The organism is Streptomyces sp. NPDC006739, assembly GCF_042869815.1.
Taxonomy (GTDB): domain Bacteria; phylum Actinomycetota; class Actinomycetes; order Streptomycetales; family Streptomycetaceae; genus Streptomyces.
In genome coordinates, this window is sequence record NZ_JBIAGM010000010.1 from 1 (window position 1) to 57671 (window position 57671).

Genomic DNA, 57671 nt, shown 5'->3' on the forward strand with positions numbered 1-57671 from the left:
CCGGCGCGGGCTCGCGTGGGGGCGACTGGAGCGGTCGGCCATGCCGCTCTCGCCGAACTGACGGTAGCGGTCGGCCCACCGCTGGGCCGTGGTCGGCGAGACCTGGAAGCGTTCGGCGGCACGGCGCAGGGTCCAGCCGCCGTCGACGACACAGCGGGCCAGACGCAGCCGTCCGGTCTCGGTCAGGGGTGCATTACGGTGGGGCACGAGGGCCTTTCTGTTGGTGTAGACGTCGCAATCCACACCGAACCGGAAGGCCCTCACCTGTTCAAGATCCCTCAGCCGAGACCTGGCTCACCTGTCCACAACCTCCCCGGACAGAACATCTAGCGTTTGGGTGTTTGGGCAGGTCAGAGGAATGATGGCCCCGATCGGGTCAGCAGCGGGCGCGGGAGCGTCCCAACTTGCTGACCTGACGGCTGCCATGACGGGGGACCTGGACACAGGTGCCCTGGCTCCCGCTCGGGAGGTTCGCTGCGTGACTCGACAACTCGTCCGCGGCATGAGGCACTGAGCGAGTGGGCTGCGTTCGGGACCGAAGCGGCGCGCCTTATGGATGCCGATTGCCCCCTCTGGCCGCTACCGCGACCTCGCCCGCCCCGGTGTCCTTCGCGTCCACTGCGCCGGCGCCATGGGCTTCGGCTTCGGCACCGTCGCTATTTCCGACACCGAGACCGAAGCCGCACCGCCCAGGGCGCCGGTTTGCCGCGTCACATGGGGGCTGCACGCATAGGCCATGATGCGCTCAGCGCCCACTGAGTGAGATGTCCGAGGGATTGACGGGCGGCGCCCGACCCCTACGTACGGCAGGGCGCCCCGTATCCGCCATGCCGCCGCCTCCCAGCAGCAATACTGGATGCATGGACACGACGATCACCGCCTCCCGCGCCGAGGTGCTGCGGCACCGCTACCGCAGCCGACTGCCCGAGCGCTTGCAGCAGCTGGCCGGCCCCGTCGAGGGCAACGTGGACCTGCCGCTCCACATCGTCTGGTCCGGGCGGACGAGCTACAGCCTGGACCGCCCGAAGTCCCGCATGACGCTCTACCGGACCGTCCTCGCCGAAGGACTGGGTGAGGACCTGGTGGCCCTCCTGCACCACCGGCTGCTCACTGAGCAGTGGCCCGTGCTGCGGCGCTTGATCAGTCCCTACATCCGCGAGGTCTGGGAGGACGCCTTCCCCGAGCTGCTCCGCACCGCTCCGGCCGACACGACCGCCGCGTGAAGCTCACTCCGCTCCACGAGCGTCTCCTCGCCGACATCCTCGACCTCGGCTCCCCCTACCCTCTGGTCCTCACCGGCGGATACGCCGTGCAGGCTCACGGCCTGGTCGAACGCTTCAGCCGTGACCTAGACGTCGCCACCGAGAACCCCGCTCCGATGCAGGAGATCGTCGCCTCACTCACAGCAGGCCTCAGCGCGCGCGGTTGGCGGACCACGCACGTCCAGACCGATCCGCTCAGCGGCCGGTTCCTCGTCACCGATCCGGACACCGGCGAGGAGTGCGAGGTCGACGTCCTCAAGGAGGCGTTCTGGGCTCCGCCTGCCCAGACCCCCTACGGCCCCGTTCTTCCCTCGATGACGTGATTGGCACAAAGGTCCGTGCCCTCGCCGACCGCGGCACCGTCCGCGACCTCATCGACGTCCAGGCTGCCTCCCGCCACCGCTCCACCGCCGACCTCGAATCCCTGGGCCGCCGTCGCGCCCACGACGAGTTCAGCCTCGAAGACCTCCGGGACCGGCTCATCGGTGCGGACTGGTACGAGGATGAGGACTACACGGCGTACGGGCTCACCTCCCGGCAGATCGAAGAACTCAAGGCGTGGGCGCTGGAGTGGGTGGAGGATCTGGGTGCGCGGATTGATGACGAGAACGCCTGAGAGGCGGTCACGCGTCCATCCCCTCTACGCCGTTGCAACGAGAGGATGCGGTGCAGCCAGCAGGTTCCAACCCGGAGCCGTCCACGGTGGTGGCTGCCCTGCACGGCGGATGTGCAGGTAGGCCGAGCGATACCCCGCGGTGAACTCACGGCGAAACCGGGCTTCGGTAACGCCGGTCTGTGCCGAAGGCGGCGATCAGCCGGAAGCTCGGGCTGCACCAGGCCACGGTCCGCAAACTGGTCAACGCCCGTTCCGCCGACGATGTCGTGATCACCGTACAGACCCGCTCCCGGGCAGCGAGTCGTCCTGTGACCCGCGTGAACCTGATGTCGCGTCAGGTAAGTCAGCATCTGGTCAGTAACAGTCCCCGACCATCCTCAAGGGCGCGCCGAACAGGCACCTCATCGGTGGCCTCACAACAACCTGGTTGGCGCTGGAAGTACAGGCATGGAGCCTGCTTGCAGAGTGAAGCGATGTTCCTCACAATCATCGACTTCGACGCGTGCCCGTGTACAGTGAAGACCGCCTTTGACCTGCACAAAGCAGGCAGGGAGCCGTCTTCCAGGAGTCCAACGTGCTGCGTACTCTGTTCAAGTCCAAGATCTAGCGTTTGGGCGTTTCCGCAGGTCAGAGCCCTGATCGCTGCCTCCGGGTCAGCAAAAGGTCAGCATCGGGCCGGAAGGTGTCCGGCTTGCTGACCTGCTCCCTCGGCAGGGGCTTGCTGCGCCGCCCGGCGCCTTGCTCGGAAGGCTTGATTCGTGGCTCGACAGCTCGCCCGTGGGATGGGGTCCTTCTTCAAGGAGTGCGGTTGTTCCAGGCCGACCCGTTGCCCGCACCCGTACACGATTCGGTTCCGGGACGCTCTCGGCAAGCAGCGTGAAGAGGCCGGCTACGACACGCAGGACGACGCGATCGAGCGCCTTACGCAGATCTACGCGGAGAAAAAGAAGACGGCGCCGTCCGTTGCCGAGGCTCGCCGGGAACTCGGTCAGCAGACGGTCGCGAAATACGCGAAGCAGTGGCGGCCGCGGCAGCGGAGGATGACGGAGTACTCCACGGGCTGGCACATCGACAGCTCCATCAACGTGCACATCATCCCCCGTCTCGGATCGAGAAGGCTGAACTCGGTCACGCCGATCGTGGTCGAGCGCTTCTTGGACGAGTTGGAGACCGACGGGGTGGGCCGCGGAAACCAGGTGAACATCTTCCGCGTCCTCAAGGCCATCCTGCGGGACGCTTATGGCAAGGGAGCCATGGCGGATGACCCTGTAAAGGGCGTTCAGGAACCGGAGTACGTCCGCCAGAAGGTGGTCATCCCGCCCCTCGACTACGTGAAAACGGCGCTGACCGTCGCGGATCACATCCTTGCGCTCGAGATCGTCATGATGGTGGGCTGCGGCTTGCGAAACGGGGAAGCCCGGGCGGTGAACATCAACAATGTCGTGGCGGACGACGTCTATCGAGTGCACGAGCAGATCCACTCCAACACGCACAAGCCGGCGAAGCTCAAACACCGCAAGGCGGGGGAGTTCCGGGAGGTTCCCCTTCCGCGCTCGGTGCGGGAAGCGATGGAGCGGTTTGAGGAGAAGCACGGCACAACGAAGGATGGCTATCTCCTGCGCGGCCCGAGCGGCTACTACACGGAACCGATGGAACGCCGCCGTGTGCAGAAGCTCTTCAAGGTCCTCCCCGCGGAGGACGGTGTCGGCATGTATGGCTTCCGGCACTACTTCGCCTCGAACGCGCTCGGGAACGGAATACCGATCACCGACGTGGCGGAATGGATGGGGCACAAGTCCATTGAGGAGACGTATCGGACCTACCGGCACCTGATGCCTGGGAGCATCGCGAAGGCGGCTCGCATTTTGGATGCAGGCTTGTGGGAAGCGGCTTGATTCGGTGCTGAGATCAGCAGGTTCTTCGTCTGCTGGTGGTGCAGGCGCCAAGCGTCGCTGAGCTGTGTAAAACGTGTCCACGTGTGGTTCGTTGGAGCCGCCGGCCCGGGAATGGTCCGGATCTTGCCCTCGGCGAGACGAGCCTGGTCATTTGTCGACGCCGCACCCCTCGGCTCGTGGACTACTCCAAGCGGATGTGTTGGCCCGCCCCGTCTACGGCCCGGTGGGCATGTGCGGGCTGCGGAGCACGGGCAGGGTGATCTCGCTGGGGCGGAATGGCGGGCCCCAGAAGCCGTGAGGCGGCTGGTGTAGAGGAGGGTGTGGGGGCTGCGGTGGCTGAGGCCGGCGAGGGCGGGCTGGTCGATGCGGACCAGGTGGTGGAAGGGCCACATCTGGCCGCCGTGGGTCTGACCGGAGAGTTGGAGGTCGATGCCGGCGGCTACCGCCCGGTCCACGAACTTGGGCTGGTGTGCCACGAGCAGGACAGGCAGGTCGGGGTCGGCGCCGTTCAAGGCTCCGGCGAGGTGGGCGCGGTGGCCGGCGAGGCCGGAGGACTCGGCGGTGACGTCGTCCACGCCGGCGACCACGAGGGTGTCGCCTCCGCGCTCGACCAGCAGATGGCGGTTGCGCAGCGGCTCCCAGCCCAACTCGTCCACCAGATCGACTCAGCCCTGTGCCTCGGCTGTAGTACTCGTGGTTGCCGGTGACGTTTACACGAGCCCGGGTCGCGCGCACGGTACGAGCGGGGCGGCCTGCGCGCGGCGACGTGCGGCCGTGCCGTCCGCGATGTCGCCAGTGTGGCAGACCAGGTCGGCTTCCAGAGCGTTCACGGTCTCGCATACCCGTGCCGACCAGCGGGCTCGGTCGAGTAGGCCGTAGTAGGTGTCGGTGATGAGGACGACGCAGGGGCCGTCCAGCGCGAGTGCTTTGCCTGCAACCGTCCCGAGGGCGCTTCTGCGCGGAGGGTGAGGCCACTCTACCGAACTGACGTGACACCACATGCCCAGCGGACGCCGCGACGATCCTGTTCTGCCTGTGCTGCGCCGAGGCATTCCGGGCCACGGCCCGTTCGAGGGATAGACGCACCTTCCCGGTTCAGAGCGGTGGCTGGGCCGAACAGCCGCGCGGGCAGGAAGTGACTCGTCCCGCCTCACCGCAGGTGCCGCAGGCGGGACAGACGGACTGGCCGGTGCGCTCTGCAGACCAGCACGGAACCGCCAGGAGAACCCCACCGGCACGGCGATCGAGGTCGGGTTCGGGAGCACCGGTAGCGGCAAGGCCGTCCGGATTGAGCAACGGGAAGGTGTCGCCACAGGCCAGGCAGCGACGGAGCTCCCACCTGGTACGGCACGAGGTGCAGGACGCTGCGAACAGGCCGTCCTCACGGGGCTCGAAGACCGTCTGGCGCTGAGGTCCGGTCTTGGCGCACACCGGGCACACTTCGAGCAGTTCGGTCTTGGCGGCCGCCTCTTCCAACGCCGCACACAGGACACGCAATCCCCGGGTCTCGTGCTCGGTTGCCCGGCCACTGCCGTGCCGCCTGAGGGTCTGTTTCAGTCGAGCGGGGAGACGCTCCAACTCGGTCTGGCTCGGGGCGCGTACGACCGCGACACCGTCGGGCCGGGGTTCGAGCCAGCCGCAGCCCGCCAGAGCGGAGCGATTGCCTGCGGGCACGGGCACGGTGTGGGGGTAGTCGCGCGCGTCGGCACCCAGTGTCGCCCATTGGACGGCCCGCAGCAGGCGGCTGACGCTGAAAATGTCCAGAGGGGACAGAGGAGCGACGTCGACATGCCGCTCGGGCGCGTCGCCGTCGCGGCGACCGATCCGATAGGAGGCCCGGACGACGTCAGGCTCAGCGTCCTGCCGTGCTTGAAGCAGCCCTGGATAGACGATCAGGTCGTTGTCGCACACGGCGCTCGGCCGGTCACGGCGGGACTCCGTGATCGCCGCAGCGACCGAGGAGGCGTCGGGAGCCGTGCACAGGTCGGTCGCGATCGGTACGACGCGGAGCACCTGCCGCGTGCGCCAGTGAAGGACGAAGTCGCCCGTCCGGGACCAGGTGACCGTCAGCAGTTCGCCTCGCATGCGGAAACGGGTGGAGCAGCCGGGGGAAGGGACCGGCTGGCCGGCTTCCGGGACGGCCTGGAGCAGCTTGCAGGCGAGCAGCAGAAGGAGGCCGGTGAAACGCTCGAAGGCGCCGAGGACCTCCTGTCGCCGACGGGTCGTTTCGGCTTCTCCGAGACGCGGGGTCTCGATCGCGGTACAGGCTTGCCAGAGCAGAGCCACCCTGCGGTAGTGCGGATCACTGCTCAGCAGGTTCGTCGGATGCAGTTCGCGCGGCGGTGCGGAGCGGTGGTCGACCGCGCGTGCCAGCGGCGAGCCCAGCATCAACTCCACCGTCATGAGGGAGGATTCCAGTGCCCGTCGGCGTACCTCCGCGGCTGCCTGATGTCGACCGGATTCCTCGATGTTCCTGAACAGTTTGGCTAGGTCTCGTCGGGCCCGCCAAGAAGTTTCCTGCGAGGGCATGAGCAGGCCGTGCACATCGTCCACCATCCTGCTCAGGTCCCTGAGCTTGGCGATGCGCTTCTGCAGATGCGACCGCATCACGTTGAGGACGGCGATCGCGACCCGGTTCTCGTAGATGTCGGCGTTTTCCTCACTGCGCCGGGCCAGCAGACGGCTGGGCCGGACACCGGCGAGCGTATGCGAGGCCCAGTCCTCGGGGTGGGCGGCCAGACGTGCCGTCGCGCCTGCGGCGATCGAGCGCACCTGGGACGTCGGCAGGACTTCCTCCACCGTACGCAGGCGCGTGTACGGGCGGTGGCATACCGTGCGCAGCGCACCGGACTCCCGCTCGAAGACGTCCTCCACCGTCAAGGCTTCCGTCTCATCGGTGACGTCGAGGATGATCGGCGGCATGGCCAGCCAGTCGTCGAGCGTAGCGGCCTCCTCGGCGAGACGGGCAGACACCGCAAGGAGATGGCGGACGAGGAGAGAGCCGAGTTCCGGCTCGGCCGCTTCCCGGCTCATCGCCGACCGCGCGAGCGGATTTCGTCGTCCAGCAGTCGTTGTGTTGCCGTCGGCTCGTGAGCGCTGTCGAAGTGTGTCAGGCTTTCGACAAGGTCGGTCCGCAGTGTGTCGAGGGTGTCAGCATGGATGTCGTATCGCCCCCGGACGGAGCGCAGGATGCGTGTGGCCAGCAGGTGGTCCAGCGCTTCCCCCGGGCTGCCTCCGGCGGCGACCACGACTGGTGTGAACTCCTTGATCTGTAGCTCGAGCCGGTTGCCCCAGCCGATGCGCAGCTCATCCGCGAAGCGCCTGCGCCAGAGGGTGTCGAGAAAATCGATGATGCCGTCGGCCTGTGTGCCGTAGGTGGCCTGCGCCTCGCCGAAAGCCTGGCTGATACGTCCGAGTCCGAGGGGCTGCGCCGGTGCGCACGGCGTCACCGGCAGCTCCGGGTGCTGCCAGGGCAGTTCCAGGACGAAGGCCCGGTCGTAGGTCTTGTCGGCGAAGCCGACGGTCGTTTCGTCATGGTTGGCCGTCCCGATGAACCAGACGTTTTCCGGAATGGCGAGGTGCGTTCCGTCGATGATCAGGTCGGCGGGGTTTCCGACCGGTGCTGTGGTCAGCGTCAGTCTGGGTCGGTCCTTGATGGCGAGGGCCGACAGCACTCCGCTGAAGTACTGTTCGGGATGGGAGAGGTTCATCTCGTCCAGGACGATGAAGAAGGGCCGGTCCTTGAAGGCGGGGCACTGAGCGCGGTACAGGGCTTTGGTGAACTCCGATTCATAGAAGACCCGGTCGAAGCTGTTGTAGTAACCCATGAGGTCCTGCGGATCGCGCCAGCCGGCCTGGACGGGAACCACGGCGACACTGGTGTCACTGCCGAAGGCGCCGGCCAGCGCCCGGGCCAGGCCGGTCTTGCCGATGCCGCTGATGCCCTGGAACAGATGGAGACGGCTCATCGCCATGCCCGCCAGAACTAGGCGCAGGTCCGACAGGCGATAGGAAAGGCCGGCCTTCTGCCGGATGACCGCCTGCATCTGGCGCACCAGATCGGGCATGCCCGGCATGGGCGCATCGGAAGGCAGGGGTGTGCCGAACTCCCGGTCCATGCGTGCGCAGGCCGGGAACACGTGACCGTCCTTGCCGGCCTGGGCTGTGGCGTTGAGTTTGGCTGCTTCCTCGTTGAGGAGCTGTTGCAGTTGGCCGTTGGCGGCACTCAACCAGTTGTTGATCTCCAGGTAGTTCTGGCGCTCGTTGACCGCGATACGGTCACGTTGCAGAGCGGACTCCAGTTCTCCGCGCTCCCGCACCAGTTCCTCGTTGTCGGCGATGAGTTGCGTGACTTGCTGCCGCAGTTGCTCGAGCATGCGCGCGTCCGCCCGTGGCGCCGTGGCGCTCTCCTCCAGCAGGCGGGCGTTCTCGGCGCGGAGTTCGGTAAGGCGCTCGACGACCTGCTCCAAGGTCATGCCGCCCAGGGACGCCAGAGCGCTTTCGTACTCGTTGAGCCGAGCGCCCAGGCGCTCGTTGCCCTCGGCCAGGGCAGCCGCCTTCTGCCGGTACTCCTCCAGTTGCTGGACCAGCTGGCCGGTGCGGCTCGTCAGCTCGCCCTCGAACCGTTCCGCCCGGCTGGCCTGCTGTTCCTTGAGCGCGGCTTTGAGGTGGACGATGTCCTCGCGTTCGTCCTCCAGCCGGATCTGCGCGGAACGCAGGTCCCTCTCGCGCTGGGTCAGTTCGCTTTCCCTCTGGTCCAGGACCGTCTGCGCCTCGGCCAGGCGACTCTGCTCCTCGGTCCACCTCGCATGCCGGGCCCGGCGTTCGCTGTCGAGGGCGTCCACGGCCGTCTGCCGCTGCTCCGCCAGCCAGCTCTCCAGCTCACGGCCGGCTGCCAGACGACGTTCGGCGAATTGCGCTTCCGCCGATCGCTCACGGTCGGAAAGATCACGCTCCCTGCGGTCGAGGAGCTCCGTGCGCGTGGCCAGGGCGGCGCGTTCGTCCTGCACCGAAGCCGCGTCCTCTGCCTGGCGGGCAGCCGCGGCAGCGAGCTCCTCCCGCTCTGCCTGAAGCCGCTCTGCCTGTACCGTTAGGGCGTTCGCCGCGTCTTCCTGGCGCTTGGCGAGAGCGCGGTAGAGCTGCCACGCGTGTTCCAGGCCGGAGTGCGTGTCGACGGTCTTGTCACCCGCCGCCAGGACCACCTGCGCCTCGCTCGCCACCTGCTGTATTTCCGTCAGCAGCGCGACGGTTTCGTTGCTCCCCGAAGTGGTGCTGGGCGCCACAGGAGCTGGCTGACGCACACGGGTGGTCTCGCTGCGCTGGGAAGCGGCAGCCTGCTGGCCCGGCCACACCACTCCCTTACCTTTCTGACGCGATCGCGTCTGCCTCTTCCCCATGGCGTCAGTTCACCTTCTCGCTGTCCGTGGATCGGCCACCACTCAGACCGAGCAAGTGGCGGGCTGCTTCGTACGCGAGGGTCCGGATGTGCTCAAGCTCGTCCGGGGCCGGGGCACCGGTCGGTCCGTGGGTCGCGTTGTTGCGCAGTATTCGTGACCGGTCGAGATCCTCTAGGAGTGTGGGGCGTCGCCGGATGAACGTGACGAACGGATGTTGCGGATTCTCTCCGGCCGCCCAGACCGCCTTGATGATGTCTCCGGCCAGCCCGCTGGCCGGTGCTTTGCAGTATCTGCGCATCTCCGGCGGCACAGAGGCGGCGCCCAGGCGCTGGGCGGTCAGGACGAATGCGCGCTCCCGTACCCCTGGCTCCCTGGAGGGCGGCAGCCGGGCGGGGAAGCGGTCGTTGAGCCCGGGAAGTATGCACTCGAAGACACGGATCGCATTGCGTGCGGCGTTCTCGCGTTCCCGCGCACTGTCCTTGAGAAGCGCCAACTCGATGTCTGCGAGGTGAGCCAGCACCTCAGGGTGGTCCCGGATCTCCTCGCCGAGCATGCGTACGACGTCGGCGCGGGCCTCCTCGGCGAGCTCCTGGTCGACCCTGCGCGCGGTGGCAGTCCGGTCGCGGCGGCTCCCGCCGAGCAAACCGTCGATCAGCCGGCCCAAAGGCTCGTCGCTTTCGGCACGGGCCATTAGGAGATCCGCCACGTAGCGCCCGTCACCCACCGCGAACGGATCCTCGACGGTCCACATACGCCCGGACCCGTCGTCGTCCTCAACGACGTAACACACCACGTAGGCGGCGATCGCCGTGCCATGGAAGCCGATCCGCCGAGCCGCCACCACGCCGTCGGGCGTACCGCGGGAACCACCACGAAGCCCACGAGCAGCCAGGTCGTGGCTTTTGCAGGCTTCCAGCACATCTCGCTCCGACGGGCGCAACGAGGAACCGCCGGCCCGAAGCGTCAGCGCGCCAACCTCTCTGGAGGCACCGGCGGTGCCGAACTGAATGGTGACCCAGCGGCCGCGATGCTCCCGCACATCGGCTCGTACCGGATCGGCGACCAAAATACGAGGCAGCAGCACCCCGGTGGCCGGATCCTGGAACATCCGGACGAGCTGGGGATCCGTCTCCGCCACCTCTCCCTCGGCCACGGTACGCCGCCCCGCCTCGGTCAGCTTCAGCCCGGGTTCCATCAGCCGCCCCTCCACAAGCCGGGCGATCACCGTGCGGCACAGGGCGGTGTCCAGGCCGATGAGCCGGGACAGGTCGCCAACGTCTCGCACTCCGGCGGCGCACAAACGCAGCACCACGGTCTGGAAGACGTCCAGTGTGCGGGAGTAGCCGGTCGGCGCCGTCACCTGGTGAACCCACACGGGCAGCAGAACGGGCCGATACCGCTTCCGGGGCGGAAAGGCCAGCTGGAAGACGGGCGTCTCACGGTCGAACGACACGGCCGTCCGCCCCCTTCCGACACAGCTCCAGGAACGCGGCCAGGGGCGCGATCACCTGGGGACTGCCAGGCCCGAACATGTCGTCGTCACCCACGACGGCGAGCAGCCGCTGCTGACGGCTCATCGCCACGCACAGTCGGTTGGCGACGGTGAGGTGTCCGTAGGCGCGCTTGACATCGGTTCGCGCGGCCGGTGCGCAGCTGCGCACGGTGGACAGATAGGTGACGGAGAATTCCATGCCCTGGAAGGCGTCTACGGTGCCGACTCGTAACCGGTCGAGCGGTGCGCCGTCCTCGTCACGGCACAGCCGGGGCACGGGGCGCCATCCGCCCGCATCGGTGAACTCGGCGAGCCCGGCCTTCTTCAGTTCCTTCCACACCTCGGTGACCTGCGCGGCGTAGAACGAGATGACGCCGAACGTCATGTTCGGATGCCGCTCGATCAGCGCGGCGATCTCCGCCGCGATGACAGCGGCTTCAGCGTGCCGCGTGCGGCTCGTTCCCCGTTGCGTTTCGCCGCCCGCGGACAGGGGCACGGGAAGCCACACCGCGGGGACCTCACCGTAGCGGTCGATTCCGTGGGTGAAGTCGGGCGCTTCGCGGCCGTTGCGCAGTTTCCCCTGGTAGAAGTTGTCGCTGACGAAGCTGCCGAGCACCGGGTGCATGCGGAACTGGGTGTCGAGACGGACGAACCGGCGATGTCCGTCGGACGAACCGTGCTCCCACTGCCGTGCCAATCGCTGGAAGAGGCTTTCCTGTAGCCGGTCGCGGACGTCCTCGCCGAGCGAGCCCAGCTCGCGCTCCACGTCGGGTTCCAGCATGTGGGGGAGCTGGGCGTGATCGCCGACCAGCACGATCCGACGGCGGGCCTGAGCGAGGGGGATGAGGAGATCCAGCGGGTTGGCCCGGGCAGCCTCGTCGACGACGACCGACTCGAAGCCCCCGTCTTGACGGCCGAGATCGACCATGGCTTTGGATACGGCCTGTTGGCAGGTCGAGGCCAGTGAGACGGTGTAGGCGCGGAGGGCGTCGTCGACGCCTTCCGGATCGCTGCGCAGGTCGTCCCGGTAATCGAGCAGTGCCGCGGCTATGGCGTCGGGTGACCGGGTCACCGCTTCCGCGAGTTGTGCTGCGAACCGGTCGAGGAGGTCGGCGATCGCGGGATTGGCCACGGTGACTTCTGGCAGCCGAACGCGCGCGGTGAGACGGTCGAGCAGGGTGTCGCGCAACGTGGCGAGAGAGCCAAGGAGTTCACGCTCTGGTGAAGCGGTTCTGGCCGCTGTACGCAGCGACTCCTGGTAGGAGATGCCGTCGAAGAGCGGAGAGTCGGTGAGGTCGAGCCGTGTCAGCAGTGCTCGAGCCGTGCGGGGCCCGTCGTCCTCGAACCCGGTCACCGTGCAGCGCAGCGACCGGATGTAGGGGAGGAGGTCCGAGCGCAGGTCGGGGTCGGCCGTGGCGGCGGCCCGAGTGCGATTCCTCTCGGCTCCGTCTCTGAGGCTGCGGAGCTCGCCGACCAGTGAGGGGTCGGATATGTCTCCGAGCTGGGTGAGTACTTGGTCGAGGAATTGGGGCAGGAACTCGGGCGGTACGGGTGCCGCCCTGTAGGTGGCGGCCAGTTCGGCGGCTGCTCGCCGAGCAGCGAGATGCTCTCCCACCGGGCGCTCACGTAGCCGCAGGTCGGCGGCGCGGGCAGCGTCGATGCGCCAGGTGTCCAGCGCGACCTTGCTGCCCCGGCCGCGGGAGTCCACCTTGAGCGGCGGCAGCCCGAAGACCCAGCCTCGCGTGACCAGATGGTCCACCGCCGCGTGCTGGAAACTCGTCAACAGGGTGCTGCCGGCCACCTCTCCGCCCTGGGCGAGATCACCCAGTTGATTGACCAGAGCGGCGATCACCTGCGTTTTGCCCGTGCCAGGCGGTCCTTGGATGATCGCGACATCGGGGGTGTTGAGCGCGGTGAGCACCGCCTCCCGCTGGGCCGGCGTCGGGCCGTGGGGAGCGAAGCAGCTGAGCGCGGAAGGAGAGATCTTCGTGATCCGGCGTCGTGCTGGCTGAGGCCAGGAACCCCCCTCCAGCAGCGTCGGTAGCGCGGGAATGTGTGCCCCGTCGGTGCGCAGCTTCTGCATGGCTTGCTCGCGCCGGTCGAGACGGCGCTGATCGCCGCGGTGTGCCAGGTAGAGCCAGCCTTGGGGCGGCGGGTCCTTCTGGTCGTTGAGGGTCGCGGCGAGTCTCAGGGTCTCGGTGACGCTGTCATACCCGAGCGGTTCGCCGATCCAGGCACGTACCTTCTGCGCCCGGGAAGCGACCAGCCACTCCCGGTCGGTCATCGCGGAGTCTGTCACGGAGGCCGGAACGTCTGTTGCTGCCTCGATCTCTACGCGTTCGGCAGCTGTCGTGTTCTCCAGGGCCGCTCGCGTCCGCGGCAGTGCCCGGTCGAGGTCCACCGTGAACACGCAGCGGCCATCGGACTCGACCTTGACCTTGGTGTAGCGGATGATCCCGAAATCGCGAATCCGGCCTCTGATGTGGCGGGCCTCCAGCTCTTGGTACCTGTCCCACATGGCCAGGTAACCGTTCTGGTTGGCCACCAGGTCGAGGCCCCGCTGTATTCTCTCCCGGTCTCGCTGTCTGGCGGTCATGTCGCGGAAGTCGATCGACCCGACGGCCAGTGCCTTCTGGCCGGCGCCGCGCTGATCGTGGACCGAGCTGAGCAGGCGCACAATGCGGTAGCCGGCGCTGTTTTTCTCGACGTCGGCCATGAGCCCTGGTCCGTGCACCCGGAAGCCGACCGCAAAGCCACCAGCTGGTCCGGCTGAGACCACCATGCGCCTGGCGTCGGCCGGCGCCCCGGGGCGGGGTTCCAGGAAGAGCTCTCGCCTCATGAACTCCATGACGGCCCCGACGTTGGCGGTGTCCGCGCGGTCCGCGTACTTGGTGGCGTCCTCCACGACGGCGTCGTCGACGTCGAGCAGCAGGCCGGTGCTGAGCGGCACAGCGAGTCCTACGGCGGGGGCATAGATGTGCACGCGCAAGGTGAAGGGTTCGCCAGCCGGCGACGCGGGCGGATGCGGACTACCGGTGCGGCGCCGGGGCGGTGCGGCGGGCGCAGGCGGCTTCGGCCGCGCCGGATGCGCAGTGACCGTCACACAACTGCTACCGGCTGCCTCGACTTCGTCGAGCCTCCGTTCGTCCTCGGGACTCGCCGGCTTGACCCCGAACGTGGCGAAGTCAGTGACCAGGTCGAGTTGGCCTGTGGGGCGACGGTAGAGGCGGACCTCGCTGCCATCGGGAATGATCCGGTCGACGAACTCCTGCGGCACTCGGCGCCAGAGGAAGGACACGAAGACCGGCTCTCCCGGCATACGGGCGGGCATGACCGGCCCCCTGGGGCGAACGCTCACCTGCTCGCCTCCACAGCCATCAGACGTACCCAGCGGTGGATCGCACCCTGTCTCCCGAAGTGAATCGTCCAGCCACGGCCGTCGACAGGCACGGTTGCCTGGCTTCCCTGACCGATCTCCTGCCATGGCCGTCCGTCTTGACGGTCCAGCCAGAGGTTGTCGCGGGAGAGGTTCAGCACGGTGGCGTCCTGGCTGTGAAGCCGCAGCCGCGCGACTACCGCGTCAGGTCGATCCGGGGCGGGTGAGGTGTGCCGGGCGGTCAGAGTCGTCTCGCCGCCGGGACGCAGTGCGGTGAAGTCGGGCAGAGGAACCTCCGAGAGCTGGACACCAGGGGTGTCGTCAGTGCTCCCCGATCGGTCCTGCGGCTCGGTACCCACCGGACCGGTCAGTCCGTGGCGCAGCACCCAGACACGGTCGCGGGGCCTCCGGCAGGCGAGGCAGGAGGGTGCGGAGGCACGGTAGGTCCATCCGCACTCCGGGCACTCGACGGTCTGTCCCGCAGCGGAGTGCAGTGCCGCGGCCCACCGGGCAGCCGACGGCCGGAGGATGGGATTGGCCACGGCGTCCACGAAGCACTGTGAGGCCACGTCCCACAGTTGACCGGACAGGAGTTCCTGCCGTGGTGTGATGCCCAGAGTGCACTCATTGGTGCGGTCGGTGGGGTGGTCGATCCATGGCAGGCGGAACCGGTCTGCGTACTCCTCTTGGTAGGCGGGGTCGGAGTCCAGCACCTCGTCGCCCCGGAACGGGTGACTTGCCGTGAGGGTCTCGAAGATCAGCACGCCGAGTGCGTGTGCGTCGGCCAGTGTGGTGGCTCCGCTGCGACCCGACACGATTTCAGGCGCCCCGTATCCGGGGGTGTGTACCGGCGCGGATCCGACGGTCGAGGCCAGACCGAGGTTGTCCACGTCGATGAGACGGACTTCCTGTTGCTCGACAGCGGCGGAAATCAGCACGTTGGAGGGGGACAGGTCCTGGTACACGATGGCACGGGCGTGGAGCCGGGCGACGGCGTCCGCAAGTTTGGCCAGCAGCCGCAGTCGGCGTTCCAGACCCCCGGTGCGCACATACCAGGCTGCCAGGTCCTCCTCGTCGGGGACGCACAAGGTGTCCAACGAAACCATCTCGTCGGCCAGTTCCATGACATAACCGAGCTTCGGCGGGGCGAGCAGGGCGAGCACGCCGGCCAGCGGGACACCGTCCAACGGAAGGCGCTGGATGCGGCGCAGCCGAACGTGTACAGCCTCTGCTGCTTCCTGAGTCGGAGCAGTGATCATTTTGACGGCGGTTCGTCCGCCTCGGGCCAGCCATACCTCGCCCTGGCCGCCGGCTCCGATCGAGTGGGACAGTGACCACAGTTGGTGGTACTCGTCCTCGACGGGCCGCAGCAGGCCGCCGAGATCCCAGCGCGATGCCACGGGGGTGCCTTTCCTCTCGCCGCGTCCCGCCGGTTCAGGCGCCGAAGTCGGACAAGTCGTCGGGGCTCAGTACCGGCGCCCGGTCCGGACGAGTACTTCGAGCCTGCTGGGTGACGGTGACCGTGACCCAGCGGAAGTACTGCTGGATGCGTCCGACGTCCTGTGCCTCGAAAACGCCGTTGGCCTCGTCGCTGACGAAACGGCGCAGTACGGCTTTTGCCTGCTCGGTCATGTCGGGACCGATGGCGACCGCCAGCCGGTTGGCTCTGGAACCCTTGGGGGATTCGAGCAACCGGTCAAGGGCCTCTTCCCACTCGTCGGTGGGCATGCCGTCGGACACGAGAACGAGCGTGGGAGAGAAGGACCTGGTGGGGACGGCTGCTTCGTCACGCAGTACCGCGTCGGCGAGCTCGAGGGCGGCACCGAGCGGGGTGCCACCTCGGGCCTCCATGTCGGTCCAGGACGCATGGGCCGCGGGCACCATGTTCTGATGCAGTTCAGCCCGATCGCGGCTGAAGGCGATCACTCCGACGTGGATGGTGCCTCGCCCGATGTCGGCCGTGGCGAAATCGTCGAGCATGCGACGGATGCACTCGTTGAGCACATCGATCTTCTCTTGGGGTTCCCCCATGCTCCCACTCACGTCCGCCAGTACGAGTACTGGTAACGGACGTGCCTTCGCGGCCATGAAACGCGGCGCGGCACCCACGATGTCCCCCCATCGCTCTCACCGCACTAGGGGCTGCAAGCCGATACGCCTAGTTGCGGCAAGGTCATTCCTGACGCTGAGGCAGACAAAGGTACTACGTGTTGCACCTTGCGTGCAGTCCGTGACAGCAGGGGATGTGGTCGTCGTGGCGGAGGAGTGTCGAAAGTCCACGGCCAAGGGATAGCGGCCGTCCCAGTAGGCGGCACGCTGTGCTGCCGCCTTCAGTACGACGAGCCCGGGGCAGCTTGAGGCGGAACCATGATCCTCGTACCTCTGCGAACGGACTGGTATGGCAGACACAACGAAGCGGCCGGACGCGGGAATCGACGGGGTCACGCCGACCACCGTTTCCGCCCCTTCCTCCTCCTCGACGATCTACGATCGGTAACCGTGGATCCCACAGCAAGGGGGCGGGGGTGACCGCTGAGCGGGGCGGGTCGACGGCGGCCGAGGTGGAGCAGGCGATTTGGGCGGCCGAGGAACTCATGAACCGGGAGGGGCTGGCGGGCGGGGCGGAGGTGGTGGAACCGGTCGGGCCCGAAGCGACATGTGCGGCCGTAGAGCGGCTCGGGCGTCTGTTCGTGGAGCTGCCCGGACAGATGCGGTATGGGCTGCGTCGGCAGCGAGACAACGGCGGGGACCTTTCGACCGACCCACTGCAGGGGCTGTCCGAGATCGTGCAGAACGCCGACGACCTCGGGGCGAACCAGGTCAGGATTTTCGTACGTGACACGGAGCTGCTGGTAGCGCACGACGGGCGTCCGGTACGGCTGACCGATGTGATGGCGCTAGCCATGCCGTCGCTGACGAGCAAGGACGACGACCCCGACGCCACCGGTCGGTTCGGCATCGGGCTCATGACCCTCCGGCGGCTGTCCCCGGTCCTGGAGATCTTCTGCGGCTTCTACCGCGTCCGGATCGGGGACCCCGACGTGTCCCTCGCCGACCCCTTCCCGGTCCCCTCCTGGTTCGCCGACGACGGTTGGACGGTCCTGCGCATCCCGCTCGCCACCCCCGCCGATGTGCGGGGGCAGGATGTCGACGACTGGCTTGCCGCATGGGGTGACGAGGCGTTGCTCTTCCTCGACCACGTGCGCACGGTCGAGCATCAACGGGAGGGCGGCGACGTACACAGCCGCCTCGCCTTGGAGTGGGGCGAACCCGACACCTACGAGGCCGTCATCGGCGGCCGGGACACCGTGATCGACGTGCGCACGGCCCGGTCATCTGGCGGCATGACCTGGCAGGTTAGCCGTGCCACCGTGCCGAGCCCGCCGGACGTGCCGCGGATTCGGAAGGCCGCGGGTGAATCGACCGGCCTTGCCGTCGCGATCCCGCTGCACGAGGGCGCGGGCGACGAGGCTGCCGGGCAGGTGCATGTCGGACTGCCCGTGACCGAGCTGGGACTTCCGCTCCGGGTCGGCGCCCAGTTCGATCCGAACCCGAGCCGTCAGCATCTCAACGACACCCCGTGGAACCAGGCGCTGCTTCCCTTGTTGGCCGACCTCTGGGCCGCCGTCATGGTGCGACAGCTTCGGCTGGACCCGACCGCGGCCTGGCGGTGCCTGCCCTTGCCGCACAACGTCCGGTCGCCCAAGGGACCTGTACGCGACCTGGAGCAGCGGTTCCTGACCCTTGCGCGCGCGAGGGTGTCGTACGAACTGCGCCTGCGGACGCCGCTCCACGGTGACCTCGAAATCGCCGACCTCGCCGTTGGTGACGAGGTGCTTCTGCCAGCGCTCTCGGAGGCAGAGATCGCGCAGGTGGCCGGCCGCACGGCCGTATTGCCTCCGGCGGCGCGGGATATGGAGGGGCGATGGCAGGAGGTGCTCGAGGACTGGGCCGAACACGACGGTGCCGCGCCCGGGACCGTCACCGTCCCGATGGCTGTGGACGCGCTCCTCGGAGATGCGTCCCGAAGCCCGGAGGCGACGGTCGCACTCGCTTCCGTAGCTATCGCCGAGGGCGAGACCCAGAAGCTTCGATGGCACAAGTGGCTGGTGGACCTCTCCGGAGCACGGCACCAGGTGCCCTGGTTCGGAGCCGCGGAGTTCTTCACTGACAAGGCGCAGGGGCTTGCGAAGGTGCTCGGGCTCAGCCACGTGCTGCACCCGACCTTCGTCGCCGAGACCGGGGAAGCGGCCCGAGTCCGTGCATGGCTGAGCGAACAGCAGGTCTTCGTCACGGGCGCGGATCCGGTGCCCGCCATCCGCCAGCTCGCCGCCCGTGGCGCCCGAAAGGACATCGCGCCTCTGGTCCTGGACGACGACCAACTGGTAGCGCTGCGCGAGGGGTTTCTGCGCGTCCCCGCGAAGGAGCGCCAGCGGCTGGGCAAGGACGTGGGCCGCGCCGTCCTGCTGCACGGCCGCCGGTTCGGGCCCGGCGGTCGTAGGGAGGACGTACAGGTCAGACCAGCGGATGCCTACCTGCCGGCCGGGTTGGACAGTGTGGACCGGGAGGACAGCTTCGAGACGGCCGCAGGTACCGCCACCGGCCTGACGTGGCTGCGGCCCCGCTATGCCCAGGTCCTGCCCGGGGCGGGGACGGGCCTGGGCGCCCGAGCGTTCTTCCACCTGCTCGGTGCCGAAAAGGGACCGCGGCTGCGGCCGCACCCCGGGATCGAGCACCGGTTCACCGCTTCGTCCCCGAGCGAGGGTCTGCCGGCCCAGGTCCTGGGCGGCCCTGCGGAGAGGTCGCAGGACCTACGGAACAAATCGGCCACCTACACCCTGGAGGACTGCGACAGCCCTGATCTGATGGCCGTCGTCCATGACATCGCCGCCGAGAAAGACGGGCCAGTACGACGCCGACGGGCCGCCGCGCTGCTGCGGGTGCTGGGACGCAACTGGGGCGCCTTGTCCGAGCACCACAAGGTCCGCGCTGTCCGGGACTACCACACATGGAACCCCTGCGGGGAGACGGACGGCTTCTGGCTGTGGCAGTTGAAGACCACGGCGTGGCTGGACAACCAGGACGGCGCACCGGCGGCTCCCCGCGGCCTGCGCGAGCGCACGACCAGTACCGTCGCCGTCTACGGTGCGGACAGTGCCGGATTCCTGCACCCCGACCTCCAGCAGGCGGTCGGCAGACGAGGAGAGGTGCTGGTCGCTCTTGGCGTCACCGGCGAGCCGGGTGTCGCCGACCTCCTGGAGGCGCTGCGCCGACTGCGCGCCCGGGAAACCGAAGCCCCCGACCATCCGGCGGCACAGCTCCTCTACCGGGCGCTCGCCGAGCGACTGACCGCACACCGGGGCAAGGACGCCGCACAGGTGACCGCCACTGTCGTGCGTGCCTTCGGGCAGGGCCGCGGACTGATTCTCACGTCACTGGGCTGGCGCCGGCCGAGCGACTGCTTCCGCGGCCTCCCGGTCTTCGGCCGGTGGGCCGCCTTCGCGCCGTCGTTCAAGGGCAGTGACGCCCTCTGGGAGACCCTCGCGGTTCCGCAGGCCGGTGTGGAGGACGCAGTACGGGTCGTCAGGGAGGTGGCCCGCGAGGCGAGGGAGGAGCGAGGCGCGCGGGCGCCGGTCGACGCCGAAGCCGAGACCGTGATGCTCCAGACCCTGCAGATGCTTGCCCGAACGGCCCGCGAACACCCAGAGAGAATGACCGCCTCTCTCTTGGGGAGACTGCCGTTGCGCACGAGCCGGGGATGGACCAGTAAGCGCCCGGTCTACGCGGCCGACGCAACGTTGACCGAGGCGCTGGGCTCGCGGATCTCGGTGTGGCTGCCGGGCGGGGAACTCGAACAGTTTACGGCGCTCCTCAGATGCCTGCGGGTGACCGAGCTGGGAGCGGCGGACATTACTTTCCGCCCCGCGGAGGACGCGCCCGTCGACAAGGAAGCAACCGACCTCGTGCGTCACGCGCTGGATCTGCTCCGCGAGGACCTGCAGCGCAACGCCGTCGCCGTCGCGGGATCCCTCGACTGCCCGTGGGAGGACTTGGCCGAGGTCGAGGTGCGGATCACCTCGTCGCTGGAGTGTCTGGTCACCCTCCCCGGTGGGGAACCGGTGCGGGGGCCGGTGCGTACCGCCCTCGACCGGGACTCTCGCACACTATGGACGGTGGACCGGGAGTTGTTGAGGCGACCGTCTGAGGCAGGCCGGGCCATCGCCACTCGCTTCACTGAGGACCGGCGGCAGGTCGCCCACTCCTGGGCGGCCGCCTACGACGAGGCGGAGCGCGGAAGAGAGGCGGTGCGGCTCGAGCTGGCCGAGGAGCGGGTCGCGCAGGACCAGGCGGCGACTGATGCCAAGCGTGCCCAACGCCTTGCTGCGCTGGAGACAGAAGTCAAGACGGCTCAGAACAAGGCAGGTGGCCGGCCGCCCGCGTCGACACCCCTGCCCTCGGTCTCTGGCCGCCTGGCCCCGGCCGTCCCGGTCTCGGCACCGCGAGAATTCGTCGATCCGGCAGCCCTCCGCATCACCGGCATTCGCCGGACCACCCAGGCGTTGCCGTCCGCTGGTGGTGTGCCCGCGGCTGGCGGAGGTGCATCCGTCAGAGCCCGCCTCACCCCGCCTGCCTACGCACCGACCGTGCCCGCGCCACGTCTGGTTCCCCCTGCCCCCAACATCGACCGCCAGGAGAAAGTGGCTCTGGACCTCCTGCGCAAGGTTCTGGGCACGGAGCAGGAACCGGAGTGGCTGCGCGATCTACGGCACCAGCACGGCGTGGGCGCCGATGCCGTGGACGCGCTCGATCGGTTCTATGAGCTGAAGACGACCTATGGACCCGAGCAGGACACGGTGACCCTCACCGCTAAGGAATGCGAACGAGCGGTCTCGGGAGCCGAGTTCTTCCTCGTAGTGGTATCAGGACTCGCGGTAGACTCCAATCCTGTCCTGCGTCTCGTTCCCGATCCGCTGCACCAACTGCGCATCCGCCCGAACGGAAACGTCATGCTCACCGGGATCAAACAGTCCGGAAGTCTCATCGTCGAATTCGGCGCAAGGGAGGAGCCGGAGCCTTCTTGACTTTCCTCCCGGGGGCACAGCCCTCGCCCGTTACGAACTCGAGGCAGCCGAGCGGGAGGACCTGGCGCAAGTCGGGACCAGGCCGAGGGTGTCGGTGCTCAGTTACCGCTTAGCAGGCCAAATGCCGCCGACTCTCAACATGCCTGATGAGACGTCAGGTAAGTCAGCATCCACTCAGCATCAGTCCCGTACGGTTCCTCGCGCGTGCGCCTGGTCGGTGGCCTCGCGGCAGCCTGGCTGGCGCAGAAATGCGCAGGCGGGAAGCCTGGTCACAGCAACGCACGATTTTCCTGGAGGTCTTCGAGTCGAAGGCATGCCGATGTACAGTGAGGGACGCCCCTGACCTGCAGAAAGCTGGCGGGGAGCCGTCTTCTAGGAGTCCAAAGTGCTGCGAACTTTGATCAAGTCCAAGATCCACCGCGCCACCGTGACCCAGGCCGACCTGCACTACGTGGGATCGGTGACCATCGACGCCGACCTACTCGACGCCGCCGACCTGCTGCCCGGCGAACTGGTGCACATCGTCGACATCACCAACGGCGCCCGTCTGGAGACCTACGTCATCGAGGGCGAGCGCGGATCCGGTGTCGTCGGGATCAACGGGGCAGCCGCCCACCTCGTCCATCCCGGTGACCTGGTGATCATCATCAGTTACGCTCAGGTCACCGATTCCGAGGCCCGGGAGTGGCGGCCGCGGGTGGTGCACGTCGACCGCGACAACCGGATCGTGGCCCTCGGCGCCGACCCGTCCGAGCCGGTACCGGGCTCGGACCAGAAGCGCGGTACGCACGCCGTACCGGCGGTCTGACCGACGGACTCATCAGCAGGAGCGTGCGTGACCATGGGTGACATCGAGATCCGTGACGACCGGGCGGCGGGCCGTCTGGAGGTGGTCGGGGACGGCGGTGAAGTCGTCGGCCGGATCGAGTACTTCGTGCTGGAGTCGCCCGCGCGCGCCCTGGTCCCGGTTCACACGATCGTGGAGCCGGACCACGAGGGGAAGGGCGTCGCGGGCTCCCTGGCCCGCGAGCTGTACGCAGTCGCCGAGCGCGAGGACGTCCCGGTGGCCCCACTGTGCCCGTACGTGGTCAAGTGGGCCGAACGCCACCCCGACGAGGCCCCGGCAGCAGCTCCCGAACTGCTCCGGGCGGCGAAGGACTGGCTGGTGGCCCACCCCGGCCGCTTCTGACCGCCACGGCTGCCGCGCCGCTCCCGAATCCAGATCGGTCCAGATCCAGGTCCACCAGATCCAGGTCCAGGTCCAGGTCCGGGTCCAGGCCCGGGTCCAGGTCCGGGTCCAGGTCCAGATCCCTGCCCTGTCGGCCGAGGTCGGTCCCGTGCCGCTCCGCCGCCCACCCGGGCCCCCGCACCGCCGCCCACGGGTGAGTGGCCGGGCGGCCCTCGGGTAGGCGGGGGAGTAGTCCAGAGCCGACGTTCCGCGACTGGCCGGAGGACACGATGAGCAACCCGTACCAGGACCCCACGACACCGGGTCCGCCGGACCCGTACCCGAGCCCGGTCCCGCCCCCCGAACCACCCCCGGGCCCGCAGCCCACGCCTCCCGGTCCGGGCCCGCAGCCCACGCCTCCCGGTCCGGGCCCGCAGCCCACGCCTCCCGGTCCGGGCCCGCAGCCCACGCCTCCCGGTCCGGGGCCGGAACCCACGCCCCCCGGTCCGGGGCCGGAACCCACGCCGCCCCCGCCGGGGCCCGATCCCGGCCCGCCTCCGTCACCGGATCCGTACCCAGCGCCGCAGCCGGGCCCGCCGGAGCCGTCCCCGTCACCGGTGCCGCCCGGCCCGGAGCCGGTACCCAACCCGGAGCCGGGTCCTCCGCTCAGCTGAGTACCGGTCCCCGGACGAGGGGCCGCGAGCCGCACACGGCAAGGGGCGGACGGCAGTCAGCCCGTCCGCCCCTTGCGGCCGAGAGGCCTGCCTACGCCTCTACCTCCGCCCGGTCACCGCCCCACAGGGTGTGGAACGAGCCGTCCCGGTCGACGCGGCGGTACGTGTGCGCGCCGAAGAAGTCCCGCTGGCCCTGGGTCAGCGCGGCCGGGAGGCGCTCCGCGCGCAGGGCGTCGTAGTAGGCGAGGGCCGCGGCGAAGCCGGGAGTGGCCACGCCCTGGCGGGTGGCCGCGACGAGGACCTCGCGCCAGTCGTCCTGGGCCTCGGCGATCTCCTGGGCGAACGTCTCGTCCGACAGCAGGCTGGGCAGGTCCGCGCGGGCGTCGTACGCGGCCCGGATACGGTCCAGGAACGCCGCGCGGATGATGCAGCCGCCGCGCCAGATCGAGGACACCGCACCGAGGTCGATGTTCCAGTCGTACTCCTCGCTGCCCGCCGCGATCTCGTGGAAGCCCTGCGTGTACGACACGATCTTCGAGGCGTACAGCGCCTGTTCCACGCGGTCCGCGAAGGCCCCGGCCTCCGACCCGCTCAGCGCGGCCGGCTTCGGTCCGGCCAGGCCCCGCGAGGCCTCCCGCAGTGCGGCGTGACCGGACTGGGAGCGGGCGAACACCGCCTCCGCGATCCCGGAGACCGGGACGCCGAGGTCGAGCGCGATCTGGACGGTCCAGCGGCCGGTGCCCTTCTGCTCGGCCTGGTCCACCACGACGTCCACGAACGGCTTGCCCGTCGCCGCGTCGACGTGCGACAGCACCTCGGCCGTGATCTCGATCAGGTAGGAATCCAGCCGGCCCGTGTTCCAGGTGCGGAAGATGTCCGCGATCTGCGCGGGGGAGTACCCGGCGACATCGCGCAGCAACTGGTACGCCTCGCCGATCAGCTGCATGTCGGCGTACTCGATGCCGTTGTGCACCATCTTCACGAAGTGTCCGGCGCCGTCCGGACCGACGTGCGTCACACAGGGCGCGCCGTCCGCCGCCTTCGCCGAGATCTTCTCCAGCATCGGGCCGAGCGAGTCGTACGACTCCTTCGGGCCGCCCGGCATGATGCTCGGGCCGTGCAGCGCGCCCTCCTCGCCGCCGGAGACGCCCATGCCGACGAAGTGGATGCCCTGCTCACGCAGTGCCTTCTCCCGGCGGCGGGTGTCCGCGAAGTGCGCGTTGCCGCCGTCGATGATCATGTCGCCGGGCTCCAGGAGCGGCGCGAACTCCTCGATCACGGCGTCCGTCGGGTCGCCGGCCTTGACCATGATGACCAGTCGCCGCGGGCGCTCGAGCGCCGCCACGAACTCCTTGGCGGTCTCGGCCGCGACGAAGTCGCCCTCGGTCCCGAACTCCTCCACCAGGGCGTGCGTACGCGACGCCGTCCGGTTGTGCACCGCGACCGTGTAGCCGTTGCGCGCGAAGTTGCGGGCGAGGTTGCGGCCCATGACCGCGAGGCCCGTGACACCGATCTGCGCTGAAGCGCTCATACCGCCTGCTCCCTAACTGGCTCGTGAGTACAGCCCCGTCAGTATCGTCCTTCGCCCATCCTGACGTGCCGCTACGGCGAGCGCACATCCGACCCGCCAGGCTTGAGTACGCACGGAAGGCGTCGCCGCCTCACCCCGGCGCCGGTCGATCCGGCCAACGGAAGGCCGGTTCCCGGCCACTTGGAGTGACGACGAGGCCGATTGCCGCCTTGTCATGGCCTGTTCGCGGCGCTTACTTTTGCGGCTCCTGACGCAGGGCGAAGGGGCTTGAGACATGGCCGTACGCGGCCGGCACCGCCGGTATCAGCCGAACAGGATCAACCGCGCCTCACTCACTGTCACGGCGAGCGGCGCCGGCCTCGCGATCCCGCTCGTCGCCGTCGGCACCGCCGACGCGGCCGACGTCTCCACCTGGAACAAGGTCGCCGCCTGCGAGTCCAGCGGCGACTGGAGCATCAACACGGGCAACGGCTTCTACGGCGGCCTGCAGTTCACCCAGTCCACCTGGGAGGCCTACGGCGGCGCCCGGTACGCGCCGCGCGCCGACCTGGCCACCAGGGACCAGCAGATCGCCGTCGCCGAGAAGGTCCTCTACGGACAGGGCCCCGGTGCCTGGCCGGTGTGCTCGGCCGGCGCCGGACTCGGCCGGGACGGCGGCGGCCCCGGCGTCCACCCCGCCGGCTCCGCCGGCCGCCCCGCGTCGGCCGGCGAGTCCGCCAGGGCCGCCAGGTCCGCCCCGTCCGAGAAGGCCGTGCGGACCTCCGTACGGGACGTCCAGCCGCAGACCACGCCCCAGTCCCGGGCCGGCAAGGTCGAGATGTACACCGTGGTGCACGGCGACACGCTCTCCGGGATCGCCGACGACCACCACCTCCCGGGCGGCTGGCAGCGGCTGTACGAGGGCAACCGCACGACGATCGGCTCCGACCCCGACCTGATCCTGCCGGGACAGCGGCTCAGCCTGACCGCCCGCCGGGCGCCCGCGGCCCACACCACGGCCAAGGAGTCGTCCACCGGGACGACCCGGACGACACCCCGCAAAGCACCCCACACCCCACCCCGTACCTCGCCCTCGCCCCACAAGACACCCCACGAGACGCCCGGTCGTTCACTCGTCGCCCCCGTGGACGGCCCCCTCGGCACCGGCTACCGCGTGGCCGGCTCGCACTGGTCGAAGGGCTACCACACGGGCGTCGACTTCCCTGTACCCACCGGTACCTCGGTCAAGGCGGTCGAGACCGGGCAGGTGGTCACCGCCGGCTGGGGCGGCTACTTCGGCTACCAGGTCGTCATCCGGCACGCCGACGGCCGCTACACCCAGTACGCCCACCTGTCGGCCATCTCGGTGCGGGCGGGGCAGACGGTGTCCACGGGACAACGCATAGGCCGCTCCGGCGCCACCGGAAACGTCACGGGCCCGCATCTGCACTTCGAGGTGCGGACGGGGCCGGATTTCGGTACGGACATCGACCCGGTCGTCTATCTCCGGGCCGGCGGCGTCAGGATCTGACCCGAGGGCGCTGCCGGTGCCGGTGCCGCGTGGGCACCGGCATGTCCACGACGCCCGCGTAGAACGGGCTGAACCAGGCGGCCGGGAGGCCGTACGACGGGGCCGGCGGCGGGTTCTCACCGGCGGACCCGGATCCGGACCCGGACCCGGCCGAGCCGCTCTCGGCGGCCAGGCCGGGGTCCGCGGTCATGGCGGGGCCGGCGGTCGGTTTCGGCTCGTGCGGGATCTCCTCCAGGGCCGCCTCCCGCAGGACCGTCCTCTCCAGGAGCGTGTCGGCCGGCAGCCCGGCCGGTGGCTCCTCGGTGACCGGCTGAGCGCCGGCGGCGTGCGGGGTGTTCTCCAGCCGCTCCGTGGTCAGCAGGATCAGACCGCCCGCCGCGACCACACCGCAGCTGAGGGCGAGCGCGGTGCCCGTGCCGCCGTAGCGGAAGCTCTCGTCGAACATCGTGATGCCGACCGCCGCGGCCAGCACCGGGTTCACCACGGTCAGCGTGGCCAGCGGCGCGGCCAGACCGCCGCCCCGGTAGGAGGCCTGCGACAGCAGGACGCCGGCGACGGCGAAGACGCCTATCACGGCCAGGTCGGGCAGGTCGCCGAGGGACACCCCGCCGGCCCAGTCGACCGTGACGGTCTTGGTGAACACCGAGGACATGCCGAAGGCTATGCCGGAGGCGGTGGCGAGCAGCATGCTGCGCACCGCCGGGTGCCGGTGCGCGGCGCGGCCGGCGATCATCAGCGCCGCCACCGCCGCGCCGGTGACCAGGGCGAGGGCCATCTGCCCGGCCGTGTCCAGGGAGAGGGAGTCGGAGGAGCCGACCAGGGACAGCAGGCCGGCGAGGCCCACGGTCGCCATGATCGCGCCGCGCCAGGCGGCCGCCCCGGCCCTGCGGCCCACGAACAGGGCGGCCATCGGCAGCGCGAACACGATGGTCAGCGCGCCCAGCGGCTGCACCAGGCTGAGCGGGCCGTAGGCGAGCGCCACCACGTGCAGCACGCCCCCGAGGCCGTTCAGCGCCAGCGCCGCCCACCAACTCGGCCTGCGCAGCGGCGCGTACTGCTCGCCGGGGGAAGAAGCCGCGACCTGCTCCTGCACGATCGCCCCGCCGGCGTAGGCGACGGCCGAGACGAACGACAGCAGCACGGACAACGCGAGGGCGCTCATCAGCGTCTCCACTGCGTGAGGCGGGGGCCCTTGGCCCGGCGCGGCGTACGGTCGGCTTCCATGGGCAACACTCTGCCCGCCCGGGCTGTTCCCGTCGTCGTCCCTGAGCACGCAATGGCTCCTACTCCCGATGGAGTACACCGGGGGCCCGCTCATACCCAAGAGGGGTGCCGGAGGGTGGAGACCCCCCGACTCCAGCCGCTCCCAGGCCTGGTACCAGTATTTCTCGTGGACCCCGACCGAGAATTCGACGCGCTCCGCCCGCTCGGCGGCTTCTTCGTCCTGCGCACGGCCACGGCCGCCGACGGGCCGTGCCCCGGCCGTCTGCCGACGCTCGCGCAGGCCTACGCCCCCGTGGCACCGGACGCCCACGGACACCCGCTGGCCGCCCGGGTGCGGACGGTCGCGGACCGGATCGGCGCCCCGGAGCCGCGAGTTGCCGCGTCCGTCGCCCACCAGGCCCTCGCGGCCCGGCTCTGGTCGGTGGCCCTGGGCTGCGCCGCCCTGCACGGCCGCCTCCCCGACCTCGACCCCGGCCTGCTGCGCTGGGACCCCGACGCCACCGCCCCCGACGACCTGTGGCTGACCGAGGTACGGCGACCGCCCGCCGGCGCCCGCACCCTGGCCGACGCCGTCCTGCACGGCCATCTCGAACCCCTGGGGGAGTCCCTGAGGGCCCGTTACGGCATCGCGGCCGGCCTGCTGCGGGGCAACGCGGCCTCCGCGCTCGCCGCCACCGCCCGGGAACTCGACCGCTGGGCCCGCGTCAATCGCCGTACCGAGGTGGCCGAACGGGCCCGGGCCCGGACCGCCGAACTCTTCGCCCACCCCCTCCTGCGCACCACCGGCACCCGCGCCGGACTCGCCTTCCGGCGGCGCAGCTGCTGTCTCTACTACCGCGTCCCCGGCGGCGGGGTGTGCGCGGACTGTTGCTTCCCACGACCACCGCGCTCTTCCCCGCGCGCCGCATCTGGGTGACCATGAAGGGGACCTGCCGTGTGAGCCCAGGGGGTTACGGGTGCGTGTGGGACTGCTGACCCGGGAGTTCCCCCCGGACGTGTACGGCGGCGCGGGTGTCCATGTCGAGTTCCTGGCACGGGAGTTGACACCCCTGGTCGATCTGGAGGTGCACTGCTGGGGCGAAGGGCGCGGGGCCGGCGTCGTACGCCACCGGCCCTGGTCGGTGCTGGACGGCTCCAACGACGCGCTGCGCACCTTCTCCGTGGACCTGTCCATGGCCGCCGCGCTCGCCGGCCGTGAACTCGTCCACTCCCACACCTGGTACGCCAACCTCGCCGGCCACCTGGCCAAACTCCTCCACGGCGTCCCGCACGTGGTGACCGCCCACTCACTGGAGCCGTTGCGCCCCTGGAAGGCCGAGCAGCTCGGCGGCGGGTACGCGCTGTCCGGCTGGTCGGAGCGCACCGCCGTCGAGGCCGCCGACGCCGTGATCGCCGTCTCCGGGGCGATGCGCGAGGACATCCTCCGCTGCTACCCGGCGCTGGACCCGGCGAGCGTCCACGTGGTGCACAACGGCATCGACACCGCCCTGTACCGGCCGGACCACGGCACCGACGTCGTCACCCGCCTCGGGGTCGACCCCGCGCGCCCCTACGTGCTGTTCGTCGGCCGTATCACCCGGCAGAAGGGCGTGCCCCACCTGCTGCGGGCCGTCCGCGACATCGACCCCGCCGTCCAGGTGGTGCTGTGCGCCGGCGCCCCCGACACCCCGGAGATCGACCGGGAGTTCCGCGACCTGTTCGGCGAGCTGAGCCGGTTCCGCGCGGGCGTGCACTGGATCCCGCAGATGCTGCCGCGCGCCGACGTCATCCAGCTCCTCACCCACGCGGCCGTGTTCGTGTGCCCGTCGGTGTACGAGCCCCTCGGGATCGTCAACCTGGAGGCGATGGCCTGCGGCACCCCGGTGGTGGCGTCCCGGGTCGGCGGGATCCCCGAGGTCGTCGAGGACGGCGTCACGGGCCTGCTGGTCGATACGCACGACACCCGCGACGGGGACGGCACGGGCGCCGACGCCGACGCGGGCGCCGCCTTCGAGGCGGGCCTCGCCCGGGCGCTGGACTCCGTCCTCGCGGACCCCGGGGCCGCCCGGCGGATGGGCGCGGCCGGACGGGAGCGGGCGGTGGGCGAGTTCGGCTGGGACACGGTGGCCCGGCGCACGGTGCGGCTGTACGAGGAGATCCTCAAGCAGGCTTAGTCCGGGCTGCCCGGGGGCAGCCTTGGAGTCACCAGGGTGACCAAGGTGAGGGGAGCGGCCATGCGTCGTGGTGGACCTTCGGTGCTCGGGATCGTCCTGGCGGGCGGGGAGGGCAAACGGCTGATGCCGCTGACCGCCGACCGCGCCAAGCCGGCGGTCACCTTCGGCGGCACCTACCGCCTCGTCGACTTCGTCCTGTCCAACCTGGTCAACGGGGACGTCCTGCGGATCTGCGTGCTGACCCAGTACAAGTCGCACTCGCTGGACCGGCACATCACCACCACCTGGCGGATGTCCAGCCTGCTCGGCAACTACGTCACCCCCGTCCCGGCCCAGCAGCGGCTCGGCCCGCGCTGGTACCTGGGCAGCGCGGACGCGATCCTGCAGTCGCTCAACCTCGTCCACGACGAACAGCCCGAGTACGTCGCGGTGTTCGGCGCCGACCACGTCTACCGCATGGACCCGCGCCAGATGGTCCGACAGCACATCGAGGGCGGCGCGGGCGTCACGGTGGCCGGCATCCGCGTGCCGCGCTCGGAATCTTCCTCCTTCGGGGTGATCACCCCCGCCTCGGACGGCCTTGGCGTCGAACGCTTCCTGGAGAAGCCCGCCGACCCGCCCGGCCTCGCGGACGACCCGGAGTCCGTCTTCGCCTCCATGGGCAACTACGTCTTCACCACCAAGGCCCTGATCGAGGCCCTCCAGCGGGACGCCGAGGACGAGCACTCCGTGCACGACATGGGCGGCTCGATACTGCCCCAGCTCACCGCCCGGGGCGAGGCGCAGCTGTACGACTTCAGCGACAACCACGTGCCCGGCGAGACCACCCGGGACAAGGGGTACTGGCGGGACGTCGGCACCCTCGACGCCTACTACGACGCCCACATGGACCTGATAGCCGAGCGCCCCGCCTTCAACCTCTACAACCGCCAGTGGCCCGTCTACACCCACTCCGGCCAGCTCTCCCCGGCCCGCTTCAACGCCGGCGGCATGGCGAGCGAGTCCATCATCAGCGCGGGCTGTCTGATCCGCGGTCAGGTCACCCGCTCGGTGCTCTCCCCGGGCGTGCGGGTCGACCCCGGAGCGGTGGTGCAGGGCTCGGTGCTGCACGACAACGTCCGCATCGGCCGGGGGGCGGTCGTGCGCGGCGCCGTCCTCGACAAGAACGTAGAGGTGCCGCCCGGCGCGACCATCGGCGTCAACCCGGAGCGGGACTCGGAGCTGTACACCGTCTCCAAGGGCGGAGTGATAGCGCTGGGCAAGGGCACGCGGGTGTCGTAGGCCCTGCCGTTCGCATCATCCCGGCAGTCGCGGGTCCCGGCCGTGTTGCCGAACGGGGGCCGCCCGCGGCCCGGTTCGGCCGCTCAGGGCTGCCCGTTCACCCGTTGAGGGTGCCGTCCGCTCCCTTGTTCTCGTGCGACGCGACGCGTGTGATCCGCCCGGGATGCCCGGGTTCCCGTCTCCTGACCTTCACGATGCAGACAACGATGTCGAACTTCGGAGGTCATCCGACATGAGAGGGACCCGGCGCACGCGGTTGTGCCTGGCCGGAGCGATGGTGGCGTCCGCGCTGCTGGCCGCTCCGCACGCACGGGCCGCCGAGCCGACCGACGGCCACCTCGGCCCCCTGGTCAACCCGTTCATCGGGACCCAGAACGAGGGCAACACCTTCCCCGGCGCGGCCCTGCCCTTCGGCATGGTGCAACTCTCCCCGGACACCGGCCACAGCACCGGCTACGACTACACGCAGCACCGCATCCGCGGCTTCTCGCTGGTCCACCTCTCGGGCGTCGGCTGCCGCATCGGCGGCGACCTGCCCGTCCTGCCCACCACCGGCGAGGTCACCCAGACCGACTACGCCCGGTACGCGGCCGGGTTCTCGCACGCCGACGAGGAGGCGAGCCCCGGCTACTACCGCGTCGGCCTCGACTCCGGCATCCGCGCCGAACTGACCGCCACCCGGCGCACCGGCGTGCAGCGCTACACCTTCCCCGCCACCGACCGGGCCAACGTGCTGCTGAACGCGGCCCAGTCGCTGCACAAGCCGGCCGGCAGCTCGGTCGAGATCCTCGACGACCACACCGTGCGCACCACCATCACCGGCCACGGCTTCTGCCGGGACACCGGCCCGTACACCGTCTACACGATCACCCGGTTCAACCGGCCCTTCACCGCGTACGGCACCTGGGACGGCGGCACGGTCACCGCCGGCTCCCGCAGCGGGCACGGCGGTGCCTACGTCCGCTTCGACACCACCCGGGACCGCACCGTCGAGGCGACCACCGCCCTGTCCTACGTCGACGCCCGCGGCGCAGCGGCCAACCTGCGCGCCGAGGGCGGCCGGTCCTTCGACGCCGTACACCGCCTCGCACGGGAGGAGTGGGAGCGGCGGCTGGGCGCGGTGCGGGTGCGGGGCGGCGGCAGCACCCTGCGGACCACGTTCTACTCGTCGCTGTACCGATCGTTCCTCGCGCCCAACATCGGCAGCGACGCCGACGGCCGCTACACCGGCTGGGACCGGCGGATCCACCGCGCCCAGGGCTTCACCTACTACCAGAACTGGTCGCTGTGGGACACCTACCGCACCCAGGCCCAGTTGCTCGCCCTGCTCGCCCCGCGCGAGGCCCGGGACATGGCCCTGTCGGTGATCAGGGTCGACGAGGACGGCGGCTGGCTGCCGAAATGGGGCTACGGAACCATCGAGACGAACGTCATGTCCGGTGACCCGGTCACCCCGTTCCTCACCACCGCCTACCAGATGGGCCTGCTGCGCGGCCACGAGGAGCGGGCCTACCGGGCGCTGAGGAAGAACGCCGACGGTGTGCCGCCCCCCGACTACCCCGGTATCGGGCGCGAGGCGAACGCCGAGTACCTCGCACACGGGTTCGCGCCGTACGCCACCGACCACCCGCACACCAAGATGGGCGACTCCGACTTCGACCACGGCGCCTCCGTCACGCTGGAGTACGCCCTCGCGGACGCGATGCTCGCCCAGATGGCGCGCGGCCTCGGGCACGAGGCGGACGCCGCCCGCTACGCCGCCCGGTCCCGCAGCTACCGCAACGTCTTCGACCCCTCGACCGGCTTCTTCCGCGCCCGGGACGGCTCCGGCGCCTTCACCGGCTCGCCCGACCCCGCGCGCGGCATCGGCTTCCACGAGGGCACCGCCTGGCAGTACCAGTGGCTGGTCCCGCAGGACCTGCCGGGCATGGTGGGGCTGATCGGCGGGGAGAAGGCGGCCAACAGCCGCCTCGACGCGTTCTTCGCCTACGACCGGCTGCTGGCCGACCCGGCCCGCACCGCGCGCGAGGTGTGGGTGCACGGCGATCCGTACGCCTACTACAACGCCGACAAGTACAACCCGCAGAACGAGCCGGACCTGATCGCCCCGTACACCTATCTGTCCACCGGGCAGCCCTGGAAGACCACGGACGTGGTGCACGCGGCGCTGACCCTGTTCACCGACGGGCCGACCGGCATGACCGGCAACGACGACCTCGGCACCATGTCCGCCTGGAACGTGCTGTCGTCCATCGGTCTCTTCCCGGTCCAGCCCGGCTACGACACCTGGGGCCTGACCACCCCCGTCTTCGACCGCGTCGAGCTCACCCTGGACCGCCGCTACTGGCCGGGCGGCCGGCTGACGGTCACCGCGCCCGGCACCTCGGACGCCGACCGCTACGTCCAGGCCGTCCACACCGACGGACGGCCGCACGACCGGACCTATCTGACGACGGGTGCGCTGCGCTCCCTGCGCTCGCTCGCGTTCACGGTCGGCCCGCGCCCGTCGGAGTGGGGTACGTCACCCGCCGCGGCCCCGCCCGCGCTGAGGTGACCTCAGGCGTCTCCTGAGTCCCGCCCCTTTCGGAGGGGCGGGACTTAATCTGCTGTTAACTGAGCGTAGCCTGATCGTACTTGACCGTAATCGTTTGTCGGGGATTGACTGCTGGTCACACCCCATCGTCGACGCGAGGCAAGCCCTTGACTTCTGATCCGCTCGCTCCCCTCGACCTGGCCTTCTGGAACATCGAGTCCGACCGGCACCCGATGCACCTCGGCGCGCTGGGAGTCTTCTCCGCGCACTCGCCCACCGCCGGGGCCCACGCCGCCGACCTGCTCGCCGCCCGCGCCGCCGCCGTACCGGGACTGCGCATGCGCATCAGGGACACCTGGCACCCGCTGGCCCGCCCGGCCGCGTTCGGCGGCGCCGCCCGCGAGGCCGACCCCGATTTCGACCCGCTCCACCACGTACGGCTGCACGCCCCGACCGACGACTTCCACGCGGTCGCGGGCCGGCTGATGGAACGCCCGCTGGAACGCGGCCGGCCGCCGTGGGAGGCGCACGTCCTGCCCGGCGAGGACGGCGTCTCCTTCGCCGTGCTGTTCAAGTTCCACCATGCCCTCGCCGACGGCCTGCGGGCCCTGAAGCTCGCCGCCGGCGTCCTCGACCCCGTGGACCTTCCCGACCGCGCCTCACGCCCCGTCGAGCCGCCGCGCGGCATGCTGCCCGACGTGCGCCGGGTGCCCGAACTGGTCAGGGGCGCCCTGTCCGACGTCGGCCGCGCCCTCGACATCGGCGCCTCCGTCGCCCTGTCCACCCTCGGCATGCGCTCCACCGGCGCGCTGGCCGCCGAGCCCAGCGGCACCCGCCGCACCGCGGGCGTGGTGCTCGACATCGACGACGTGCACAAGGTCCGCAAGGCCGTCGGCGGCACCGTCAACGACGTCCTCATCGCCGTCGTCGCGGGCGCCCTGCGCCGGTGGCTCGACGAACGCGGCGACGGCAGCGAGGGGGTGGCCCCGCGCGCCCTGATCCCCGTCTCGCGGCGCCGCCCGCGCACCGCCCACCCCCAGGGCAACCGGCTCTCCGGCTACCTGATACGGCTCCCGGTCTGCGACCCCGACCCGCTCAGCCGCCTCGGCACCGTCCGCGCCGCGATGATCCGGAACAAGGACGCGGGCCCCAACCGGGGCGCCGGTGCCGTGGCCCTGCTCGCCGACCACGTGCCCGCCCTCGGCCACCGGCTCGGCGGCCCGCTGGTCGCCCAGGCCGCCCGGCTCTGGTTCGACATCCTGGTCACCAGCGTGCCCCTGCCCGGGCTCGGCCTGCGGCTCGGCGGCCACCAGCTGGCCGAGGTCTACCCGCTCGCCCCGCTCGCCCCCGGCCAGTCCCTGGCGGTGGCGGTCTCCACCTACCGCGGCCGCGTCCACTACGGGCTGATCGCCGACGCGCGGGCCGTGCCCGACCTCGATCTGCTCGCCCGGGCGGTGACCGACGAGGTGCGGACGCTGCTCGCCGCCTGCGAGGCCTGACGGGACGGTTTTGGCGGCGGGGCCGCGCGCTCCGTAGAATGCCCCGTTCGAAAGCGGGCGCGAGTCGGAGCGCCGCGCGGGCGACCAGGGAAGCGGCAGCGCGATGACGGTGACACAGGACGGCTCGGCGTCCATGGACGAGGTGGTCTACGGACCCGGGATCGACCCCGAGCGGCTCGCCGTGTGCCTCGGCGTGCTGGACGAACTCGACCGGCTCGACGTCGACCACCCGGACGCGATCGCCGTGCGCCGCGCCACCGCGGGCATCTACCGCAGCGTCAAGCAGCGCCGCCGCCAGGAACGCCGGGCCGCCAAGACCGCCCACGACAAGGCGGTCACCGAGGCCACCGCCACCGGCTCCGCCGAACGCATCGACGACGAGACCGAGGGCATCCTGCCCTCCTCGCGGACCGAGAAGGGCCGGATCGCGGGGATACTCCAGCGCCCGCGCTCCTGCTACACCTGCAAGACCCGGTACGTGGAGGTCGACTACTTCTACCACCAGCTCTGCCCGGACTGCGCCGCCGTGAACCGCGCCAAGCGCGACGCCCGCGCCGACCTCACCGGCAAGCGCGCCCTGCTCACCGGCGGCCGGGCCAAGATCGGCATGTACATCGCCCTGCGCCTGCTGCGCGACGGCGCCCACACCACGATCACCACCCGCTTCCCCAAGGACGCCATCCGCCGTTTCAGCGCGATGGACGACTCGGCGGACTGGATGCACCTCCTGGAGGTCGTCGGCATCGACCTGCGCGACCCGGGCCAGGCCGTGGCCCTCGCCGACCAGGTCGCCGCGGCGGGACCGCTCGACATCCTCATCAACAACGCGACCCAGACCGTACGCCGCCTGCCCTCCGCCTATGCCGCCCTGGTCGAGGGCGAGAGCGCCCCGCTGCCCGCCGGCGAGCTGCCCGCCCACCACGTCATCGGGGCCTTCGACTCGGGCGCCGTCGGTGATCTCGGCGGCCCGGCCGCGCTGCCCGTCGGCGTCAGCGGCATCGACGCCCAGCAGGTCGCGGACCTCGCCCTGGTCGCGGGCAACGCCAGCGTCGCCCGGCATCTCGACGGCACCGCCATCGACGCGGGCGGCCTGGTCCCCGACGTCGTCGACACCAACACCTGGGTGCAGACGATCGAGCAGATCTCCCCGGTGGAACTCCTCGAGACCCAGCTGTGCAACTACACGGCGCCGTTCATCCTGATCAGCAAGTTGCGCGGGGCCATGGCCGAGGCCGCCCGGAAGGCGGCGAGCGGACGCGCGTACGTCGTGAACGTCTCCGCGATGGAAGGCGTCTTCGGCCGCGGCTACAAGGGCGCGGGCCACCCGAACACCAACGCCGCCAAGGCCGCGATGAACATGGTGACCCGGACCAGCGGCCAGGAGATGTTCCAGACCGACCGCATCCTGATGACCTCGGTCGACACCGGCTGGATCACCGACGAACGCCCCCACTACGACAAGCTGCGCCTCGCCGAGGAGGGCTTCCACGCCCCCCTCGACCTGGTCGACGGCGCGGCCCGCGTCTACGACCCGATCGTGCGCGGCGAGCACGGCGAGGACCTGTACGGCGTGTTCCTGAAGGACTACGCGCCGGGCAAGTGGTGACGCCCTGACTCAGGGGTCCCCGGCCGCCGCACGGTGTCCGCGCAGCCGGTCGTGCACCGCGTACGCGCCCGCCGTGGACGCCGCCCGCACCCGGGTGCCGCCGTCCACCAGGAGGTCGGCGCCGGTGATCCACCGGGCGGCGTCCGAGGCCAGCCACAGCACCGCCCGCGCCACGTCGTCCGGCTCGCCGATCCGGCCGAGCGGCAGGCCGGCGGCCACCTCCGCCTCACCCGGCTCCCACACGAACCGGGCCATCTCGGTGCGGACCAGCCCGGGGGAGACGGAGTTCACCCGTACCCCTGGCGCCAGCTCGCCCGCCAGCTGCCGGGTGAGGTGGAGCAGGGCGGCCTTGCTGGTGCCGTAGGCCCCGACGTGCGGGCCGACATGCGCGGCGCCCTCGGTGCACACGTTGACCACCGAGCCGCCGTGCTCCCGCATCCAGGCCCGCCAGGCGCACTGCACCAGCCGCAGCGGAGCCTCCACGTTCACCGCGAACGCCCGCCGCCACGCGTCCGCGTCGACCTCCGTCAGCGGGCCGTAGGGCTGGTTGGTCGCCGCGTTGTTGACGAGCAGGTCGAGCCGCCCGAACTCGGCCAGCACCAGCTCCGTCACCGCTTCCGCGTGCCCCGGCCCGGCCACGTCCCCGGCCAGCCCGATCCCGCCCAGCCCGGCAGCCGTGCGGCGCACCTCGGCCGCGTCCCGCCCGGTCACGCACACCAGCGCACCGGCCGCCGCGAGCCCCTCGGCGACGGCGCGCCCGATCCCGCGCGTCCCACCGGTGACGAGTGCCGCCCTGCCGCTGAGTCCGTACGACGACGTCATCGCCGTACCGTCTCATGACGGACCGTCAGTCGACAGCCCCCAGGCGGGAGTTGCGGGCCACCAGCAGCTCCAGCACGGTGCGCCAGTCCTCCAGTACGCCGGCGTCGAAGACGGCCGTCCGGCTCTCCTCGCGCGCCTGGCGCAGGCGCAGCAGATCGTCGTCGGTGGGACCGCCCTCGCCGCGCACCAGCAGGAACACCCGCTCCCCGAGCAGCGGCCGCACCGCCTCGGCGGCGCTCTCGGCCCGCCCGGCCTCGTCACCGGGGCAGAGCACCGGCCCGATGCCGTGCACCAGACCCGCCACCTGGAGTTCCTTGTCGGCGGGGCGGCCACGGCGCAGCAGGGCGGCGGTCCGCAGCGCGTGCTGGTACTGGCCGGCGGACAGCAGATCCATCAGCTCCTCGACGCTGCGCAGCTCCATGCGTCAGTCCTTCCGCGAGACAGCCGTCGTCTCAGGTCAGCAGATCATGACGAGCTTGCGGCCGGGCCAACGGCACTTGAACGGCGTCACAGGGGTGCCGGCGGCGGCGCGGCGGTGTCGCGCGCGTGCGGGCTGTCTCGCGATAGTTACAGGTTGTTTGCACTCCCTATCGAGCGGACGCCCGCTCATTTGGTTAACCTATAGCGGACGGACAGCTCCACGGGGTCCCACCCACACCCATGGTCCGTCCTGGGGTGAGCCGGTGCACATCGGCCTGCTCTGACACGAGGTACCGGCGCCACCGCGCCCGACTGGCTTTCCACCCAGACCTGAGCGGGCGTTGAGCACCGGAGCGCAGACTGTCCGGTATGCCCCGAGGGTGACCCGACACATAAGGAGTGCGCGGTGACACCGGAGAAGACGAATCGCGAACAGCGCCCCAAGGAACGCACGGAGCGCGCGGGCCGCAGGCCCGGGGAGCTCGGCAGCCTGGACGTGTGGGCCCGGTCGGCCCCCATCCGCCTGGCCGGTTACGAGGACGACCTCGCCGAACCCCACATCCTGCCGAGCGTGGACTGACCCCGCCGGCCGGGCCCGTCGCGATCGCCGACGGCATGGGCGTGCGACACTCACGCCCATGCTGATCAGGGAAGCCGTGGCCGACGACTGGTCACGCATCTGGCCTTTCTGGCACCGGATCGTCGCCGCCGCCGACACCTACACCTGGGACCCGGACACCTCCGAGGAGGCGGCCCGCGCGCTGTGGATGAACCCGGCCAAACGGGTCTACGTGGCCGAGGACCCCAGCGGCGCCGTGGTCGGCTCCGCCTATCTGACGCCCAACTACGGCGGCCCCGCCGCCCACGTGGCCAACGCCGGGTTCATGGTCGACCCCGGCCAGGGGGGCCGGGGCATCGGCCGGGCCCTCGCCGAGCACGTCCTCGCCGAGGCCAGGGCCCACGGTTTCAGCGCCATGGTCTTCAACGCCGTCGTCGAGACCAACCCGGCCGTGGGCCTGTGGACCTCCCTCGGCTTCACCGTCCTCGGCACGGTCCCCGAGGCCTACGACCACCCCCGGCACGGCCGCGTGGGACTGCACATCATGTACAAGTCGCTGACCTAGTGCCGCGGCAGGGGTTTGCCCGTCAAGGAGCGGCGTCCGGTGCGTGCTCTGGGGGTCCCCCCCCGGCCGAAGGCTGGGGGAGTGCCGGGTGCGGGCCCTCGTACTGGGCGTACTTGGGTCTGTGCCCGGTTCGAGGGTGGGGGCGCGTGCCGGGCGTCGCGACGGGGCGAACGCTGCCTGTTGCGGCACTGGCTAGCCCAGCGGCGCGGTCCGCCGCCACGGCCGCAGGCTCTCCAACTGGGCCGCCACATCGAGCAGTACCGCCTCCGTGCCCGGTCGCCCCACCAGTTGTACGGCGCAGGGGGCGCCGGAGGGCAGGGTGCCGAACGGGACCGACATCGCGGGCCAGCCGGTGAGGTTCCACGGCGGGGTGAGCGGCGAGTAGTTCGTGTTGGCCAGCAGGTTGCGCAGCCAGCCCCGCTCGTGCCACGGGCCGGCCTTGGGGGAGCGGCGGGCCAGCGCCGGGGTGAGCAGGACGTCGTGCTCGGCGAAGAAGGGGGACAGCCGGGCGCGGAGCCGCTCGCGGCCGTCGCCGGTGCGGACCGCGGTGACGAAGCGCCGCCCCACGGCCGCGTGCACCCGGGTCCGCCGGGCCAGCCGTGCCGGATCCAGACCCTCGGCATCCACCGCCGTACCCGCCGTCCAGTGCTGGAGCGAGGTGACGCCTAGGGAGAGCGGATACGGCGGCTCGGCGCGCCGCACCCGGTGCCCGGCCCCGGCCAGCAGCCCGGCCGCCTCCCGGACCGCGGCCGTATACGGCCCGCCGACCCGCACCCCGGCGAGCGGGCTGCGCAGCGAGACGGCGATGCCCCGGGCCGCGGGTGCCTCCTGGCGGGCGAACTCCTCGCCGGCGAGGACCGCCAGCATCAGCCGCAGGTCCTCGACCGTGGTCGCCAGCGGCCCGTTCTCGGACATGCCGAACCAGTCGCCGTTGCCGATCCCGGCCGGCACCACCCCGTGCCCCGGCTTCAGCGTGACCAGCCCGCAGTTGGCCGCGGGTATGCGCAGCGAGCCCATACCGTCGTTGCCCAGGGCGACCGGCACCAGCCCGGCGGCCACCGCGGCCGCGCTGCCACCGGAGGAGCCGCCCGCCGTACGGGAGGTGTCCCAGGGGTTGCGGGCGGTGCCGTACACGCCCTCCGTGGTGCCGAAGACGCACAGTTCGGGCACGTTCGTCAGCCCGACCACCACCGCGCCCGCCGCCCGCAGCCGGGCCACCGTCACATGGTCCTCGGCGGCGGGCGTGTCCGGTGTGGCGGCCGAGCCGCAGCGCCTGGCCTCGCCGCTCACCGCCAGGTTGTCCTTGACGGCCACCGGCACACCGGCGAGCGGCAGTTCGCCCAGATCGCCGCGCGAGCCCACCTCGTCCGCCTCGGCGAGCGCCGCCTCGGCCCGGACGGCGCGGAACGCGCCGACGCGGCCGTCGAGCCGCTCGATGCGGGCGAGATGCCCGGCCACCACCTCGCGGGGCGTGACCCGCTTCTCGCGTACGGCGGTGGCGATGTCGACGGCGGTACGGCCGGGCCAGCTGGTCACGGGGGCTCCTGGATACTGGTCGGTAGGTAGAGAGAACTGTGCACCGGCCGGACGCGGCGCGTCGAGACCCACCGGGTGGAGCGGCGTGACCGGGGCCTACCCCGCGATCTGCTGGCGCAGCCACTGCTCCACCTCGCCGACGTGCGCGGCCGCCGCCGCACGGGCCGCCTCCGGGTCGTGGGCGGCCAGGGCGCGGTGGATGGCGGCGTGTTCGCGGCGGGTGCGGGTGAAGGCACCCTCCTCCTGGTAGCCGCGCCAGACGCGGGCGCGGAAGGTGCGCGAGGAGAGACCGTCGAGGATGGCGGTCATGGTCTCGTTGCCGGCGGCCGCCGCGATCTCGTGGTGGAAGGCGAGGTCGTGGGCGAGGATCTCCTCGGGGTCGTCGGTGGCGTTCATCGCGGTCAGGTGCTTCTCCACCTCGGCGAGCCGGTCCGGGGTGATGCGGGCGGCGGCCAGCGCGGTCGCGGTCGACTCCAGCACCCGGCGCACCTCCAGCAGTTCCACCAGGCGCGGGCCGCGGGAGAGGTCGGCGACCACACCGAAGGTCTCCAGCAGGTCCCCGGCCTCCAGCGCCGTCACATAGATGCCGGATCCGTGCCGGGCCTCCAGCACACCGAGGACGGTCAGCGCGCGGATCGCCTCGCGCATCGAACTGCGCGAGATGCCCAGCTGGGCGGCGAGGTCGCGTTCGGTGGGCAGGCGCTGGCCCGGCTCCAGCCGGCCCTCGGCGATGAGCGCCTTGATCCGGTCGATGGCGCGCTGCGTCACCGTGCCCTTCTGCGGTGCCGTCTCGTCCACGCCGTCCTCCACTCCCCGGGTGCGTCGCAGTGTAACCACCGGAGTGGTCGGACCACTATCGGCTGTAGGAGCGAAAATGTGCGCCCTGAGGGTGTTCTACCGCCCGAGTGGTCTGATAAGTATGCGGAGATCTGCTCGACCACGCTCGATCACGCTCGATCACGCTTGATGAGGAGCCGCGAGATGTCCGTCAGAACAGTGAGGAAGCACCACAGGTATCGGATCACCGGCGCCGCGGCCCTGGCCGTCTGTGCCTCGCTCGCGCTCGCCGCGTGCGGCAGCACCAAGGACACCGGCGCCTCCGGCGGCGCGCGGGGCGGCGGCACCGGCGAGGTAGGGGTGGTCCTGCCCCTGCTGACCTCGCCCTTCTGGCAGTCGTACAACGACTACGTGCCCAAGATGGCCAAGTCCGAAGGCGTGCGGACGCTGAAGACCGTCAACTCCAACAGTGACCCCTCCCAGCAGATCACGGACATCGACAACGAGCTGAACCAGGGCGTGAAGGGCCTGGTCGTGGCCCCGCTGGACAGCGCCGCCATCCAGGCCGGCCTGGACCAGGCCGACCGCAAGGGCGTGCCCGTGGTCGCGGTCGACGTGGCCCCCGACAAGGGCAAGGTCGCCATGGTCGTCCGCGCCGACAACGTCGCCTACGGCGAGAAGGCCTGCGACTACCTGGGAGCGCACGTCACCAGCGGCAAGGTCGTGCAGATCATGGGCGACCTGGCCTCGGTCAACGGCCGTGACCGCTCGGCGGCCTTCCGGTCCTGCGTGCACAGGAAGTACCCCAGGCTGCAGGTCCTGGAGATCCCCGCCAAGTGGGAGTCGGACACCGCGGCCTCCAAGCTCGACACCCTCCTGAACGCCGACCCCGACATCAAGGGGATCTACCTGCAGGCGGGCGGCGTGTACCTAGCGCCGACGCTGCAGACCCTGAAGTCCAAGAACATGCTGAAGGCGGCGGGCCGGAACGGACACATCGTGATCGTCTCCAACGACGGCATCCCGCAGGAGTTCGACGCCATCCGCAAGGGCCAGATCGACGCCACCGTCTCCCAGCCGGCCGACGCCTACGCCAAGTACGGCCTGTACTACATCAAGGCGGCCATGGAGGGAAAGACGTTCCGGCCCGGGCCCACCGACCACGACTCGACCATCGTCAGGCTGCCAGGCGGCATCCTGGAGGACCAGCTGCCCGCGCCCCTGGTCACCAAGGACAACGTCGACGATGCCAAGCTGTGGGGCAACACGGTCAAATGAGCAGCACCACCAGCCCCAGCCAGGCCGGCGCCGGCGCCCCGCTCGTGGAAGCCCGCCACATCGTCAAACGGTACGGCCCCACCGTCGCCCTCGCCGACGGCCGCCTCACCGTCCTGACCGGCGAGTCCCACGCCCTGGTCGGCCGCAACGGCGCCGGCAAGTCCACCCTGGTCACCGTCCTCACCGGCCTCCAGGCACCGGACGGGGGAACCGTCCGCTTCGACGGCGAGCCCGCGCCCCCGCTCGCCGACCGCGACGCCTGGCGCCGCAAGGTCGCCTGCGTGTACCAGAAACCCACCGTGGTACCGGAACTGAGCGTCGCCGAGAACCTGTTCATGAACCGGCAGCCGCTGCGCCGGGGGTTCATCAGCTGGCGCAGGCTGAAGAGCGAGGCGGCTCACCTCCTCGACACCTGGGACGTGCGCGTCGACCCCGAGGCCCGCACCGCCGACCTCAAGGTCGAGGACCGCCAAATGGTCGAGATCGCCCGGGCGTTGAGCTTCGGCGCCCGGTTCATCGTCCTCGACGAGCCGACCGCCCAGCTCGACAAACGGGAGATCGAGCGGCTCTTCACCCGGATGCGCGCACTGCAGGACTCCGGCGTCACCTTCCTGTTCATCTCACACCACCTCCAGGAGGTGTACGAGGTCTGCCAGACCGTCACCGTCCTGCGCGACGCCCGCTGGATCACCACCGCCCCGGTCGCCGAACTGCCCCGCTCCGCCCTGGTGGAGGCGATGGCGGGGGAGACCGTCACCACCCGCCACGACCACCCGCGCGACGCGGTCGCCGCCGACGCCCCCGTGGTCCTCGACGCCCGCGGCCTCACCTCGGACGCCTACGCCGGCATCGACCTCACCGTCCGCGGCGGCGAGGTCGTCGGGCTGGCCGGCATCAGCGGCAGCGGCAAGGTCGAACTCGCCGAGACCTTCGCCGGACTGCACACCCCCACCGGCGGAACCGCCCGGCTCGACGGCCGCCCCCTTCCGTTCGGCGACGTACGCGCCGCCCTCGACGCGGGCGTGGGCTGCGTGCCCCGCGACCGGCACGAACAGGGCCTGGTCCCCGGCATGACCATCGGCGACAACAGCACCCTGACCGTCCTGGACCGGCTCGGCAGCCACGGCTTCGTCGCCACCGAGCGCAGACGGGACCTGGCCACCGAACTGATCGAACGCCTCGACATCCACACCGAGGGCCCCGCGCAGCCCGTCTCGGACCTCTCCGGAGGCAACGCGCAGAAGGTCGTCATGGCCCGCGCCCTCGCCTCCGATCCCCGCCTCCTCGTCCTGATCAACCCCACCGCCGGCGTCGACGTGAAGTCCAAGGAGTCCCTGCTCGCCCGCATGGACAGCGCCCGCGAGGACGGCACCGCCGTCCTCGTCGTCTCCGACGAACTCGACGACCTGCGCCGCTGCGACCGCGTCCTCGTCCTCTTCCACGGCCGAGTCGTCGCCGAACACCCGGCCGGCTGGCGCGACCACGAGCTGATCGCCTCCATCGAAGGAGTGGACCATGGCTGACACCAAGGCCCCGCCGCTCACCTCGCCCCGCGCCCCCGACCGGCGCGCGGCCCGGGCGGTGCTGCTCCGCCGGGCCCGTGAACTCGCCCTGGTACCGGCCCTGTTGCTGCTGATGCTGCTCGGCGCGGTGGTCAACGACTCGTTCCTCACCGAACGCAACCTGATCTCCATCCTCGGCGCCTCCGCGGCCCTCGCGATGGTCGTGCTCGCCGAGTCGCTGGTGCTGATCACCGGCAAGTTCGACCTGTCCCTGGAGTCGGTCGTCGGGATCGCGCCCGCCATCGGGGCGCTCCTCGTGCTGCCCGCAGCCCAGTCCGGCTGGGGCACCGAACTGCCCACCCCGCTCGCGCTGGTGGCGATCCTGGTGGTCGGCGCGGCCGTCGGCGCCTTCAACGGCGTCCTGGTGGTCAAGCTGAAGCTCAACGCGTTCATCGTGACGCTGGCCATGCTGATCGTGCTGCGCGGACTGCTGGTCGGCGCCACCAAGGGCAAGACCCTCTTCGGCATGCCCGACAGCTTCTACTCCCTGGCCACCACCACCTTCCTCAACGTCCCCCTCTCGGTGTGGCTGGCCGCCGTCGCCTTCGCCGTCACCGGGTTCGTGCTGAAGTACCACCGCGTCGGCCGTGCCCTGTACGCCATCGGCGGCAACCCGGACGCGGCCCGCGCCGCCGGGGTCCGCGTCGACCGGGTGATGCTCGGGGTGTTCGTCGTCGCCGGTGTCCTCGCCTCGGTCGGCGGGCTGCTGCAGACCGGCTACGTGGGCGCGATCAGCGCCAACCAGGGCAACAACATGATCTTCACGGTGTTCGCCGCCGCGGTGATCGGCGGCATCAGCCTCGACGGCGGCAAGGGCACCGTGTTCGGCGCCCTCACCGGTGTCCTCCTGCTGGGCGTCGTACAGAACCTGCTCACCCTCGCCCAGGTGCCGTCGTTCTGGATCCAGGCCATCTACGGCGGGATCATCCTCGTCGCCCTGATGATCGCCCGCGTGACGACGGGCCGGGCCCAGGACTGACCGCGCCCCCACCCCTTTGACCGAGAGGCCTTCCGTGTCCCCGAGCCCCGCCCGCGTCACCGCGGTCGACACCCACGACATCCGCTTCCCCACCTCGCGCGAACTGGACGGCTCCGACGCGATGAACCCGGACCCCGACTACTCGGCGGCGTACCTGGTGCTGCGCACCGACGCGGCCGACGGGCCCGAGGGACACGGGTTCACCTTCACCATCGGGCGGGGCAACGACGTCCAGGTGGCGGCGATCGACGCACTGCGGGACCATGTGCTCGGGCGGTCCGTCGACGAGATCTGCGCCGACCCCGGAACGCTCTTCCGGGACCTGGTCGGGGACAGCCAACTGCGCTGGCTCGGGCCCGAGAAGGGCGTGATGCACATGGCGATCGGGGCGGTCGTCAACGCCGTCTGGGACCTCGCCGCCAAGCGCGCCGGCAAACCGCTGTGGCGGCTGCTCGCCGACGCCGAACCGGAGTGGCTGGCCGGGCAGGTCGACTTCCGCTACCTCTCCGACGCGCTCACCCCGGCCGACGCCCTCGGCCTGCTGCGACGCGGACGCCAGGGCATCGAGGCGCGCCGCGCCCGGCTCCTGGAGCGCGGCTTCCCCGCCTACACCACCTCCGCCGGCTGGCTCGGCTACGACGACGAGAAGCTCACCCGGCTGGCCGGCCAGGCCGTCGCCGACGGCTTCCGGCAGATCAAGCTGAAGGTCGGCGCCGACCTCGACGACGACATACGCCGCTGCCGGGTGGCCCGCGCCGTCGTCGGACCCGACATCCGACTGGCCGTCGACGCCAACCAGCGCTGGGACGTGGACGAGGCCATCCGCTGGACGAAGGCACTCGCCGAGTTCGACCCCTACTGGATCGAGGAGCCCACCAGCCCCGACGACATCCTCGGCCACGCGGCCATCAGACGCGCGGTGGCCCCGGTCAGGGTCGCCACCGGCGAGCACGTGCAGAACCGCATCGTCTTCAAGCAGCTGCTCCAGGCCGGCGCCCTGGACATCGTGCAGATCGACGCGGCCCGGGTCGGCGGCGTCAACGAGAACCTGGCGATCCTGCTGCTGGCCGCCAAGTTCGGGGTGCCGGTCTGCCCGCACGCGGGCGGGGTGGGCCTGTGCGAACTCGTCCAGCACCTGTCGATGTTCGACTACCTGGCCGTCTCCGGCACCACCGACGACCGCGTCATCGAGTACGTCGACCATCTGCACGAGCACTTCCTCACCCCCGTGGTGATCCGCGACGGCCACTACACGGCACCCACCGCGCCGGGCTTCTCGGCGGCCATGCGCCCGGAGTCCATCGCGCGGTACACCTTCCCCGGCGGCGCCTTCTGGGCCGCCGACCCCGACACACGGAAAGGACGGGCGGCATGAGCGACTTCGAGGGCATCCGGGCCCTGGTCACCGGCGGCGCCTCCGGCATCGGCCGGGCCACCGCCGGCCTCCTCGCCGAACGCGGTGCCCGGGTCGCGGTCCTCGACCTGGACCCCTCCTCGGTCGAGAAACCGCTGCTCGCCTTGCGCGCCGACGTCGCCGACGACGCCTCGGTCCGTGCGGCCGTGGCCCGGGCGGCCGAGGACCTCGGCGGCCTCGACGTGGTGATCAACAACGCGGGGATCGGTGCCCTGGGCACCATCGAGGACAACGACGACGACGAGTGGCACCGCGTCTACGACATCAACGTCCTCGGCATGGTGCGCACCGCGCGGGCCGCCCTGCCGCACCTGCGCCGCTCCGCGCACGCGGCGATCGTCAACACCTGCTCCATCGCGGCCACCGCCGGCCTGCCGCAACGGGCCCTCTACAGCGCCACCAAGGGCGCCGTGCAGGCGCTGACCCTGGCCATGGCCGCCGACCACATCCGCGAGGGCATCCGCGTCAACTGCGTCAACCCCGGTACGGCGGACACCCCGTGGGTCGGCCGGCTGCTGGACGCCGCCCCCGACCCGGCCGCCGAACGCGCCGCCCTGGAGGCCCGCCAGCCCGCCGGCCGCCTGGTCCGGGCCGCCGAGGTAGCGGGCGCCATCGCCTACCTGGCGAGCCCGCTGTCCGGCGCCACCACCGGCACCGCCCTCGCCGTCGACGGCGGTATGCAGGGCCTCAGGCTGCGCCCGGTGGGACAGTGAGGACGCTGGGCCGCAGCGGCGTCGAGGTCACCGCGCTGGCCTTCGGCGCCGCCGGTATCGGCAACCTGTACACCGAGGTGAGCGAGGAGCAGGCGCACGCCGCCGTGGAAGCCGCCTGGCAGGAGGGCGTCCGCTACTTCGACACCGCCCCGCACTACGGTCTCGGCCTGTCCGAACGCCGCCTCGGCGCCGCCCTGCGCCACCGTCCCCGCAGGGAGTACACGATCTCCACCAAGGTGGGCCGGCGCCTGGAGCCGACGGACGCGGGCGGCGACGACCTGGCCAACGGCTTCGCCGTAGCCGCCACCCACCGCCGCGTGTGGGACTTCAGCGCCGACGGCGTCCGCCGCACCCTGGAAGCCTCCCTCGAACGGCTCGGCCTCGACCGGGTCGACGTCGTCTACCTCCACGACCCCGACGACCACGCCGAACAGGCCTTCGGCGAGGGCTACCCGGCTCTGGAGGAACTCCGCTCCGAGGGTGTGGTGGGCGCGATCGGCGCCGGCATGAACCAGGCGGAGATGCTCACCCGGTTCGTCCGCGACACGGACGTGGACGTGGTGCTGTGCGCGGGCCGGTACACGCTGCTCGACCAGCGTGCCGGTGCCGGGCTGCTGCCGGCCGCGGCCGAGCGGGGCGTGTCGGTGGTCGTCGGGGGCGCCTTCAACTCCGGTCTGCTGGCCGATCCGCGGCCGACGGCGACCTACGACTACGCCGAGGCGCCCGCCGAGTTGCTGGCGCGCGCCCTGCGCATGCGGGAGGCGGCGGACCGGCACGGCATCACCCTGCGCGCCGCCGCCCTGGCCTTCTGCGCCGGCCACCCGGCCGTCGCCAGTGTCCTGGCCGGCGCCCGCTCGGCGGCCGAGGTCCACGACTGTGCCGACCAGTTCGCGACCGACGTACCCGCCGCCTTCTGGCAGGAGCTGCGGGACACCGGTCTGCTGCCCCCTCAGGAGCCGTCATGAGAATCGCCCTGCACACCAGGGTCCGCGCCGACCGCATCGCCGAGTACGAGGCCGCCCACCGGGAGGTCCCCGCCGAACTCACGGACGCCATCCGCGCCGCCGGGGCCACGTCCTGGACGATCTGGCGCAGCAACACGGACCTCTTCCACCTGCTGGAGTGCGAGGACTACGCCCGCCTCCTCGCCGAACTGGAGAAGCTGCCGGTCAACGTCGCCTGGCAGACCCGGATGGCGCAACTGCTGGACGTGGTGCACGACTACTCCGACGCGGGCGCGGCGGCCGGCCTGCCGGTCGTCTGGGAGCTGCCATGACGGTGGACGCCCACCTCCACCTCTGGGACCTCTCGGTGCGCGACCAGGACTGGATCACCGGTCCCGGACTCGAGCCGCTGCGGCGGAACTTCGCCGTCACCGACCTGGAACCCGAGGCCCGCGCGGCCGGGGTGGACCGGACCGTGCTCGTCCAGACGGTCACGGTCGCCGAGGAGACCCCCGAGTTCCTGGCCCTCGCCGACCGCCACGACCTCGTCGCCGGGGTCGTCGGCTGGACCGACCTCACCCGTCCGGACGTCGCCGAGGAACTGGCCCGGCTGCGGGCCCTGCCGGGCGGGCGCCACCTGAAGGGCATCCGCCACCAGGTGCAGGGCGAGCCGGACCCGGAGTGGCTGCTGCGCGCGGACGTGCGCCGGGGCCTGGCCGCCGTCGCCGAGGCAGGGCTGGTGTACGACCTGGTCGTGCTGCCGCACCAGCTGCCGGCCTGCGTGCGGGCGGCCCGGGCGCTGCCGGGACTGACCTTCGTCCTGGACCACCTGGGCAAGCCCCCCGTCGCCTCGGGGGCGGTCGAACCCTGGGCGAGCGCCGTCCGGGCGCTGGCCGCGCTCCCCAACACGGCCGCCAAACTCTCCGGTCTGGTCACGGAGGCCGACATCACCTCCTGGACGGCGGACGACCTGCGCCCGTACACGGAGGTCGCCCTGGCGGCGTTCGGCCCGGACCGGCTGATGTTCGGCTCCGACTGGCCGGTGTGCACCCTCGCCGCCACCTATGGTCAAGTGCTGTCCGCCGCACAGGAGTTGACCGGCGCTCTCGGCGAGGCCGAGCGGACCGCCGTCCTCGCGGGCACCGCCGCCCGCGTCTACGGCCTCTGAGCCGCCCCCGCCAGCCGCGTCGGCCGCAGATACTCGCGTACGTACGTCCGTTCCCAGCACGCGCCCGTCTCCCGCAGCTCCCGCCAGCTCGTGTAGCGGTAGCGGAACAGGCGGGCGCGGACGTAGCGGGGGGGCTCGTCGGGCGGGAAGGGGGAGCGGCGCAGCAGGCGCAGGGTGTCCCGGTCGTTCTCCAGCAGGCGCTCCACCAGGCCGCCGAACCAGGCGTCGGCGTAGGCGGGGGACAGCGCGGCGAACCACATCAGCCAGTCCAGCCGCAGGTGGTAGGGCGCGAACTGGCGCGGCCAGTGCCGTGGATCACCGGGCTTGCCCCGGAACTCGTACTCCCGCCAGTCCGAGTCCTGGCGCGGTACGTCGTCCAGGGTGCCCTCGACGACCACCTCGTAGCGGACCCGGCTGACGCTGCCGAACGCGCCGTAGGTGTTGACCAGGTGGAGCGGGTCGAAGGAGCGGTTCATGACCTGGCGGCGGGAGATCATGTTGGTCACCGGGTGGTAGCTCAGGCAGACGAGCAGGGCGGCGACGGCCAGCACCACGATCTGGTACCACAGCGGCGCCGGGGGTGCCGAGGGCGCGGACGCGGGCAGCCGGAGCGCGGCCAGGGCCAGCACGATGGTGATCCAGTTCAGCCAGGAGAAGTTGCCGGACAGCACCAGCCACAGCTGGGTGACGATCATCAGCGCGGCGGCGGCCGTGGCGATCGGCTGCGGTGTGAACAGCAGGACCGGAACCACGAGCTGGGTGACGTGGTTCGCGGCCACCTCCACCCGGTGCAGGGGCCTGGGCAGATGGTGGAAGAACCAGCTCAGCGGGCCCGGCATCGGCTGGGTCTCGTGGTGGTAGTCCAGACAGGTGAGCTTGCGCCAGCAGGCGTCACCGCGCATCTTGATCAGTCCGGCGCCGAACTCCACCCGGAACAGGATCCAGCGCAGCAGGAACAGGACCACGATGGGCGGAGCGACCTCGTCGTTGCCGAGGAACGCGGCCAGGAAACCCACCTCCAGCAGCAGCGACTCCCAGCCGAACGCGTACCAGGTCTGGCCCACGTTGACGATCGACAGGTACAGCGCCCAGGGGACCAGCCACAGCAGGACGCCGGCCCACAACGGGAGCAGTGAGTCCGCACCGGCGAGCAGCGCCGCCGACACCGCGCAGCCCGTCCAGGCCGAGAGCGCGAAGAGACGGTCCGAGTAGCGCAGATGGAACAGGCTCGGCGCCCGCCGGAACGGCACCTGTGCCACGAAGCGGGGGATCGGCAGCATGCCGCGCTCGCCCAGCAGGGCCCGGAACTGCCTCGCCGCCGCCAGGAAGGCGACGAGGTACACACCGGCCAGGGCCCGCTGGAGGACCAGCCGGCTCAGCCAGTAGTCGGGTGCGGTGAACCAGTCCACGTCACTCCGTGTACCGCACGTCTCCGCCTGCGTAACCCCCGTGTGGATGGAGCCGGAAGCAACACGAAAGGAGTAAAGAAGCCAAACAACTCGAAGAATCAGTCAATTCCTGGCATGGTGGGCCCATGGCTGATCGGGGAGCGAGTGGTGCCCTGTCACTCCCGGACAACAGGCTCGCCCACCCGGATCCGATCCTGGCGCTCAACCGCATGGGCACGTTCGACTGGGATCTGGACACCGGTCACTTCCACATGGACGCCCAGGCCCACGAGGTGTTCGACCTCCTCCCCGAGGAGTACGACGGCCGCCCGGAGTCCCTGAACCTCCGGGTACCCCCGCCGGAGGCCGTCCGGCTCGACGCCGTGGTCGCCCAGGCCATCAAGGACGGCAGCGAGAACTACGGCGCCTACTTCCGCATCCGCCGCCGCGACGGCTCCCCGCGCTGGACCCACACCCAGGGCTACATCCGGCGCGACGAGACCGGCCGGCCGCGCCGGGTCGTCGGCATCGTCCGCGACGCCACCCAGGAACTGGCGGACAGCGAGGCGCGGAGCCTGCGGGACGCCCAGGACCAGGCGTTCCGCCGGCAGACCAACGTCGTCCAGGTGATCACCGCGGCCCTCGCCCACGCCCGCAGCGTCCAGGACGTCATCGACGTCCTCAAGGACGCCCACGGCGTACGGCACCTCGGCGCCGCCAGCCTGGTCATGGGCCTGGTCGAGGCCGGACGCATCCGGCTGGTCGCCGAGGGCCCGGCGGGCAGCTTCGTCCCCGGTACCCGGATCACGCGCACCGACGAGCCCTACCCGATGAGCGAGGTGGTACGGACCCTCAGCCCGCGCTTCATCGAGTCCCCCGAGGAGTTCGCCCGGGGCTACCCGATCCTCTGGCCGCACCTCACCGACCTGCAGATCACCTCCGCCGCCTATCTGCCGCTCATCGCCCAGGCCCGCCCGATCGGTGCCATGGGCCTGCTCTACAGCGACCGGCGCGGCTTCTCCAGCGAGGAACGCGCCGTACTGGTCGCGCTCGGCAGCAGCATCGCGCAGAGCATGCAGCGGGCCATGCTCTACGAGCAGGACAAGGACCTGGCCCAGGGCCTGCAGCAGGCGATGCTGCCGCGCACCATCCCGAGCGTGCCCGGCGCCGACGTCGCCGTCCGCTACCGGGCCGCCACCGCCCGGGGCGGACTCGGCCGGGACATCGGCGGCGACTGGTACGACCTGATCCCGCTGCCCGGCGGGCGGGTCGGCGCGGTCATCGGTGACGTCCAGGGCCACGACACCCACGCGGCGGCCGTCATGGGCCAGCTGCGGATCGTGCTGCGCGCCTACGCCGCCGAGGGCCACACCCCGGCCGCCGTGATGGCCCGCGCCTCCGTCTTCCTGCACGAACTCGACACCGACCGCTTCGCCACCTGCCTGTACGCCGAGGCCGACCTGTCCACCGGGGTCGTCCAGGTGGTCCGCGCCGGCCACATCGACCCGCTGATCCGCCGCACCGACAACACCTGCCGCCGCATCCCGGTCGACGGCGGGCTGCCGCTCGGTCTGTCCGCCGAGTTCGACCGGCTGGAGTACCCGGTCTGCACGGTCGAGCTGGACCCCGGCGAGACCCTGGTGCTGTGCACCGACGGGCTCGTCGAGCAGCCGGGCGCCGACCTCGACGACGGGCTGCGGGCGCTGGTCGCGCTGATCGAGGTGGGCCCCGACGATGTGCGCGACCTCGCCGACCGGCTCATCGACGTGGCCGAGGAACGCGGTGGCGACGACGACGTGGCCCTGCTCCTGCTGCGCCGCCGGGTCCCGGACGGTGCCCGGTCCGGCGGCCGCTTCCAGCAGCACGTGGCCGCGGGCGACCCCGAGGCGCTGCGGCTGGCCCGGCACATGGTCCGCTCGGCGGTCCGCTCCTGGGGCGCCGCGGACCGCGCCGACGAGGTGGAACTGGCCGCCGACGAGCTGATCACCAACGCACTGATGCACACCGAGGGCGCCGCGGTCGTCACCCTGAGGGTCCTGTCCGGCAGCGGCCGCAGGCTGCGCGTCGAGGTCGAGGACTCCTCCAGCGCCCTGCCCCGCCGCAGGGACGCCGGGGAGTCGGGCGTCTCGGGACGCGGCCTGCTCCTCGTCGACCGGCTCGCGGACGTGTGGGGCGTGGAGGCGCGCGGCGGCGGCAAGGCGGTGTGGTGCGAGTTCCTGGTGCCGGAGCGGACCGGACCCCCCGCCTGACGGCCCGCCTGGCGCTGTCGGTGCCCGGTGGCACCCTGGACGTATGCCGGAACTGCCCGAGGTCGAAGCGCTCAAGGACTTCCTGACCGAACACCTGGTCGGCCACCAGGTCGTGCGGGTGCTGCCGGTCGCCGTCAGCGTGCTGAAGACGTACGACCCCCCGATCGGCGCCTTCGAGGGCAGCGAGGTCACCGCCGTGCGCCGGCACGGGAAGTTCCTCGACCTGGAAGGCGGCGCCGGTCTGCACTTCGTGACCCATCTGGGCCGGGCCGGCTGGCTGCACTGGCGGGACCGGCTGCCCGACGGGCCGCCGCGCCCCGGCAAGGGGCCCCTCGCGCTGCGGGCCGCCCTGGAGACCGGCGAGGGCTTCGACCTGACCGAGGCGGGAACCCAGAAGCGCCTCGCGGTCTACGTCGTACGGGATCCGCGTGAGGTGCCCGGCGTGGCCCGCCTCGGCCCGGACCCGCTCGCCGACGAATTCGACGAGGCCCGCCTGGCCGCGCTGCTGAAGGACGAGCGCCGGCAGATCAAGGGCGCCCTGCGTGACCAGAGCCTGATCGCCGGGGTGGGCAACGCCTACAGCGACGAGATCCTGCACGCGGCCCGGATGTCCCCGTTCAGACTCGCCGCCTCCCTCGCCCCCGAGGACGTCCACCGGCTCCACCAGGCGCTGCGCTCGACCCTCGGCGAGGCGGTGGAGCGCTCCCGGGGCGTGGCGGCCGGCCGGCTGAAGGCGGAGAAGAAGAGCGGCCTGCGCGTCCACGGCCGCACCGGCGAGCCCTGCCCGGTGTGCGGGGACACCGTCCGCGAGGTCTCCTTCAGCGACTCCTCGCTGCAGTACTGCCCGACCTGCCAGACCGGAGGAAAACCGCTGGCCGACCGCCGGCTGTCCCGCCTGCTGAAGTAGCCGGTACCCGGCCGGTGCCGGCCCGGGCCTACTCGACGCCGAGGCTCACCAGGTGCCCGCCGTCGGAGGTGCGCACGTCGTAGTGGTCGATCTCGCCGGTGCGCATCGAGGAGCCGCCGTGCATGGTGTTCACGGCGCCGTCGTGGCCGGGCACCATCCAGCTGGTCACCACCTGCTCGGAGCCGTCGTGGCCGACGGCGACCAGCCGGCAGGAGTGCGGGCCCGAGACGTCCTTCACCTGCAGCTCGACCTGGCTGCCGTACTCCTCGTCCTCGGTGCGGACCTGCGCCCACACCCCCGACTTCGCGTCGGTCGCCGCCGTGACGCGCACGGTCGGGCCGTCCTGATGGCCGGCGTACGCCATGATCCCGGGACCGGCGACGGCGAACACCACCGAGGCGGCCAGGCCGTACAGCAACCGCCGGCGGCCCGCCCGGTGCCGGGTGGCGATGTCGCCGAGCAGCCGGTCCAGCAGTCGCGGACCGGGCTGCGCCATGGGGTGCACGAAGCGCGGCGTGGCCCGCCGGTACAGCATCAACTGCCGTGCCGCGGGGCCGAATTCGGTCACGTGTGCCGCGCAGCGAGGGCACTCCATGAGGTGGTCCTCGAAGCGGAAGGCCTCCGCCTCGTCCAGCACGCCGAGCGCGTACGCGCCGACGTCGCGATGCCTTTCCAGGGACCTCATGCCGAATCCTCGTGCCGAAGGGTGTGGGTGGGGTTACTCCTTGCTCCCACCCGTACGCAGCCGACAGCCGAATCACTCAAGCCACCTACAGAAAGACAGCCAGGAGATTCGGAGCGGCCGGCCGCGCGGATTGGTCCCGGTGGAAAAAAACTCCGGCCCCGCGGGATCCGCCTCGGAAGGGCCCCGCGGGATCCGTCTCGGAAGAGCTCAGAAGAGATGGATGGCGAGGTGCCCCAGGGGCAGTCCGAGCCGCCAGGCCGGGGTCCACACCTTCGGCCCGTCGTCCTCGCCGAACACCGCCCCGCCGCCGGGTACGGCGTCCAGGTCGGGCGCGAGCAGCTCGGTCTCCTCCAGCCAGCGCCAGGCGTCGGCGGCCAGCGCCAGGTCCGGCGCGGGGCCGGCGGTACGGGCCGCCTCGGCGGCCAGGTGGGCCATGCGCTCGCCCACCCACTCCTGCCACGGCTGGTCGTACGCGGTCAGCGACAGCCAGTTCTCCAGCTGGGAGACGACCCGGATGCCCGAGAGTTCGCCGTCGGTGTCGGACAGGAAGACGGTGAGCGCCAGCGCGTCCCGGCCGGCCCGGAACTCGAAGGACGTGGGCGGCATCAGATCACCGGTGCGCAACAGCTCGTCGGCGATGTACTCCGCGTACAACCAGGCCATCGGAACGGCCAGTTCGCCACCGCCCGTGCCGTCCGTGCTCTCTTGACCTCTGTGCAGCATCCCTTCCTGCCTTCCTCCGGTGCGTGCGCGTCGCCCGACCCCCGGACCTGGCCCCCGTCCGGAACACGGATGAAGACAGCTGATTGCCCCGACACGGTCCACAGCAAGGCGCTTTGCGAAGGCTTTGCGCAGGGCTCGGTTTCATCCCAGGTCGGCCGTGTATCCCGGAAGAACCCGGCGCAGGGCGCGCAGCGCGTAGTACGCGCGCGACTTCACGGTACCGGGTGGAATTCCCAGGGTTTGCGCCGCTTCCGCCACACTGGCCCCCAGGAAGTACAGGAGCACCAGGACGTCACGGTGCTCGGGCGTGAGTGTCTTCACAGCCTCCCGGACGTCGAGCGTCGTGGCGGCCCGCTCGGCGTGGTCGGCGATCACCCGCGCGTTCTCCGGGACCTCGTGTCCGGCCTCGGGCGGCCGCGCCAGCCGGGCCCGCCGGGCGTCGATGGCGAGCCGCCGGGCGACGGTCAGCAGCCAGGGCCGTACGGAGTCGAAGGCGTCGGCGCGCAGGGCCTCGGGATGCTGCCAGGCGCGCACCAGGGTCTCCTGCACGAGGTCCTCGGCGCGCTGCCGGTCGCCGTCGGAGAGCCTGAGCAGCAGCGCGAAGAGGGGGCGGCCGTGCTCGCGCTGGAGCGCGGCCAGCTCGTGCTCGGCGGTCGTCGTCCCGTCGGGAAGGGTGGTTCCGGCCGTCATGGCCGTATGGCACCGCGGGGTGCGTCCGGGGGACAGGGGGCGTGCCCGGATCTGCGACGGACGGTCGATCGCGTCGGTGAACGGTCCTCCGCCGGGCGGTGGAGGGCACCGGACGGGTTAATGATCCCGGGGAAGTCGTTTGCGAAGGGACCCAGATTCGTACCCATTTAATCGGTAAATACGAACCCTTGGGGTGAGCTGATGATCGCACGCAGACACCAGGTGGCCCTGGCCGTGACCGCCCTCCTCACGGCGGCGGCCGCCTGCCAGAACCACGAGCGGCAGGTCTCCGCCGCGGCCGGACTGCCGGCGCCGCCCGCGGCCGCCCGCGGTTTCACCCTGGTCGCCTCCGGTGACGTCCTGCCGCACGCCTCCGTCGTCGACCGGGCCGCCTTCGACGCCGGCGGCAGCGGCTACGACTTCCGCCCGATGCTGGCCGGCGTCGAACCCCTCGTCTCCCACGCCGACCTGGCCCTGTGTCATCTGGAGACCGTGCGCGACACCGCCGACGGCCGCCCCGCCGCCACGGCCACCCCGAAGCTGGCCGAGGGACTCGCCGCGAGCGGTTACGACGCCTGCTCCACCGCCTCCGGCCACGCCCTGGACGACGGCGCCCCCGGTATCCGCGGCACCCTGGACGCCCTGGACCGGGCCGGCCTCAGGCATTCCGGAACCGCCCGCACCCAGGCGGAGGCGCGCTCCGTCACGCTGCTGCAGGCGGGCCCCGCGAAGGTGGCACACCTGTCCTACACCGCGGGCACCGGCGGCATCGCCCTGCCGTCCGGCCGGCCCTGGGCGGTCAACCTGATCGACGAACGGCGCATCCTCGCCGACGCCCGCGCCGCCCGGCGGGCCGGGGCCGACGTGGTGGTCGTCTCCCTGGACTGGGGCACCGAGGGCCAGGACGCGCCCGACCAGCGGCAGATCGCCCTCGCCCAGCACCTCACCGCCGCCCGCACCGACGGCCGCCCCGACATCGACCTGATCCTCGGCGGCGACGCCCACGTCCCGCAGCCCTACGAGAAGGTCAACGGCACCTGGGTGGTCTACGGCCTCGGCGACGAGGTCGCCGGCGAGATGCGCGACGCCCGCGGCGCCCGCGACCCGCGCGCCGACGAGTCGACGATCGCCCGCTTCGCCTTCGCCCCGCCCGCCGCCCCCGGCGACCGCTGGCAGGTCACCCGCGCCGAGTTCGTCCCGCTCGCCTACGACCTCGACGCCGGCCGGGTGGTCGACCTCGACCGGGCGATCGGCGAGGGCGCCGACCTGGTCGCCGTGCGCGACCGGATCAGGGACGTGGTGCTCGCCCGCGGGGCCGCCAAGGACGGGCTGGTCCTCGGGGAGTGATCACTCGGTGGGCCGCTGTGCGGCCAGCACCGACCGTTTGTACGAGTAGCCGAAGTAGATCACACAGCCGATGGCGAACCACACGACGAACCGCACCCACGTCTGCCACTGCAGGAAGGTGATCAGCCAGACCGAGAAGACCACGCCGAGCGCGGGCACGAACGGCATCCACGGCGTACGGAAGGTGCGCGGCAGGTCCGGCTGCCGGTAGCGCAGGACGATCACCGCCGTGCACACCACCACGAACGCCAGCAGGATGCCGATGTTGGTCAGCTCGGCCGCCTCGCCGATCGGCACGAACCCGGCGAGGACGGCCGAGGCCGCCCCCACGATCCACGTCACCCGCGTCGGCACGTGCCGCGTCGGATGCGTCTTCGCGAACCACCGGGGCAGCAGCCCGTCCCGGGACATGGAGAACCAGACCCGGGTCACCCCCAGCATGAACGTGAACATGACGGTCAGGATGCCGATGATCGCGCCCACCGCGATCACGTCCGCCAGCCCGCTCAGACCCACCGACTTGAACGCCGTCGAGAAGCCGCTCTCCGGGTCGATGTGCCGGTAGTTCTGCATGCCGGTCAGGACCAGGCAGGCCGCCACGTACAGCACCATCGAGATCGCCAGCGAGTAGACGATCGCCTTCGGCA

43 protein-coding genes and 2 pseudogenes (1 of these 45 running past the window's edge) are annotated in these 57671 nt (G+C 71.1%); 26 read left to right on the forward strand and 19 right to left on the reverse strand.

What is annotated here, in order from left to right; translation table 11 throughout:
- A partial coding sequence (locus ACFYMM_RS20730) for a helix-turn-helix domain-containing protein (protein WP_388388556.1) occupies window positions 1-207 on the reverse strand: 207 nt, incomplete at its 3' end.
- 653 nt (window positions 208-860) lie between these two features.
- Between ACFYMM_RS20730 and ACFYMM_RS20735 the strand changes: the two genes are divergently transcribed.
- The 3 genes and pseudogenes from ACFYMM_RS20735 (at window position 861) to ACFYMM_RS20745 (ending at window position 3773) form a co-directional block, all read left to right on the forward strand.
- A complete protein-coding gene (locus ACFYMM_RS20735) occupies window positions 861-1223 on the forward strand; it encodes a hypothetical protein (protein ID WP_388388558.1) in 363 nt (120 codons plus the stop codon).
- Window positions 1220-1878, forward strand: a pseudogene (locus tag ACFYMM_RS20740) (nucleotidyl transferase AbiEii/AbiGii toxin family protein). The gene ACFYMM_RS20735 and the pseudogene ACFYMM_RS20740 overlap by 4 nt, the downstream one beginning before the upstream one ends.
- A 758-nt stretch (window positions 1879-2636) precedes the next feature.
- Window positions 2637-3773 carry a tyrosine-type recombinase/integrase gene (locus ACFYMM_RS20745; protein WP_388388560.1) on the forward strand — a complete coding sequence of 379 codons (1137 nt, stop codon included), beginning with the start codon at window positions 2637-2639 and terminating at the stop codon, window positions 3771-3773.
- Between the two features lie 213 nt (window positions 3774-3986).
- Here the strand turns inward: ACFYMM_RS20745 and ACFYMM_RS20750 are convergent.
- From ACFYMM_RS20750 to ACFYMM_RS20780, 7 genes and pseudogenes are all read right to left on the reverse strand, one after another.
- Window positions 3987-4690 (reverse strand): annotated as a pseudogene (locus tag ACFYMM_RS20750) (metallophosphoesterase); the annotation flags it as partial.
- A 178-nt stretch (window positions 4691-4868) separates the two neighbouring features.
- The gene (locus tag ACFYMM_RS20755; RefSeq protein WP_283968631.1) at window positions 4869-6806 is read right to left on the reverse strand and encodes a DUF2357 domain-containing protein; all 1938 of its coding nucleotides are present in this window, start codon (window positions 6804-6806) and stop codon (window positions 4869-4871) included.
- The gene (locus ACFYMM_RS20760) at window positions 6803-9055 is read right to left on the reverse strand and encodes a hypothetical protein (protein WP_388388562.1); all 2253 of its coding nucleotides are present in this window, start codon (window positions 9053-9055) and stop codon (window positions 6803-6805) included. The genes ACFYMM_RS20755 and ACFYMM_RS20760 overlap by 4 nt, the downstream gene beginning before the upstream one ends.
- A gap of 118 nt (window positions 9056-9173) precedes the next feature.
- Entirely contained in the window at window positions 9174-10622 is a 1449-nt protein-coding gene (locus ACFYMM_RS20765) for a hypothetical protein (RefSeq protein WP_388388564.1), read from the reverse strand.
- Window positions 10606-13611 carry a DEAD/DEAH box helicase gene (locus ACFYMM_RS20770; RefSeq protein ID WP_388388566.1) on the reverse strand — a complete coding sequence of 1002 codons (3006 nt, stop codon included), beginning with the start codon at window positions 13609-13611 and terminating at the stop codon, window positions 10606-10608. Before ACFYMM_RS20770 ends, ACFYMM_RS20765 begins: the two co-directional genes overlap by 17 nt.
- A gap of 404 nt (window positions 13612-14015) precedes the next feature.
- Complete coding sequence (locus tag ACFYMM_RS20775; RefSeq protein WP_388388568.1) at window positions 14016-15437, reverse strand: protein kinase; 1422 nt, start codon at window positions 15435-15437, stop codon at window positions 14016-14018.
- A 34-nt stretch (window positions 15438-15471) separates the two neighbouring features.
- A complete protein-coding gene (locus tag ACFYMM_RS20780) occupies window positions 15472-16146 on the reverse strand; it encodes a VWA domain-containing protein (RefSeq protein ID WP_388388570.1) in 675 nt (224 codons plus the stop codon).
- Window positions 16147-16562: 416 nt separating this feature from the next.
- Between ACFYMM_RS20780 and ACFYMM_RS20785 the strand changes: the two genes are divergently transcribed.
- The 3 genes from ACFYMM_RS20785 (at window position 16563) to ACFYMM_RS20795 (ending at window position 22308) form a co-directional block, all read left to right on the forward strand.
- Window positions 16563-21119, forward strand: a complete 4557-nt coding sequence (locus tag ACFYMM_RS20785; protein ID WP_388388572.1) for a sacsin N-terminal ATP-binding-like domain-containing protein — start codon at window positions 16563-16565, stop codon at window positions 21117-21119.
- Window positions 21120-21504: 385 nt separating this feature from the next.
- Window positions 21505-21927: an aspartate 1-decarboxylase gene (gene panD, locus ACFYMM_RS20790; protein WP_388388574.1), complete on the forward strand. Its 423-nt coding sequence runs from the start codon at window positions 21505-21507 to the stop codon at window positions 21925-21927.
- A 33-nt stretch (window positions 21928-21960) separates the two neighbouring features.
- Entirely contained in the window at window positions 21961-22308 is a 348-nt protein-coding gene (locus ACFYMM_RS20795) for a GNAT family N-acetyltransferase (RefSeq protein ID WP_388388576.1), read from the forward strand.
- Between the two features lie 744 nt (window positions 22309-23052).
- Here ACFYMM_RS20795 and gndA read toward each other — a convergent pair.
- Complete coding sequence (gene gndA / locus ACFYMM_RS20800; protein WP_388388578.1) at window positions 23053-24492, reverse strand: NADP-dependent phosphogluconate dehydrogenase; 1440 nt, start codon at window positions 24490-24492, stop codon at window positions 23053-23055.
- 274 nt (window positions 24493-24766) lie between these two features.
- Between gndA and ACFYMM_RS20805 the strand changes: the two genes are divergently transcribed.
- The gene (locus tag ACFYMM_RS20805) at window positions 24767-26002 is read left to right on the forward strand and encodes a transglycosylase family protein (RefSeq protein WP_388388580.1); all 1236 of its coding nucleotides are present in this window, start codon (window positions 24767-24769) and stop codon (window positions 26000-26002) included.
- On the opposite strand, the gene ACFYMM_RS20810 is transcribed toward ACFYMM_RS20805, so the two are convergent.
- The gene (locus ACFYMM_RS20810; RefSeq protein ID WP_388388583.1) at window positions 25992-27164 is read right to left on the reverse strand and encodes a DMT family transporter; all 1173 of its coding nucleotides are present in this window, start codon (window positions 27162-27164) and stop codon (window positions 25992-25994) included. The genes ACFYMM_RS20805 and ACFYMM_RS20810 overlap by 11 nt on opposite strands.
- A gap of 228 nt (window positions 27165-27392) precedes the next feature.
- Here ACFYMM_RS20810 and ACFYMM_RS20815 point away from each other — a divergent pair, with 228 nt between their 5' ends.
- The 6 genes from ACFYMM_RS20815 (at window position 27393) to ACFYMM_RS20840 (ending at window position 36298) form a co-directional block, all read left to right on the forward strand.
- Window positions 27393-28142 (forward strand): (2Fe-2S)-binding protein, encoded by a 750-nt coding sequence (locus ACFYMM_RS20815; protein WP_388388585.1) that lies wholly within the window; start codon window positions 27393-27395, stop codon window positions 28140-28142.
- A 40-nt stretch (window positions 28143-28182) separates the two neighbouring features.
- Window positions 28183-29379 (forward strand): glycogen synthase, encoded by a 1197-nt coding sequence (gene glgA / locus ACFYMM_RS20820; protein WP_388388588.1) that lies wholly within the window; start codon window positions 28183-28185, stop codon window positions 29377-29379.
- A gap of 60 nt (window positions 29380-29439) precedes the next feature.
- Window positions 29440-30660 (forward strand): glucose-1-phosphate adenylyltransferase, encoded by a 1221-nt coding sequence (glgC, locus tag ACFYMM_RS20825; protein ID WP_388388590.1) that lies wholly within the window; start codon window positions 29440-29442, stop codon window positions 30658-30660.
- A gap of 232 nt (window positions 30661-30892) precedes the next feature.
- On the forward strand, window positions 30893-33214 hold the full coding sequence (locus tag ACFYMM_RS20830) for a GH92 family glycosyl hydrolase (protein ID WP_388388592.1): 2322 nt from the start codon (window positions 30893-30895) through the stop codon (window positions 33212-33214).
- A 146-nt stretch (window positions 33215-33360) separates the two neighbouring features.
- Window positions 33361-34692 (forward strand): wax ester/triacylglycerol synthase family O-acyltransferase, encoded by a 1332-nt coding sequence (locus ACFYMM_RS20835; protein WP_388388595.1) that lies wholly within the window; start codon window positions 33361-33363, stop codon window positions 34690-34692.
- 103 nt (window positions 34693-34795) lie between these two features.
- Window positions 34796-36298 (forward strand): SDR family NAD(P)-dependent oxidoreductase, encoded by a 1503-nt coding sequence (locus ACFYMM_RS20840; RefSeq protein WP_388388597.1) that lies wholly within the window; start codon window positions 34796-34798, stop codon window positions 36296-36298.
- 9 nt (window positions 36299-36307) lie between these two features.
- On the opposite strand, the gene ACFYMM_RS20845 is transcribed toward ACFYMM_RS20840, so the two are convergent.
- Both ACFYMM_RS20845 and ACFYMM_RS20850 read right to left on the reverse strand, forming a co-directional pair.
- The gene (locus ACFYMM_RS20845; protein ID WP_388388599.1) at window positions 36308-37120 is read right to left on the reverse strand and encodes an SDR family oxidoreductase; all 813 of its coding nucleotides are present in this window, start codon (window positions 37118-37120) and stop codon (window positions 36308-36310) included.
- 25 nt (window positions 37121-37145) lie between these two features.
- Window positions 37146-37541: a hypothetical protein gene (locus ACFYMM_RS20850; protein ID WP_388388601.1), complete on the reverse strand. Its 396-nt coding sequence runs from the start codon at window positions 37539-37541 to the stop codon at window positions 37146-37148.
- A gap of 405 nt (window positions 37542-37946) precedes the next feature.
- Between ACFYMM_RS20850 and ACFYMM_RS20855 the strand changes: the two genes are divergently transcribed.
- Window positions 37947-38120, forward strand: a complete 174-nt coding sequence (locus ACFYMM_RS20855; RefSeq protein ID WP_106980896.1) for a hypothetical protein — start codon at window positions 37947-37949, stop codon at window positions 38118-38120.
- A gap of 58 nt (window positions 38121-38178) precedes the next feature.
- Entirely contained in the window at window positions 38179-38664 is a 486-nt protein-coding gene (locus ACFYMM_RS20860; RefSeq protein WP_388388604.1) for a GNAT family N-acetyltransferase, read from the forward strand.
- A 192-nt stretch (window positions 38665-38856) separates the two neighbouring features.
- Here ACFYMM_RS20860 and ACFYMM_RS20865 read toward each other — a convergent pair whose 3' ends face one another.
- Complete coding sequence (locus tag ACFYMM_RS20865) at window positions 38857-40200, reverse strand: amidase (protein WP_388388606.1); 1344 nt, start codon at window positions 40198-40200, stop codon at window positions 38857-38859.
- Between the two features lie 96 nt (window positions 40201-40296).
- Window positions 40297-40998, reverse strand: a complete 702-nt coding sequence (locus ACFYMM_RS20870; protein WP_388388608.1) for a FadR/GntR family transcriptional regulator — start codon at window positions 40996-40998, stop codon at window positions 40297-40299.
- Between the two features lie 183 nt (window positions 40999-41181).
- Here ACFYMM_RS20870 and ACFYMM_RS20875 point away from each other — a divergent pair, with 183 nt between their 5' ends.
- Genes ACFYMM_RS20875 through ACFYMM_RS20910 form a run of 8 tightly spaced genes read left to right on the forward strand, consistent with a single transcriptional unit; the run spans window position 41182 to window position 49035 of the window.
- A complete protein-coding gene (locus ACFYMM_RS20875; protein WP_388388610.1) occupies window positions 41182-42255 on the forward strand; it encodes a sugar ABC transporter substrate-binding protein in 1074 nt (357 codons plus the stop codon).
- Window positions 42252-43778, forward strand: a complete 1527-nt coding sequence (locus ACFYMM_RS20880) for a sugar ABC transporter ATP-binding protein (protein ID WP_388388612.1) — start codon at window positions 42252-42254, stop codon at window positions 43776-43778. Before ACFYMM_RS20875 ends, ACFYMM_RS20880 begins: the two co-directional genes overlap by 4 nt.
- A complete protein-coding gene (locus ACFYMM_RS20885) occupies window positions 43771-44796 on the forward strand; it encodes an ABC transporter permease (RefSeq protein WP_388388614.1) in 1026 nt (341 codons plus the stop codon). The genes ACFYMM_RS20880 and ACFYMM_RS20885 overlap by 8 nt, the downstream gene beginning before the upstream one ends.
- Before the next feature lie 34 nt (window positions 44797-44830).
- Window positions 44831-46171: an L-fuconate dehydratase gene (locus ACFYMM_RS20890; RefSeq protein WP_388388616.1), complete on the forward strand. Its 1341-nt coding sequence runs from the start codon at window positions 44831-44833 to the stop codon at window positions 46169-46171.
- Window positions 46168-46923 carry an SDR family NAD(P)-dependent oxidoreductase gene (locus ACFYMM_RS20895; protein ID WP_388388618.1) on the forward strand — a complete coding sequence of 252 codons (756 nt, stop codon included), beginning with the start codon at window positions 46168-46170 and terminating at the stop codon, window positions 46921-46923. The genes ACFYMM_RS20890 and ACFYMM_RS20895 overlap by 4 nt, the downstream gene beginning before the upstream one ends.
- Entirely contained in the window at window positions 46920-47888 is a 969-nt protein-coding gene (locus ACFYMM_RS20900; protein ID WP_388388620.1) for an aldo/keto reductase, read from the forward strand. The genes ACFYMM_RS20895 and ACFYMM_RS20900 overlap by 4 nt, the downstream gene beginning before the upstream one ends.
- Window positions 47885-48199 (forward strand): L-rhamnose mutarotase, encoded by a 315-nt coding sequence (locus ACFYMM_RS20905; RefSeq protein ID WP_388388622.1) that lies wholly within the window; start codon window positions 47885-47887, stop codon window positions 48197-48199. The genes ACFYMM_RS20900 and ACFYMM_RS20905 overlap by 4 nt, the downstream gene beginning before the upstream one ends.
- The gene (locus ACFYMM_RS20910; RefSeq protein ID WP_388388624.1) at window positions 48196-49035 is read left to right on the forward strand and encodes an amidohydrolase family protein; all 840 of its coding nucleotides are present in this window, start codon (window positions 48196-48198) and stop codon (window positions 49033-49035) included. The genes ACFYMM_RS20905 and ACFYMM_RS20910 overlap by 4 nt, the downstream gene beginning before the upstream one ends.
- Here the strand turns inward: ACFYMM_RS20910 and ACFYMM_RS20915 are convergent.
- The gene (locus ACFYMM_RS20915; RefSeq protein WP_388388626.1) at window positions 49023-50444 is read right to left on the reverse strand and encodes a lipase maturation factor family protein; all 1422 of its coding nucleotides are present in this window, start codon (window positions 50442-50444) and stop codon (window positions 49023-49025) included. The two genes, ACFYMM_RS20910 and ACFYMM_RS20915, sit on opposite strands and share 13 nt — an antisense overlap.
- A 125-nt stretch (window positions 50445-50569) precedes the next feature.
- Here ACFYMM_RS20915 and ACFYMM_RS20920 point away from each other — a divergent pair, with 125 nt between their 5' ends.
- Both ACFYMM_RS20920 and ACFYMM_RS20925 read left to right on the forward strand, forming a co-directional pair.
- Complete coding sequence (locus tag ACFYMM_RS20920) at window positions 50570-52672, forward strand: SpoIIE family protein phosphatase (RefSeq protein WP_388388628.1); 2103 nt, start codon at window positions 50570-50572, stop codon at window positions 52670-52672.
- Between the two features lie 43 nt (window positions 52673-52715).
- Window positions 52716-53579, forward strand: coding sequence for an Fpg/Nei family DNA glycosylase (locus tag ACFYMM_RS20925; RefSeq protein WP_388388630.1), 864 nt, complete (start codon window positions 52716-52718; stop codon window positions 53577-53579).
- Window positions 53580-53607: 28 nt separating this feature from the next.
- Here ACFYMM_RS20925 and ACFYMM_RS20930 read toward each other — a convergent pair whose 3' ends face one another.
- From ACFYMM_RS20930 to ACFYMM_RS20940, 3 genes are all read right to left on the reverse strand, one after another.
- On the reverse strand, window positions 53608-54264 hold the full coding sequence (locus tag ACFYMM_RS20930; RefSeq protein ID WP_388388632.1) for a zf-HC2 domain-containing protein: 657 nt from the start codon (window positions 54262-54264) through the stop codon (window positions 53608-53610).
- Window positions 54265-54471: 207 nt separating this feature from the next.
- A complete protein-coding gene (locus ACFYMM_RS20935) occupies window positions 54472-54987 on the reverse strand; it encodes a hypothetical protein (RefSeq protein WP_388388634.1) in 516 nt (171 codons plus the stop codon).
- A 141-nt stretch (window positions 54988-55128) separates the two neighbouring features.
- Window positions 55129-55677 (reverse strand): sigma-70 family RNA polymerase sigma factor, encoded by a 549-nt coding sequence (locus tag ACFYMM_RS20940; protein WP_388388635.1) that lies wholly within the window; start codon window positions 55675-55677, stop codon window positions 55129-55131.
- A gap of 201 nt (window positions 55678-55878) precedes the next feature.
- Between ACFYMM_RS20940 and ACFYMM_RS20945 the strand changes: the two genes are divergently transcribed.
- Complete coding sequence (locus ACFYMM_RS20945; protein WP_388388637.1) at window positions 55879-57024, forward strand: CapA family protein; 1146 nt, start codon at window positions 55879-55881, stop codon at window positions 57022-57024.
- Here ACFYMM_RS20945 and ACFYMM_RS20950 read toward each other — a convergent pair whose 3' ends face one another.
- A protein-coding gene (locus tag ACFYMM_RS20950; RefSeq protein WP_388388639.1) for an amino acid permease crosses the window boundary here: on the reverse strand, window positions 57025-57671 show its 3' portion. Its footprint extends 778 nt past the window's final position; the window shows 647 of its 1425 coding nt (coding positions 779-1425); its start codon lies beyond the right edge, outside the window; its stop codon occupies window positions 57025-57027.

Bases quoted from the DNA above. Each gene is read 5' to 3' on its own strand.
- ACFYMM_RS20840 (WP_388388597.1), top strand. From the start codon at position 34,796: ATGACGGTGACACAGGACGGCTCGGCGTCCATGGACGAGGTGGTCTAC.
- ACFYMM_RS20930 (WP_388388632.1), bottom strand. From the start codon at position 54,264: ATGAGGTCCCTGGAAAGGCATCGCGACGTCGGCGCGTACGCGCTCGGC.
- ACFYMM_RS20910 (WP_388388624.1), top strand. From the start codon at position 48,196: ATGACGGTGGACGCCCACCTCCACCTCTGGGACCTCTCGGTGCGCGAC.
- ACFYMM_RS20860 (WP_388388604.1), top strand. From the start codon at position 38,179: ATGCTGATCAGGGAAGCCGTGGCCGACGACTGGTCACGCATCTGGCCT.
- ACFYMM_RS20885 (WP_388388614.1), top strand. From the start codon at position 43,771: ATGGCTGACACCAAGGCCCCGCCGCTCACCTCGCCCCGCGCCCCCGAC.
- ACFYMM_RS20850 (WP_388388601.1), bottom strand. From the start codon at position 37,541: ATGGAGCTGCGCAGCGTCGAGGAGCTGATGGATCTGCTGTCCGCCGGC.
- ACFYMM_RS20875 (WP_388388610.1), top strand. From the start codon at position 41,182: ATGTCCGTCAGAACAGTGAGGAAGCACCACAGGTATCGGATCACCGGC.
- ACFYMM_RS20735 (WP_388388558.1), top strand. From the start codon at position 861: ATGGACACGACGATCACCGCCTCCCGCGCCGAGGTGCTGCGGCACCGC.
- ACFYMM_RS20940 (WP_388388635.1), bottom strand. From the start codon at position 55,677: ATGACGGCCGGAACCACCCTTCCCGACGGGACGACGACCGCCGAGCAC.
- ACFYMM_RS20905 (WP_388388622.1), top strand. From the start codon at position 47,885: ATGAGAATCGCCCTGCACACCAGGGTCCGCGCCGACCGCATCGCCGAG.
- ACFYMM_RS20895 (WP_388388618.1), top strand. From the start codon at position 46,168: ATGAGCGACTTCGAGGGCATCCGGGCCCTGGTCACCGGCGGCGCCTCC.
- ACFYMM_RS20830 (WP_388388592.1), top strand. From the start codon at position 30,893: ATGAGAGGGACCCGGCGCACGCGGTTGTGCCTGGCCGGAGCGATGGTG.
- ACFYMM_RS20845 (WP_388388599.1), bottom strand. From the start codon at position 37,120: ATGACGTCGTCGTACGGACTCAGCGGCAGGGCGGCACTCGTCACCGGT.
- ACFYMM_RS20925 (WP_388388630.1), top strand. From the start codon at position 52,716: ATGCCGGAACTGCCCGAGGTCGAAGCGCTCAAGGACTTCCTGACCGAA.
- ACFYMM_RS20945 (WP_388388637.1), top strand. From the start codon at position 55,879: ATGATCGCACGCAGACACCAGGTGGCCCTGGCCGTGACCGCCCTCCTC.
- glgC (WP_388388590.1), top strand. From the start codon at position 29,440: ATGCGTCGTGGTGGACCTTCGGTGCTCGGGATCGTCCTGGCGGGCGGG.
- ACFYMM_RS20755 (WP_283968631.1), bottom strand. From the start codon at position 6,806: ATGAGCCGGGAAGCGGCCGAGCCGGAACTCGGCTCTCTCCTCGTCCGC.
- gndA (WP_388388578.1), bottom strand. From the start codon at position 24,492: ATGAGCGCTTCAGCGCAGATCGGTGTCACGGGCCTCGCGGTCATGGGC.
- ACFYMM_RS20880 (WP_388388612.1), top strand. From the start codon at position 42,252: ATGAGCAGCACCACCAGCCCCAGCCAGGCCGGCGCCGGCGCCCCGCTC.
- ACFYMM_RS20795 (WP_388388576.1), top strand. From the start codon at position 21,961: ATGGGTGACATCGAGATCCGTGACGACCGGGCGGCGGGCCGTCTGGAG.
- ACFYMM_RS20920 (WP_388388628.1), top strand. From the start codon at position 50,570: ATGGCTGATCGGGGAGCGAGTGGTGCCCTGTCACTCCCGGACAACAGG.
- ACFYMM_RS20805 (WP_388388580.1), top strand. From the start codon at position 24,767: ATGGCCGTACGCGGCCGGCACCGCCGGTATCAGCCGAACAGGATCAAC.
- ACFYMM_RS20935 (WP_388388634.1), bottom strand. From the start codon at position 54,987: ATGCTGCACAGAGGTCAAGAGAGCACGGACGGCACGGGCGGTGGCGAA.
- ACFYMM_RS20810 (WP_388388583.1), bottom strand. From the start codon at position 27,164: ATGAGCGCCCTCGCGTTGTCCGTGCTGCTGTCGTTCGTCTCGGCCGTC.